Source organism: Microbacterium sp. (assembly GCF_011620715.1).
Classification (GTDB): domain Bacteria; phylum Actinomycetota; class Actinomycetes; order Actinomycetales; family Microbacteriaceae; genus Microbacterium.
On the sequence record NZ_WOYP01000084.1, the window covers coordinates 2,248 to 50,995 of the forward strand.

At 67.8% G+C, this 48,748-nt stretch carries 46 protein-coding genes and 2 tRNA genes; 31 read left to right on the top strand and 17 right to left on the bottom strand.

Annotated elements, in window-relative coordinates; translation table 11 throughout:
* The coding region (locus QZV84_RS08265; protein ID WP_292828118.1) for a GNAT family N-acetyltransferase at nucleotides 1–218 on the top strand (218 nt) is incomplete at its 5' end.
* On the opposite strand, the gene QZV84_RS08270 is transcribed toward QZV84_RS08265, so the two are convergent.
* Nucleotides 196–450 carry a hypothetical protein gene (locus QZV84_RS08270; protein WP_292828121.1) on the bottom strand — a complete coding sequence of 85 codons (255 nt, stop codon included), beginning with the start codon at nucleotides 448–450 and terminating at the stop codon, nucleotides 196–198. The genes QZV84_RS08265 and QZV84_RS08270 overlap by 23 nt on opposite strands.
* Before the next feature lie 76 nt (nucleotides 451–526).
* On the opposite strand from QZV84_RS08270, the gene QZV84_RS08275 reads away from it, so the two are divergent.
* The 8 genes from QZV84_RS08275 (at nucleotide 527) to serA (ending at nucleotide 10,973) form a co-directional block, all read left to right on the top strand.
* Nucleotides 527–2,764 carry a bifunctional alpha,alpha-trehalose-phosphate synthase (UDP-forming)/trehalose-phosphatase gene (locus QZV84_RS08275; RefSeq protein ID WP_292828124.1) on the top strand — a complete coding sequence of 746 codons (2,238 nt, stop codon included), beginning with the start codon at nucleotides 527–529 and terminating at the stop codon, nucleotides 2,762–2,764.
* 9 nt (nucleotides 2,765–2,773) lie between these two features.
* Entirely contained in the window at nucleotides 2,774–4,495 is a 1,722-nt protein-coding gene (gene ilvD, locus QZV84_RS08280; protein ID WP_292828127.1) for a dihydroxy-acid dehydratase, read from the top strand.
* A gap of 43 nt (nucleotides 4,496–4,538) precedes the next feature.
* Nucleotides 4,539–6,341 carry an acetolactate synthase large subunit gene (locus tag QZV84_RS08285; protein ID WP_292828130.1) on the top strand — a complete coding sequence of 601 codons (1,803 nt, stop codon included), beginning with the start codon at nucleotides 4,539–4,541 and terminating at the stop codon, nucleotides 6,339–6,341.
* Between the two features lie 3 nt (nucleotides 6,342–6,344).
* Nucleotides 6,345–6,854 (top strand): acetolactate synthase small subunit, encoded by a 510-nt coding sequence (gene ilvN, locus QZV84_RS08290; RefSeq protein WP_292828133.1) that lies wholly within the window; start codon nucleotides 6,345–6,347, stop codon nucleotides 6,852–6,854.
* 73 nt (nucleotides 6,855–6,927) lie between these two features.
* Nucleotides 6,928–7,953: a ketol-acid reductoisomerase gene (gene ilvC / locus QZV84_RS08295; protein WP_292828136.1), complete on the top strand. Its 1,026-nt coding sequence runs from the start codon at nucleotides 6,928–6,930 to the stop codon at nucleotides 7,951–7,953.
* Between the two features lie 348 nt (nucleotides 7,954–8,301).
* Nucleotides 8,302–8,883 (top strand): DNA polymerase III subunit gamma/tau, encoded by a 582-nt coding sequence (locus QZV84_RS08300; RefSeq protein ID WP_292828139.1) that lies wholly within the window; start codon nucleotides 8,302–8,304, stop codon nucleotides 8,881–8,883.
* Nucleotides 8,880–9,218 carry a bacitracin resistance protein gene (locus QZV84_RS08305; protein WP_292828142.1) on the top strand — a complete coding sequence of 113 codons (339 nt, stop codon included), beginning with the start codon at nucleotides 8,880–8,882 and terminating at the stop codon, nucleotides 9,216–9,218. Before QZV84_RS08300 ends, QZV84_RS08305 begins: the two co-directional genes overlap by 4 nt.
* A 150-nt stretch (nucleotides 9,219–9,368) precedes the next feature.
* Nucleotides 9,369–10,973 (top strand): phosphoglycerate dehydrogenase, encoded by a 1,605-nt coding sequence (serA, locus tag QZV84_RS08310; protein WP_292828145.1) that lies wholly within the window; start codon nucleotides 9,369–9,371, stop codon nucleotides 10,971–10,973.
* An 18-nt stretch (nucleotides 10,974–10,991) separates the two neighbouring features.
* Here serA and QZV84_RS08315 read toward each other — a convergent pair whose 3' ends face one another.
* Nucleotides 10,992–11,537 (bottom strand): TetR/AcrR family transcriptional regulator, encoded by a 546-nt coding sequence (locus tag QZV84_RS08315; protein ID WP_292828148.1) that lies wholly within the window; start codon nucleotides 11,535–11,537, stop codon nucleotides 10,992–10,994.
* 79 nt (nucleotides 11,538–11,616) lie between these two features.
* Between QZV84_RS08315 and QZV84_RS08320 the strand changes: the two genes are divergently transcribed.
* The 11 genes from QZV84_RS08320 to QZV84_RS08370 all read left to right on the top strand — a co-directional run bounded on the left by QZV84_RS08320 (nucleotide 11,617) and on the right by QZV84_RS08370 (nucleotide 23,924).
* Nucleotides 11,617–13,173 carry an MFS transporter gene (locus QZV84_RS08320; RefSeq protein WP_292828501.1) on the top strand — a complete coding sequence of 519 codons (1,557 nt, stop codon included), beginning with the start codon at nucleotides 11,617–11,619 and terminating at the stop codon, nucleotides 13,171–13,173.
* Nucleotides 13,174–13,307: 134 nt separating this feature from the next.
* Nucleotides 13,308–14,360, top strand: coding sequence for a 3-isopropylmalate dehydrogenase (locus QZV84_RS08325; protein WP_292828151.1), 1,053 nt, complete (start codon nucleotides 13,308–13,310; stop codon nucleotides 14,358–14,360).
* A 47-nt stretch (nucleotides 14,361–14,407) separates the two neighbouring features.
* On the top strand, nucleotides 14,408–15,514 hold the full coding sequence (locus QZV84_RS08330; protein WP_292828154.1) for a branched-chain amino acid aminotransferase: 1,107 nt from the start codon (nucleotides 14,408–14,410) through the stop codon (nucleotides 15,512–15,514).
* Nucleotides 15,515–15,545: 31 nt separating this feature from the next.
* Complete coding sequence (locus tag QZV84_RS08335; protein ID WP_292828157.1) at nucleotides 15,546–16,310, top strand: fumarylacetoacetate hydrolase family protein; 765 nt, start codon at nucleotides 15,546–15,548, stop codon at nucleotides 16,308–16,310.
* A gap of 30 nt (nucleotides 16,311–16,340) precedes the next feature.
* Entirely contained in the window at nucleotides 16,341–17,585 is a 1,245-nt protein-coding gene (locus QZV84_RS08340; RefSeq protein WP_292828160.1) for an MFS transporter, read from the top strand.
* 91 nt (nucleotides 17,586–17,676) lie between these two features.
* Complete coding sequence (gene gltX / locus QZV84_RS08345; protein WP_292828163.1) at nucleotides 17,677–19,191, top strand: glutamate--tRNA ligase; 1,515 nt, start codon at nucleotides 17,677–17,679, stop codon at nucleotides 19,189–19,191.
* An 84-nt stretch (nucleotides 19,192–19,275) separates the two neighbouring features.
* Nucleotides 19,276–19,350, top strand: a tRNA-Gln gene (locus QZV84_RS08350).
* A gap of 363 nt (nucleotides 19,351–19,713) precedes the next feature.
* On the top strand, nucleotides 19,714–20,499 hold the full coding sequence (locus QZV84_RS08355; protein ID WP_292828166.1) for a DeoR/GlpR family DNA-binding transcription regulator: 786 nt from the start codon (nucleotides 19,714–19,716) through the stop codon (nucleotides 20,497–20,499).
* Entirely contained in the window at nucleotides 20,496–21,467 is a 972-nt protein-coding gene (gene pfkB / locus QZV84_RS08360; protein ID WP_292828169.1) for a 1-phosphofructokinase, read from the top strand. Before QZV84_RS08355 ends, pfkB begins: the two co-directional genes overlap by 4 nt.
* A gap of 45 nt (nucleotides 21,468–21,512) precedes the next feature.
* A complete protein-coding gene (locus QZV84_RS08365; protein ID WP_292828172.1) occupies nucleotides 21,513–23,585 on the top strand; it encodes a fructose-specific PTS transporter subunit EIIC in 2,073 nt (690 codons plus the stop codon).
* Between the two features lie 69 nt (nucleotides 23,586–23,654).
* Complete coding sequence (locus tag QZV84_RS08370) at nucleotides 23,655–23,924, top strand: HPr family phosphocarrier protein (protein ID WP_292828175.1); 270 nt, start codon at nucleotides 23,655–23,657, stop codon at nucleotides 23,922–23,924.
* 41 nt (nucleotides 23,925–23,965) lie between these two features.
* On the opposite strand, the gene QZV84_RS08375 is transcribed toward QZV84_RS08370, so the two are convergent.
* Nucleotides 23,966–24,604: an MBL fold metallo-hydrolase gene (locus QZV84_RS08375; RefSeq protein ID WP_292828178.1), complete on the bottom strand. Its 639-nt coding sequence runs from the start codon at nucleotides 24,602–24,604 to the stop codon at nucleotides 23,966–23,968.
* Between the two features lie 107 nt (nucleotides 24,605–24,711).
* Between QZV84_RS08375 and QZV84_RS08380 the strand changes: the two genes are divergently transcribed.
* Nucleotides 24,712–24,787 (top strand) — tRNA-Glu (locus tag QZV84_RS08380).
* A 62-nt stretch (nucleotides 24,788–24,849) separates the two neighbouring features.
* Here QZV84_RS08380 and QZV84_RS08385 read toward each other — a convergent pair.
* From QZV84_RS08385 to QZV84_RS08420, 8 genes are all read right to left on the bottom strand, one after another.
* Nucleotides 24,850–25,086, bottom strand: a complete 237-nt coding sequence (locus QZV84_RS08385; RefSeq protein WP_363331895.1) for a phosphopantetheine-binding protein — start codon at nucleotides 25,084–25,086, stop codon at nucleotides 24,850–24,852.
* 2 nt (nucleotides 25,087–25,088) lie between these two features.
* Nucleotides 25,089–26,444 (bottom strand): 2-oxo acid dehydrogenase subunit E2, encoded by a 1,356-nt coding sequence (locus QZV84_RS08390; RefSeq protein WP_292828184.1) that lies wholly within the window; start codon nucleotides 26,442–26,444, stop codon nucleotides 25,089–25,091.
* Entirely contained in the window at nucleotides 26,437–27,414 is a 978-nt protein-coding gene (locus QZV84_RS08395) for an alpha-ketoacid dehydrogenase subunit beta (protein WP_292828186.1), read from the bottom strand. The genes QZV84_RS08390 and QZV84_RS08395 overlap by 8 nt, the downstream gene beginning before the upstream one ends.
* Nucleotides 27,411–28,385, bottom strand: a complete 975-nt coding sequence (pdhA, locus tag QZV84_RS08400; RefSeq protein WP_292828189.1) for a pyruvate dehydrogenase (acetyl-transferring) E1 component subunit alpha — start codon at nucleotides 28,383–28,385, stop codon at nucleotides 27,411–27,413. The genes QZV84_RS08395 and pdhA overlap by 4 nt, the downstream gene beginning before the upstream one ends.
* Before the next feature lie 41 nt (nucleotides 28,386–28,426).
* Nucleotides 28,427–30,232: an acetate--CoA ligase gene (acsA, locus tag QZV84_RS08405; RefSeq protein ID WP_292828192.1), complete on the bottom strand. Its 1,806-nt coding sequence runs from the start codon at nucleotides 30,230–30,232 to the stop codon at nucleotides 28,427–28,429.
* 175 nt (nucleotides 30,233–30,407) lie between these two features.
* On the bottom strand, nucleotides 30,408–31,292 hold the full coding sequence (locus QZV84_RS08410) for a mycofactocin-coupled SDR family oxidoreductase (protein WP_363331896.1): 885 nt from the start codon (nucleotides 31,290–31,292) through the stop codon (nucleotides 30,408–30,410).
* 273 nt (nucleotides 31,293–31,565) lie between these two features.
* Nucleotides 31,566–32,144: a DUF2510 domain-containing protein gene (locus QZV84_RS08415; protein WP_292828198.1), complete on the bottom strand. Its 579-nt coding sequence runs from the start codon at nucleotides 32,142–32,144 to the stop codon at nucleotides 31,566–31,568.
* Nucleotide 32,145: 1 nt separating this feature from the next.
* Complete coding sequence (locus tag QZV84_RS08420; RefSeq protein ID WP_292828201.1) at nucleotides 32,146–33,327, bottom strand: serine hydrolase domain-containing protein; 1,182 nt, start codon at nucleotides 33,325–33,327, stop codon at nucleotides 32,146–32,148.
* A gap of 131 nt (nucleotides 33,328–33,458) precedes the next feature.
* Between QZV84_RS08420 and QZV84_RS08425 the strand changes: the two genes are divergently transcribed.
* Nucleotides 33,459–33,962, top strand: coding sequence for a GNAT family N-acetyltransferase (locus QZV84_RS08425; protein ID WP_292828203.1), 504 nt, complete (start codon nucleotides 33,459–33,461; stop codon nucleotides 33,960–33,962).
* 3 nt (nucleotides 33,963–33,965) lie between these two features.
* On the opposite strand, the gene QZV84_RS08430 is transcribed toward QZV84_RS08425, so the two are convergent.
* From QZV84_RS08430 to QZV84_RS08440, 3 genes are all read right to left on the bottom strand, one after another.
* On the bottom strand, nucleotides 33,966–34,994 hold the full coding sequence (locus QZV84_RS08430; protein ID WP_292828206.1) for a patatin-like phospholipase family protein: 1,029 nt from the start codon (nucleotides 34,992–34,994) through the stop codon (nucleotides 33,966–33,968).
* Nucleotides 34,991–35,131, bottom strand: a complete 141-nt coding sequence (locus QZV84_RS08435) for a hypothetical protein (RefSeq protein WP_292828209.1) — start codon at nucleotides 35,129–35,131, stop codon at nucleotides 34,991–34,993. The genes QZV84_RS08430 and QZV84_RS08435 overlap by 4 nt, the downstream gene beginning before the upstream one ends.
* Nucleotides 35,132–35,219: 88 nt before the next feature.
* Nucleotides 35,220–36,248: an LLM class flavin-dependent oxidoreductase gene (locus QZV84_RS08440; protein WP_292828212.1), complete on the bottom strand. Its 1,029-nt coding sequence runs from the start codon at nucleotides 36,246–36,248 to the stop codon at nucleotides 35,220–35,222.
* A 113-nt stretch (nucleotides 36,249–36,361) separates the two neighbouring features.
* Here QZV84_RS08440 and QZV84_RS08445 point away from each other — a divergent pair, with 113 nt between their 5' ends.
* Nucleotides 36,362–36,940 carry a DUF1992 domain-containing protein gene (locus QZV84_RS08445; RefSeq protein ID WP_292828215.1) on the top strand — a complete coding sequence of 193 codons (579 nt, stop codon included), beginning with the start codon at nucleotides 36,362–36,364 and terminating at the stop codon, nucleotides 36,938–36,940.
* A 2-nt stretch (nucleotides 36,941–36,942) separates the two neighbouring features.
* Here QZV84_RS08445 and QZV84_RS08450 read toward each other — a convergent pair whose 3' ends face one another.
* Genes QZV84_RS08450 through QZV84_RS08460 form a run of 3 tightly spaced genes read right to left on the bottom strand, consistent with a single transcriptional unit; the run spans nucleotide 36,943 to nucleotide 39,636 of the window.
* Complete coding sequence (locus tag QZV84_RS08450) at nucleotides 36,943–37,935, bottom strand: 1-phosphofructokinase family hexose kinase (protein WP_292828218.1); 993 nt, start codon at nucleotides 37,933–37,935, stop codon at nucleotides 36,943–36,945.
* Nucleotides 37,936–37,939: 4 nt separating this feature from the next.
* Complete coding sequence (locus tag QZV84_RS08455) at nucleotides 37,940–39,082, bottom strand: DUF4349 domain-containing protein (RefSeq protein ID WP_292828222.1); 1,143 nt, start codon at nucleotides 39,080–39,082, stop codon at nucleotides 37,940–37,942.
* The gene (locus QZV84_RS08460) at nucleotides 39,079–39,636 is read right to left on the bottom strand and encodes a sigma-70 family RNA polymerase sigma factor (protein WP_292828504.1); all 558 of its coding nucleotides are present in this window, start codon (nucleotides 39,634–39,636) and stop codon (nucleotides 39,079–39,081) included. Before QZV84_RS08460 ends, QZV84_RS08455 begins: the two co-directional genes overlap by 4 nt.
* A 268-nt stretch (nucleotides 39,637–39,904) precedes the next feature.
* Here QZV84_RS08460 and QZV84_RS08465 point away from each other — a divergent pair, with 268 nt between their 5' ends.
* The 8 genes from QZV84_RS08465 to QZV84_RS08500 all read left to right on the top strand — a co-directional run.
* The gene (locus QZV84_RS08465; RefSeq protein ID WP_292828225.1) at nucleotides 39,905–40,915 is read left to right on the top strand and encodes a TerC family protein; all 1,011 of its coding nucleotides are present in this window, start codon (nucleotides 39,905–39,907) and stop codon (nucleotides 40,913–40,915) included.
* A gap of 125 nt (nucleotides 40,916–41,040) precedes the next feature.
* Nucleotides 41,041–42,123: an acyl-CoA desaturase gene (locus QZV84_RS08470; protein ID WP_292828228.1), complete on the top strand. Its 1,083-nt coding sequence runs from the start codon at nucleotides 41,041–41,043 to the stop codon at nucleotides 42,121–42,123.
* 158 nt (nucleotides 42,124–42,281) lie between these two features.
* Nucleotides 42,282–43,763, top strand: a complete 1,482-nt coding sequence (gene leuC / locus QZV84_RS08475; RefSeq protein ID WP_292828231.1) for a 3-isopropylmalate dehydratase large subunit — start codon at nucleotides 42,282–42,284, stop codon at nucleotides 43,761–43,763.
* Nucleotides 43,764–43,765: 2 nt separating this feature from the next.
* A complete protein-coding gene (leuD, locus tag QZV84_RS08480) occupies nucleotides 43,766–44,362 on the top strand; it encodes a 3-isopropylmalate dehydratase small subunit (RefSeq protein WP_292828234.1) in 597 nt (198 codons plus the stop codon).
* Nucleotides 44,363–44,454: 92 nt separating this feature from the next.
* Complete coding sequence (murA, locus tag QZV84_RS08485; protein ID WP_292828237.1) at nucleotides 44,455–45,840, top strand: UDP-N-acetylglucosamine 1-carboxyvinyltransferase; 1,386 nt, start codon at nucleotides 44,455–44,457, stop codon at nucleotides 45,838–45,840.
* Nucleotides 45,841–45,847: 7 nt separating this feature from the next.
* On the top strand, nucleotides 45,848–46,630 hold the full coding sequence (locus tag QZV84_RS08490) for a lysophospholipid acyltransferase family protein (RefSeq protein WP_292828240.1): 783 nt from the start codon (nucleotides 45,848–45,850) through the stop codon (nucleotides 46,628–46,630).
* A complete protein-coding gene (locus QZV84_RS08495) occupies nucleotides 46,596–47,756 on the top strand; it encodes an NAD(P)H-dependent glycerol-3-phosphate dehydrogenase (protein ID WP_292828243.1) in 1,161 nt (386 codons plus the stop codon). Before QZV84_RS08490 ends, QZV84_RS08495 begins: the two co-directional genes overlap by 35 nt.
* On the top strand, nucleotides 47,656–48,748 hold a 1,093-nt coding region (locus QZV84_RS08500; RefSeq protein ID WP_292828246.1), incomplete at its 3' end, for a D-alanine--D-alanine ligase family protein. The genes QZV84_RS08495 and QZV84_RS08500, both read left to right, overlap by 101 nt.

The following is a 48,748-nucleotide window of genomic DNA, read 5'->3' on the forward strand; positions in this document are numbered from 1 at the left end:
ACCTCTTCGTGCACCCGGATGCGCGGGGGAGCGGAACCGGTGCGGCGCTCATCGAACATGTGCGCGCATGGGCGGCGGACACAGGTTGCGACAAGGTCTACTGGCTCACCCAGCGCGGCAACCACAAGGCACGGGAACTCTACGACCGGGTCGCCACCGACACCGGTTTCGTGCACTACGAGATAGACCTCGCGCCTACGGCTCCCGGCGCCGTGTGAAACGCTTCTGGGCCGTCGGGGCGACGCGCGAGTTGGTGCTGGTCATCTTGCCCACCGAAGCGCGCCGCGCATCGCTGATCCTGCCGATCACGAGGGCGACGGAGATTCCCCAGCTCAGCCAGGCCAGCGCGTCGCGCCACGTGAAGCGTTCTTCATTGCGCAATCCGCGCAGCAGCGTGATGCCGCCGATGACCGCTGTGACGAGCCCTGTGCCGAAGAGGTACTTGCGCATACGACCACGCTACCGTGACCCGTTGCGGTCGAACCGGCGCTGTTAGCCTGGAGGTTCCCCCGCGTCAGGAGTACGAGTGGACAAGGCCGAGTTCGTCGTCGTCGCCAACCGCCTTCCGGTGGATCGAACGGTGGACGCGGACGGGGCGGATGGCTGGCGGAGATCTCCGGGTGGCCTGGTCACCGCGCTCGAACCGGTCATGCAGAAGGCCGACGGCGCGTGGGTCGGCTGGGCCGGGCAGCCCGATGTCGATCTCGAGCCTTTCGAGTTCGACGGTACGCTCCTGGTGCCGGTCACACTCAGCGCCGACGACGTCGAGTGCTACTACGAGGGCTTCTCGAACGATACGATCTGGCCGCTCTACCATGACGTCATCTCCGAGCCGCGCTACCGCCGGCTGTGGTGGGATGCCTACGTGCGGGTCAATCGCCGGTTCGCCGAAGCCGCTGCCGGAGCCGCAGCGGACGGTGCGACCGTCTGGGTGCAGGACTATCAGCTGCAACTGGTGCCGCGGATGCTGCGCGACCTCCGTCCCGACCTGGTGATCGGCTACTTCCACCATATTCCCTTTCCGGCATACGGTCTGTACTCCCAGCTGCCCTGGCGCAAACAGGTGCTCGAGGGTCTGCTCGGAGCCGATGTGATCGGCTTTCAACGTGTGGCGGATGCCGGCAACTTCGCCCGCGCCGTCCGTCGGCAGCTGCGCTACGCGACGAAGGCGTCGGGCATCGCCGTTCCCGAGGCGGACGGCACGACCCGGACGGTGCTGGCGAAGGCGTTCCCGATCTCGATCGACTCGTCGTCGTATATCGAGCTGGCGCGCCGGCCCGACGTGCAGGAGCGAGCGCGTGAGATCCGGAAGAGTCTCGGCAATCCCAAGCGCATCTTCCTGGGTGTCGATCGACTCGACTACACCAAGGGCATCGGCCACCGGCTCAAGGCCTACGGCGAGCTTCTCACCGACGGGATGCTGAGCGTGCAGGATGTGACGCTCGTGCAGGTGGCCAGTCCCAGTCGTGAGCGGGTCGCGGCGTACATCCAGCTGCGCGGTGAGATCGAACTGACCGTCGGGCGCATCAACGGGGACTTCGACACGATGGGCCACACGGCGATTCGCTATCTGCATCAGGCGTACCCGCGCGAGGAGATGGTCGCGCTCTTCCTCGCGGCCGACGTCATGCTCGTCACGGCGTTGCGCGACGGAATGAACCTCGTTGCGAAAGAGTACGTCGCCTCGCGTGTCGACAACCGCGGCGTGCTGATCCTCAGCGAATTCGCCGGCGCGGCCGATGAGCTCGGCACCGCGGTGAGGGTCAATCCGCACGACATCGAAGGGCTGAAGGCGGCCATGATGCGGGCTGTCCATATGACACCGGGCGAACAGGGGCGCCGCATGCGCGCCGCTCGCCGTCGCGTGCTCGAGCACAGCGTCGAGGACTGGTCGCGCGAGTTCCTCGAGGCGCTGGCAGAGTTCCACCCGCGCAGGACCATGACCGATGCTCACGGGACGATCGGCGTTCACGGCAGCACCGATGAAGCGAGCCTGCACGAGGCGCTGACACGAGTGGCGGCAGCCGACCGACTGCTGGTCGCACTCGACTTCGACGGTACGCTCGCCCCGCTGGAGGACGAGCCCATGCGAGCCCGCGCGCTGCCGGTGGCAGCCAAGGCGGTCGCCGCGCTTGCAGCGCTGCCCGACACCCCCGTCGCCTTCGTCTCCGGCAGGAGCATGCACGACCTCCGTGAGATCGCCGAGCACGCCGACGACGCGCAGATCTTTTTGGCCGGGTCGCACGGCGCCGAGTTGTGGGTTCCCGGCGAAGGACACCTCGACACCGAGGACGACGAGGATGCCGCACTGCTGCGCGACGAGCTGCGCGATGCGATGACCGCTCAACTCTCTGAGTTCGAAGGAGTGTGGGTCGAGCCCAAGACCTTCGGCTTCGGCATCCACTCCCGAGTCGCCAGTGCCGAAGACGCCCAGAAGGCTCGGGATGCGGCCGATCGGCTCGTCGCCCTTCGGGCACCGCACTGGCGTCGTCGCACGGGCCACAACATCGTGGAGTACTCGTTTCGGCACGAGGGCAAGGACTCCGCGATCGCTGCCCTGCGCGAGCGTCTCGGTGCGACGGCCGTGCTGTTCGCCGGCGATGACGTCACGGACGAGGATGCGCTCGCAAGCCTCGGTCCGGCCGACCTCGGCGTGCGGGTCGGCCAGGGCCAGACCGCGGCGTCGGTGCGTGTGGGAAGCATCCAAGAATTGGCGGCCGCCTTGAGTCTGCTGGCGCGGATGCGGGCCGACCGCCGGGAATAGACTCGGAGGATGCCTGGTCTCGAGAACTCCATCGACATCAAACCCCGAAGCCGCGTCGTCACCGACGGCATCGAGGCCACCACCTCGCGTGGAATGCTCCGTGCCGTGGGGATGGGGGATGCGGACTGGGACAAGCCCCAGATCGGCATCGCATCGAGCTGGAACGAGATCACCCCCTGCAACCTGAGCCTCGACCGGCTCGCGCAGGGCGCCAAGGAGGGCGTTCACTCCGGCGGGGGATACCCGCTGCAGTTCGGCACCATCTCGGTCTCGGACGGCATCTCGATGGGCCACGAGGGCATGCACTTCTCGCTCGTCTCGCGCGAGGTCATCGCCGACTCGGTGGAGACCGTCGTCATGGCCGAGCGCCTCGACGGCACGGTTCTGCTCGCCGGCTGCGACAAGTCGATCCCGGGGATGCTGATGGCCAGCGCCCGGCTGGACCTGTCGAGCGTCTTCCTCTACGCCGGATCGATCGCGCCCGGCTGGGTGAAGCTCAGCGACGGCCCAGCTGACTGGCGCGAAGGGAAGGACATCACGATCATCGACTCGTTCGAGGGCGTGGGCGCCTGCATGGCGGGTCGCATGACCGAGGCCGACCTCAAACGCATCGAGTGCGCGTTCGCTCCCGGTGAGGGTGCGTGCGGCGGCATGTACACCGCGAACACGATGGCCTCCGTCGCCGAAGCGCTCGGACTGAGCCTGCCCGGCTCGGCTGCACCGGCCGCCGCCGATCGTCGCCGCGACTACTACGCGCATCGCTCGGGCGAGGCTGTCGTGAACCTGCTGCGCCTGGGCATCACGACCGGTGACATCCTCACCAAGGAGGCATTCGAGAACGCGATCGCCCTGGCCATGGCGCTCGGCGGCTCGACGAACGTCGTGCTCCACCTGCTCGCGATCGCCCGCGAGGCGCAGGTAGACCTGACGCTGCACGACTTCAACCGCATCGGCGACAAGACTCCGCACATCGCCGACATGAAGCCGTTCGGCAAGTACGTCATGAACGACGTAGACCGTCACGGCGGCATTCCGGTCATCATGAAGGCCATGCTCGACGAGGGCCTGCTCCACGGTGATGCGCTGACCGTCACCGGCAAGACGCTCGCCGAGAACCTGCGGGAACTCGACCCCGACCCCGTCGACGGCGACGTCATCCATCGGCTCGACGACCCGATCCATGCCACCGGCGGCATCACGATCCTGCACGGCTCGATCGCCCCCGAGGGTGCGGTGGTGAAGTCGGCCGGGTTCGACGCGAACGTCTTCGAGGGTCCGGCCCGGGTGTTCGAGCGCGAGCGTGCCGCGATGGACGCGCTCGAGGCCGGCGAGATCTCCTCGGGGGATGTCGTCGTGATCCGCTACGAGGGTCCCAAGGGCGGCCCCGGCATGCGCGAGATGCTCGCGATCACCGCCGCCATCAAGGGCGCTGGGCTCGGACAAGATGTACTACTCTTGACGGACGGCAGGTTCTCGGGCGGCACAACCGGCCTGTGTATCGGCCACATAGCACCCGAAGCGGTGGACGCTGGTCCCATCGCCTTCGTGCGCGATGGTGATCTGATACGGGTCGATATCGCGGCTCGCACTCTCGACCTACTCGTCGACGAGGCTGAGCTGGGTTCCCGCCGCTCTGGCTGGGAGCCGCTTCCTCCGCGCTATACCCGTGGCGTCCTGGCCAAATACTCCAAGCTCGTGCGCTCCGCAGCGGAGGGCGCGGTCACGGGGTAGCGCCTGCCTCCAGACATCAATCTCTCGACAGAGGACCATCATCATGCCCGCCGAATCGGCCACGGCCATCCCACGGCCCCCCGCTCGCACCGCCTCGGCGCCCGTGCTCACGGGCGCGCAGGCGGTTGTCCGCTCCCTCGAGCTGCTCGGCGTCACCGACGTCTTCGGTCTGCCGGGCGGTGCGATCCTGCCCGTGTACGACCCGCTCATGGACAGCTCTGAGCTGCGTCACATCCTCGTGCGCCACGAGCAGGGCGCCGGCCATGCGGCCGAGGGCTATGCCGCGGCATCCAACAAGGTCGGCGTCGCCATCGCGACCTCCGGCCCCGGCGCGACCAACCTGGTCACCGCGATCGCGGACGCCTACATGGACTCGGTGCCGATCGTCTGCATCACCGGCCAGGTCTTCTCGACCCTGATGGGGACGGATGCCTTCCAGGAGGCGGACATCGTCGGTATCACGATGCCGATCACGAAGCATTCGTTCCTGGTCAAGCGCGCCGAGGAGATTCCTGGAGCGATCGCCGCGGCGTTCGAGATCGCCGGCACCGGCCGCCCGGGCCCGGTTCTCGTGGACATCACGAAGGATGCCCAGCAGGCGGAGGTGCCTTTCGTGTGGCCGCCGAAGCTCGACCTGCCCGGCTACCGTCCGGTGACCAAGGCGCACGGCAAGCAGATCCAGGCCGCCGCGCAGATGCTCGCCGAGGCCAAGAAGCCCGTGCTCTACGTCGGTGGCGGCGCCATCCGCGCGCGGGCGTCGGCTGAGCTGCTCACCCTCGCCGAGACGACCGGCGCGCCTGTCGTGACCACGCTCATGGCGCGCGGAGCCTTCCCCGATTCGCATACGCAGCACCTCGGGATGCCAGGCATGCACGGCACCGTTCCGGCGGTGCTCGCCCTGCAGGAGGCTGACCTGATCGTCTCGCTCGGGGCGAGGTTCGATGACCGCGTGACCGGCAACGCGGCACTGTTCGCGCCGAACGCCAAGGTCGTGCACGTCGATATCGACCCGGCCGAGATCGGCAAGATCCGCACCGCGGACGTGCCGATCGTGGGTGACCTGAAGGATGTGCTGGTCGACCTCGAGGCGGCGTTCCGCAGCCAGATCGCGAGCGAAGGCCCCGACACCGAGGCGTGGTGGTCGTACCTGGACGGACTGCGCACCGAGTTCCCGCTCGGCTACGCACAGCCGGCCGACGGCCTGATGTCGCCGCAGTACGTGATCTCGCGCATCGGCGAGCTGACCGGTCCGGAGGGCATCTTCGCCGCCGGCGTCGGCCAGCACCAGATGTGGGCTGCGCAGTTCATCAAGTACGAGCGCCCCAACGCGTGGCTCAACTCCGGCGGCGCCGGCACCATGGGCTACTCGGTGCCTGCGGCCATGGGGGCGAAGGTCGCCGAGCCCTCCCGCCACGTGTGGGCGATCGACGGCGACGGCTGCTTCCAGATGACCAATCAGGAGCTCGCCACCTGCACGATCAACAACATCCCGATCAAGGTCGCGATCATCAACAACTCGTCGCTGGGCATGGTGCGCCAATGGCAGAGCCTGTTCTACGACGGCCGCTATTCCCACACCGACCTGAACACGGGTCACGGCACCGTCCGCATCCCCGATTTCGTCAAGCTCGCCGAGGCATACGGCTGCCTCGCGATCCGCGTCGAGAACGAGGAGGACGTGGATGCCGCGATCATGCTCGCGCTCGCGACCAACGACCGCCCCGTCGTGATCGACTTCGTGGTCAGCGCGGAGGCGATGGTGTGGCCGATGGTGCCGCAGGGCGTCAGCAACAGCTATGTGCAGTACGCGCGCGACCACTCGCCGTCGTTCGATGAGGAGGCCTGAGCGATGTCGACTCATGTGCTGAGCCTCCTGGTGGAGGACAAGCCGGGTCTGCTGACCCGCGTCGCGGGGCTGTTCGCCCGCCGCGGCTTCAACATCGAATCGCTCGCCGTGGGCGTGACCGAGGTGCCGGGTCTGTCGCGCATCACGGTCGTCGTCGACGTCGACGAGCTGCCCCTCGAGCAGGTGACCAAGCAGCTGAACAAGCTGATCAACGTCATCAAGATCGTCGAGCTCGACATGTCGTCGTCGGTGCAGCGCGAGCACGTGCTCGTGAAGGTGCGTGCCGACAACGCGAACCGCTCGAGCGTGCTCGAGGTCGTCAGTCTCTTTCGCGCGTCCGTGGTGGATTACGCCCCGGATGCCCTGGTGATCGAGGTCACGGGCGACCACGGCAAGGTGGATGCCCTGCTGCGCGCGCTCGAGCCGTTCGGCATCAAGGAGCTCGCCCAGTCGGGCCTGCTCGCCATCGGCCGCGGCGGCAAGAGCATCACCGAGCGCGTCCTGCGCAGCTGACCACCGGCTGTCGAGTAGCGGCGAAGCCGCGTATCGAGACACGAACCAGAAAACACAAGGAGAAGCACACCCCATGGCCGAGATCTTCTACGACGCCGATGCCGACCTGTCGCTCATCCAGAGCAAGAAGGTCGCGATCGTCGGCTACGGCTCGCAGGGCCACGCCCACGCCCAGAACCTCCGCGACTCGGGAGTCGAGGTCGTCGTCGCCCTCAAGGACGGCTCCAAGTCGGCCGCCAAGGCGCAGCAGGACGGCTTCGAGGTCAAGTCCGTGGCCGACGCCACCGACTGGGCCGACGTCATCATGATCCTCGCGCCCGACCAGCACCAGCGCGGAATCTACAACGACTCGATCAAAGACAAGCTGACCGAGGGCAAGACTCTCGCTTTCGCGCACGGGTTCAACATCCGCTTCGGGTATATCGACGCTCCCGAGGGAGTCGATGTCATCCTCGTTGCGCCCAAGGCTCCGGGTCATACCGTGCGTCGCGAGTTCGTCGCGGGTCGCGGCATCCCCGACATCATCGCGGTCGAGCGTGACGCGTCGGGCACGGCGTGGGACCTGGCGCTGTCGTACGCGAAGGCGATCGGCGGCACCCGCGCCGGCGTGATCAAGACCACCTTCACCGAAGAGACCGAGACCGACCTGTTCGGCGAGCAGGCCGTGCTCTGCGGCGGCACCTCGCAGCTGGTGCAGTACGGATTCGAGACGCTCGTCGAGGCGGGCTACCAGCCTGAGATCGCGTACTTCGAGGTGCTTCACGAGCTCAAGCTCATCGTCGACCTCATGTGGGAGGGCGGCATCGCCAAGCAGCGCTGGTCGGTCTCCGACACGGCCGAGTACGGCGACTACGTCTCCGGTCCGCGCGTGATCGACCCGCACGTCAAGGAGAACATGCGGGCCGTTCTCGGCGACATCCAGTCGGGTGCGTTCGCCAAGCGGTTCATCGCGGACCAGGATGCCGGTGCCCCCGAGTTCCTCGAGCTGCGCGAGAAGGGTGCACACCACCCCATCGAGGCGACCGGCAAGGAGCTGCGCGCGCTTTTCGCGTGGAAGCAGACCGACTCCGACTACATCGAGGGTTCAGCGGCACGCTGACCTTTCGCGATTTCGGAGAATCGCGCCGGATTCGGATCGAATCGGTGTGATTCTCCGAGTTCCGCGCGCATCTCCGATGTCGCGGTACGAAAAGGGTCGCCCCCATAAGGGGCGGCCCTTTGTATCTTTCCACGCGGGTTCCACTCCTTCCCAGCAGCCCGAACCAATGCTGATTCGGGCAGGAAATCCCTGATCATGGCTGATCTCGGCGAACTCGCATCGAGCGACTGCTCGTGACGGCGCAGTGAACGGGTCTGCGGTTCTCAGGACCGAGTGCCCGGCCGACGCGGAGGATCGCTGGCCGGGCACCTCGCTGCGCCGCGAAGACGGCGCGGCTACGCTGAGAACATGGCCCGTGGCACAGACGACGACGCCCTCGCATGGGGCGGTGACGACGATCCGACGCTCGATGTCGGAGCGAAGCCTGCCGCGACCGTACCGCCGGCGGACCGCGAGCCCGAGCCCGAGCCCGACACGGGGGTCGAATCCGAGGCCCATCCGGATGCGTCGACGGCGGATGCCGAGCCCAAGGCACTCCCGGACGGCTTCACCGCGGTCGGCAAGGGCAGCGACGAAGTGGGTCACGTCCACGCGGACGGGTCGATCACGATGCCCGGCGGTCGCACGCCGATGGGCAATGCGACGCTGATCACCCTCGGCATCCTTGGCGGGGTGTACCTGATCTACGCGATCGGCTGGGTGATCGGGGGCTTGCGACTCCAAGACGTTCCGCGCAACGCGTATCTGCTGACCGACCTGATGTACCAAGGTGCCTTCTGGCTCGCCGTCCTCGCACCGCTCCTGTGGTTCGGCACCGTTTTCCTGCTCACGATGCGCTCGAAGCCGTGGGCGCGATTCGCATGGCTCATCGCCGGTGCGGCGCTGCTGCTGCCGTGGCCGTTCGTCATGATCGGGACGGTGGGACAGTGAGCAGCACGACGCTCAAGCGCACCAACCCCACGTGGCTGGTCGTCGCCATCGCCGGGGTGTTCGGCCTGTTCTACGCGTACGCGGTGTGGAACGCGCTGGGCAACCTGATCCAGGCCGCACAGCTGCTGACCGGCCTGAACGCGCTCGGCTGGTTCATCTGGATCTTCGCCACGGTGTTTCCGATCATCGCATTCGGCGCCGCCCTCGCGATCGGGTGGCGGCGACCTGCGCATCACTTCATCCTCGTGATGCTCACCGGGCTCGCATTGACCGCGGTGTTCTGGCTCAATGTCGTCGCGTACACGACCCTGAACACGGCATCCCTGCTGAACTGATCCCGCCTCGGCGGTCGTCACACGCGCGGGACCGCGCGGGCCGAGCCGATAGAGTGTGACATGAATGCGCCCCGATGGCGTGCGGCGCAGCATCCACTCGTCTTTCCCCGGCCGCGTCCTGCGTGCCCACGCTCCAAAGGATCCGCTGTCGTGACGAAGCCTGTTGTGCTCATCGCCGAAGAACTCTCTCCCGCCACGATCGACGCACTGGGTCCGGACTTCGACGTCCGCCAGATCGACGGCACTGACCGCCCCGTGCTGCTTGCAGCACTCGCCGACGCCCACGCGGTGCTGGTCAGGTCGGCGACCAAGGTCGACGCCGAGGCGATCGCCGCTGCGCCGCAGCTCAAGGTCATCGCACGTGCCGGCGTGGGCCTCGACAACGTCGACATCAAGGCGGCGACGACCGCGGGCGTGATGGTGGTCAACGCGCCGACCTCGAACATCATCTCGGCCGCCGAGCTCACGATCGGCCACATCCTGAGCCTCGCCCGGCACATCCCGAACGCACACGCCTCGCTCGCCGGCGGTCAGTGGAAGCGCAGCGCCTACACCGGCACCGAGCTCTTCGAGAAGACCGTCGGCATCGTCGGCCTGGGCCGCATCGGCGCACTGATCGCCGAGCGGCTGCGCGCATTCGGCGTGCGCGTCGTGGGGTACGACCCCTACGTGACACCTACACGTGCTCAGCAGCTGCAGGTGGAGCTGCTCTCGTTCGACGAGGTGCTGCGCCAGAGCGATTTCGTCACCGTGCACATGCCGAAGACCCCCGAGACAACCGGGATGATCGGCGCCGAGCAACTCGCGCTCATGAAGCCGTCCGCGTTCGTCATCAACGTGGCCCGCGGCGGTCTCATCGACGAGGATGCGCTGCACACCGCCCTGACCACCGGTGTCATCGCCGGTGCCGGCCTCGACGTGTTCACCTCCGAGCCGCCGGCCACGGACTCGACCGCTTCGCGCCTGCTCGACCTGCCGAACGTGGTCGTCACGCCGCATCTCGGCGCGAGCACCGACGAGGCGCAGGAGAAGGCCGGCGTCTCGGTTGCGCGTTCGGTCAAGCTCGCGCTCGAGGGCGACCTGGTTCCGGATGCCGTCAACGTCGCGGGCGGGATCATCGATCCGTTCGTGCGCCCGGGCATCGCCCTGGTCGAGAAGCTGGGGCAGTTCTTCACCGGCCTCGCGCACGCCGCGCTCACCTCCCTCGACATCGAGGTGCGGGGCGAACTCGCCGCCTACGACGTCAGCGTCTACCGCCTCGCCGCCCTCAAGGGCATCCTCACCAACGTCATCAGCGAGAACGTCTCGTACGTGAACGCGCCGCTGTTCGCCGAGCAGCGCGGCATCGAGACCCGGCTCATCGTCGAGGCCGACAGTCCGCTGTACCGCAACCTCACGATCCTGCGCGGGACGCTCTCGGACGCGACAGTGCTCACGATCGCCGGCACCCTCGCCGGAACCCGCATGGTTCCCAAGGTGGTGGGCATCAACGGCTACGAGATCGAGGTGGCGCTGGAGCAGCACCACATCGTGATGCGCTATGCCGATCGCCCCGGCATCGTCGCCATCTACGGCAAGACCCTCGGCGATGCGGGCATCAACATCGCCGGCCTGCAAGTCGCGCACCCCGATGCGAGCGGCCGCGCGCTCTCGGTGCTCACCGTGGACTCACTGGTTCCCGAAGAGATGCTCTTCGAACTGCGCGATGCGGTTCAGGCCGACCTCTTCCGGCAGATCGAGATCACCGAGCCGTAGGCGTCGCCGCTGGGTGACTCAGCGCCGTGCGGCGCGCTCCACCAGCGCGATCAGCGCGTCCATCTCGGCGCCGCGGGGCACCGGACCCGGGATATTGCCACCGGCCAGCGCGTTGTTGAAGTAAAGGCCGTCGCTCACGAGCATGACCAGATCGAGGGATGCGGCGTCCTTCGTGTGCGGACGAAGCGCATCGCCCCACCGCTCGCGCACATCGCGCAGCGCGGTGCTTGCAGAGACGTTTCCGCCTTGCGCGAGCCGCGAGGTCGCGAGGATCGCGCGGTCCAGCGGGTCGTTCTGCATGACCGATGACCTCAGGAAGTACGCGATCGGCCCTTCCGGCGCGGTCGACATGGCCGTGATGTCGTCGGTGACCAGGGCGTCGAGTCGGTCGATCACTCCCGACTCGAGCGCATCCTTCGAACCGAAGTGATAGAGCAGGCCGCCCTTGGATACCCCCGCGGCCCGGGCCGTGGCATCCATCGTCGCAGCGCGCTCGCCCTCGTCGATCAGGATCGCCTCGAACGCGTCGAGCACGCTCTCGCGGGCGTGCGGCGGACGGCTCATGGGCTTGATCGTATCGAGTGCCTGCCCTGCGCCCGCTCAGTCACATCTGTTACTATACCGACTGGACGGTTTATATATGATGACTACTCTGACGCAAGACATCGCCATCGCCGACGCGCAGGCCACACGGGTGGGCTGGCGCGGCTGGGTGGCGCTCGTCGTGCTCATGCTGCCGGTGCTGCTCGTCTCCGTCGACAACACCGTGCTGAGCTTCGCGCTTCCGCAGATCGCGCTCGACGTCGAGCCCACCGCGACCCAGCAGCTCTGGATCATCGACGCGTACCCCCTCGTGCTGGCCAGCCTGCTGGTGACCATGGGAGTGCTCGGCGACCGATTCGGACGACGACGGATGCTGCTCATCGGCGCGACCGGCTTCGGCGTCGTGTCGGCCCTGGCCGCATTCGCGCCGAGCGCCGAGTGGCTCATCGCCGCCCGCGCGGCGATGGGCGTCTTCGGCGCCATGCTGATGCCCTCGACCCTGTCGCTGCTGCGCAGCATCTTCACCAACCGCGACCAGCGCCGCCTGGCGATCGCGGTGTGGGCCGCCGGGTTCTCGGCCGGTGCCGCACTGGGCCCCGTGGTGGGCGGCATCCTGCTCGAGCACTTCGCCTGGGGTGCCGTGTTCCTCATCGCCGTGCCGGTTCTCGTGCCGCTGCTGATCCTGGTGCCGATCCTGGTGCCCGAGAGCCGCGACCCGAACCCGGGCAGGTTCGATCCGCTCAGCGTCGCGCTGTCGCTGCTGACCATGGTTCCGATCGTCTACGCGATCAAGGAGTTCGCGGTGCACGGGACCGAGAGCCCATTGCCGATCGTGCTCATCGTGGCCGGAGTCGTCTTCGGCGTGCTGTTCGTGCGCCGTCAGAACCGCCTCGAGACGCCGATGCTCGACATGGCCCTGTTCCGCCGCCCGACCTTCTCCGGCTCGGTGCTGGTGAACCTGCTGAGCGTGATCGGGCTCGTAGGCTTCCTGTACTTCGTCGCGCAGCACCTGCAGCTGATCGTCGGCCTGTCGCCGATGCAGGCCGGGCTCGCGCTCGTCCCCGGACTGCTCGCGATGATCGTCGCCGGCATCGGCGTCGTGCCGATCGCCAAGCGCGTCGCGCCGCGCGTCGTCGTGCCCGTCGCGCTGAGCTTCTCGGTCCTCGGCTACCTGCTGGTCGCGGTGAGTACGAGTGCCGGCGCGCTCCCGCTGCTGATCGCCGCGTTCGTGTCGCTCGGCGTCGGCATCGGCGCTGCCGAGACCGTGTCGAACGAGCTGATCCTGGCCAGCGCCCCGCCGGCGAAGGCCGGTGCCGCCAGCGCTGTCTCTGAGACGGCCTACGAGCTCGGCGCGGTGCTGGGCACCACGATCATCGGTGGCCTGCTCGCCGTGTTCTACCGCGCCAATCTGGCGTTGCCCGCAGGCCTTCCCGGGCAAGCGGCCGATACCGCGCGCGAGACCCTGGCCGGTGCCGTCGCAGCCTCGAACACACTCGACGACACCCTCGGCCAGGCGCTGCGGGATGCCGCAGCCCACGCATTCGACGCAGGAGTCGGGGTCACCGCGCTCATCGGCGCCGGTCTCATCGTGATCGCCGCCGTGATCGCCGCCCTGACCCTCGGCGGCCGCCAGAAGCGCGTGCCCGCCGAGCACTGAACGCGAGCAGAACTCCTCCAATCCGCGCGCTTGCGGCTGGTGGTCCTCCGTATCTGCGGGGCTCTTCCGCGCCGGTGCCACCGAAACGAAGGAGTTCTGAGCGCCGGTACGCTGGCAGGGGGAGAAGGAGAGCAATGTCGCGTGTCGTGAAACTGGCCGTCATCCCGGGAGACGGCATCGGCCCCGAGGTCATCGCCGAGGCGGAGAGGGTTCTCGACGCTGCGACGGCAGACTCGGGCATCCGGTTCGAGAGGACGCGATTCTCGCTGGGAGCCGCGCGCTTCCTCGAAACCGGCGACACGCTGACGGATGCCGACCTCGCGGCGATCAAGGCTCACGACGCGATCCTGCTCGGCGCTGTCGGGGGAGTGCCCGGCGACCCGCGCCTGAAGGATGCGAACATCGAACGCGGCCTGCTGCTGAAGCTGCGGTTCGAGCTCGATCACTACGTCAACCTGCGCCCGTCGAAGCTCTATCCCGGTGCGCCGGGGCCGCTCGCCGATCCGGGCGAGATCGATTTCGTGGTCGTGCGCGAGGGCACCGAGGGACCGTATGTGGGCAACGGCGGGTCGATCCGCAAGGGCACCCCGCACGAGGTCGCGAACGAGACATCCGTCAACACCGCCTACGGCATCGAGCGGGTCGTGCGCTACGCGTTCGCCCTCGCCGGCCGTCGCCGCAACAAGCTCACGCTCGTGCACAAGACGAACGTGCTCGTGCACGCCGGGGGCATGTGGCAGCGGATCGTGGACGACGTGGCGAAAGAGCACCCCGAAGTAGCGGTAGATTATCTGCACGTCGACGCGGCGACGATCTTCCTGGTCACAAACCCGTCTCGTTTCGACGTCATCGTCACCGACAACCTCTTCGGCGACATTCTGACCGACCTGGCCGGCGCCGTCACCGGTGGCATCGGTCTGGCAGCGTCCGGGAACATCAACCCGGATGACGCGTTCCCGTCGATGTTCGAGCCCGTTCATGGTTCGGCGCCCGACATCGCGGGGCAGCAGAAGGCCGACCCCACGGCCGCGATCCTCTCGATCTCGCTCCTGCTCGATCATCTCGGGCTGCATGACGAGGCCCAGCGTGTCACCCGCGCTGTCGAGGACGACATCGCGGAACGCGGCGGCGCCGCCCGCCTGACGGCCGACATCGGCGACGCGATCGTCGCTCGACTGCAGGCGTAATCTGGACCTCGCCCACCCCGTGGGCTCACTCATCGCTTGGACGTGACATGACACTCATCGGAATCGACCCTGACACCGGACTCGCCCCCCTCGAGTTCGCTGTGACAAGGAATCCCGCCGCGAAGAACCCCGCGCAGCGCGACGCGATCCTCGCCGACCCCGGGTTCGGCATGAACTTCACCGACCACATGGTCGACATCTGCTGGTCGGTCGGCGGCGGCTGGCATCGCCCTCGCGTACAGCCGTATGGTCCGATCGCCCTCGACCCGGCAGCTGCCGTGCTGCACTACGGTCAGGAGGTCTTCGAGGGCATCAAGGCGTACCGCCATGCGGACGGCTCGATCCACACGTTCCGTCCCGAGCAGAACGGCCGCCGCCTGCAGCGGTCGGCACGGCGCCTCGCGCTGCCTGAGCTGCCGGTGTCGTACTTCATCCAGTCGCTGCGCGAGATCATCGCCGTCGACGGCGAATGGGTGCCGTCGGGCGCGGACCAGAGTCTCTACCTGCGGCCCTTCATGTTCGCCAAGGAGGCCTTTCTCGGCGTCCGTCCGGCGCGCAAGGTCAACTACTACGTGATCGCCTCGCCAGCCGGAGCCTACTTCAAGGGCGGTGTGCAGCCGGTCTCGATCTGGCTGTCGGAGGACTACGCGCGCGCCGGCAAGGGGGGCACGGGCGCAGCCAAGACCGGCGGCAACTACGCCGCGTCGCTGCTGCCGCAGTCCGAGGCCTACGAGAACGAGTGCGACCAGGTGGTATTCCTCGACGCCGACCGCAACGTCGAAGAGCTCGGCGGAATGAACATCGTGTTCGTCTACAAGGACGGCACGCTCGTGACTCCGCAGTCGCCGTCGATCCTCGAGGGCATCACGCGCGACTCGATCCTGCAGCTTGCGATGGATCGCGGCCACAAGGTCGAGGGGCGTGCCGTGCCGCTCGACGAGTGGCGCCAGGGCGTGGCTTCTGGCGATATCGTCGAGGTGTTCGCCTGCGGCACGGCCGCCGTCGTCACGCCGATCGGCGCGCTGAAGGGAAAGGACTTCTTCGACGAGCAGCCCATCGGCACGCTCGCGCTCGAGCTGCGCCGCGAGCTGACGAACATCCAGTACGGGCGTGCGAAGGACCGGCACGGCTGGATGCTGCGCCTGGACGCCTGACCTGGTCGCCAGGGCTGAGTAGGCTGATCCGGTGAGGATCGCCCGCTTCAGCCACCAGGACACCATCCGCTACGGCATCGTCGACGACGCCGATCTGGTGGTGCTCGACGGCGACCCGATGTTCGCAGGGTTCGACACAACGGGGGAGCGTGTGCCGCTGAGCGAAGTCACGCTGCTGGCGCCGGTCATCCCTCGGTCCAAGGTCGTGTGCGTCGGGCGCAACTACCGTGCGCACGCCGAAGAGCTCGGCAACGAGGTCCCGGCCGAGCCGATGCTCTTCCTGAAGCCGAACACCTCGGTGATCGGCCCCGGCGACGCCATCGTGCGTCCGAAGCAGTCGCAATTCACCTCGTTCGAGGGCGAACTGGCTGTGGTGATCGGCTCGATCGCGAAGAACGTGGCAGTCGAGCGGGCCGCGGAGGTCATCTTCGGCTACACGATCGCGAACGACATCACCGCCCGCGACCTTCAGAAGACCGACGGTCAGTGGGCGCGCGCGAAGGGTTTCGACACGTTCTGCCCGCTGGGCCCCGCGATCGAGACGGATTTCGACGTGGCATCAGCGACCCTCGAGACGCGCCTGAACGGCGAGGTCGCCCAGCGCGCACCGCTCAGCGACATGATCCACTCGGTCGCCGACATCATCGCGTACGCCTCGGCGGCCTTCACGCTGCTGCCCGGCGACGTCATCCTCACCGGCACGCCCTCGGGCGTCGGAGCATTCGTCGCGGGCGACACGATAGACGTCGAGATCTCGGGCCTGGGCACCCTGCGCAACAGCGCCCGTAACGGGTGACCCGGACCCATGGATAGCGTTCCGGCGTCGTTGACAGCACCGCTCACCACAGCGGAGATCGCACGCGTCCAGCGCCGCACGGTCGGCGTGCTCTCCGTCGCGCAGGTGCTCGGCGGCATCGCGTTCGGGGCCACGCTCTCGCTCGGAGCGGTGCTGGCCGCCGACATCTCCGGCGATGAGACCTTCTCGGGGCTCGCCGCGGCCGCGGTCACCTTCGGCACCGCGCTGAGCGCGATTCCTCTCGCGCGGCTGGCCCGGCGGCGCGGCCGACGGCTCTCCCTCGCGACGGGCATGGCCATCGCGCTGGTCGGGGTCACCCTCGTGGTGCTGGCGGTCGGCATCCGCTCGTTCCCGCTGCTGCTGGCTGCTTTCCTGCTGGTCGGCGGAGGCCAGGCGGCGAACCTGCAGTCGCGCTTCGCGGCGGCCGACCTGGCGACCGACGCCTCGCGGGGCCGCGACCTGTCGATCGTCGTGTGGGCGACCACGATCGGTGCGGTGCTCGGCCCCAACCTGACCGGTCCCGGAGAGGTTGCCGGCGAGGCGCTCGGGATGCCGCCCCTCACGGGACCGTATGTCTTCACGATCGTCGGACAGGTGCTCGCCATCGCACTGTACTTCGCCGCACTGCGGCCGGACCCGCTGCTGCTGGCCCAGCGCGTGGTTTCGGATGCTGATGCGAACACCGAATCGACCCCCATCGCGAAGCCGGACCAGCCCCGTGCAGCCCGCTACGCGATCTTCGCGATCGCCGCGGCCCATGGGGTCATGGTCGCCGTCATGGCGATGACGCCGGTGCATCTGCTGCACCAGGGCGCGACCCTGACGATCATCGGCATCACTCTGAGCCTGCATATCGCCGGCATGTACGCCCTGTCACCTGTGTTCGGCATCCTGGCCGACCGCCTCGGCCGCGTCCCGACCATCCTGCTCGGGCAGGTGATCGTCGCGGCCGCGCTCGTGACCGCCTCGTTCGGCCAGGACTCGCCGATCGCGGTCACGGTCGGCCTGATCCTGCTCGGACTCGGCTGGAGCGCGACCACGGTCGCCGGTTCCGCGCTGCTGACCGAAGCCTCGTCCGAGGGCCAGCGCACCCGTCGCCAGGGCCTCAGCGACTTCACGATGAGCATCGTCGCCGCGACCGGCGCCATTCTCGCGGGCGTGATCCTCGGCTGGATCGGCTACGGCGGACTCGCGCTGCTCGTCGGCATCGCCGTGGTGGGCGTCATCGCCCTCGCGCCCTTGGGGAGGGTGGCCGCCGGAACCCGTGCGACCTAGCGATCGACGACATGCACGGCATCGGGTGGCGCCTGACGTCGTGCCGACCTTGACTCAGACCCGCGGCATCCGCGAACTAAGCTGGGACACGATGTCTACCCCCGATCCCCGCACCACGACCGCCGCCGGCGCCGACGTGCGCGTGCGCTTCTGCCCCTCGCCCACCGGGCTTCCGCACGTGGGGCTGATCCGAACCGTGCTCTTCAACTGGGCATACGCCCGGCACAACGGCGGCACGCTGGTGTTCCGCATCGAAGACACCGACGCAGCGCGCGACAGCGAGCAGAGCTATCACCAGCTGCTCGACGCCCTGCGGTGGCTCGAGATCGATTGGGACGAAGGTGTCGAGGTCGGTGGCCCCCACGCGCCTTACCGCCAGTCGCAGCGCCATGACATCTACTTCGAGGTGCTCGACAAGCTCAAAGCCACGGGCGCGGTGTACGAGAGCTACTCGACCCCCGAGGAGATCGACGCCCGCAACGAGGCGGCCGGCAGGGCCAAGCAGCTCGGCTATGACAACTTCGACCGCGACCTGACCGACGAGCAGAAGGCGGCGTACCGCGCCGAGGGCCGTGAGCCGGCGTGGCGGCTGCGCGTCCCCGACGAAGACCTCACCTACGTCGACCTCATCCGCGGCGAGGTGACCTTTCCAGCCGGGTCCTTCCCCGACTTCGTGGTCGTCCGTGCCGGCGGAGTGCCGCTCTACCCCTTCGTGAACCCGGTGGACGATGCTCTCATGGGCATCACTCACGTGATCCGCGGTGAAGACCTCATGCCCTCGACCGCGCGCCAGCTCGCCCTCTACCGTGCGCTCATCGACGCCGACGTGACGACATTCATCCCGCGCTTCGCCCACATGCCTCTTGTGCTGGGGGACGAGGGCAACAAGAAGCTCTCCAAGCGCGACCCGAAGGCGGACCTGTTCCTGCAGCGTGAGAAGGGCTTCATCCGCGAGGGCCTGCTGAACTACCTCGCGCTGCTGGGCTGGTCTCTCTCGCACGACCGCGATGTATTCTCGCTCGACGAGCTCGTCGCGGCGTTCGACATCGTGAACGTCAACCCGAATCCAGCCCGTTTCGACCAGAAGAAGGCCGAGTCGATCAACGGCGACCACATCCGGATGCTGCAGCCCGACGATTTCGCTGCGCGCATCGTCCCCTACCTTGCGGCGGAAGGCGTTCTGACCGTCCCATTGAGCAGGGCGGACGAGTCCATGCTGAGCAAGGCAGCGCCGCTCATCCAGGAGCGTCTGCAGCTGCTCGGCGACGCGCCGAACCTGCTTCGGTTCCTGTTCACCGACCAGATCTTCTACACCGAGGACGCCTTGGCGGGGCTTCCCGACAACACGGGGGTCGTTCTGGCGGCATCCGTGGGGGCGCTCGAGCTCATCCCGGAGGACGAGTTCACCGCAGCCGCCGTGCAGGAAGCCCTCGCCGCCACGCTCATCGAGGGGCTCGCGATCAAGCCGCGCGTCGCATACGGGCCCCTGCGTGTAGCCGTCAGCGGTCGCCGCGTCTCGCCGCCGCTGTTCGAGTCGATGGAGCTGCTCGGCAAGGCCGAGTCGATCCGCCGCCTGGTCGCACTGGGGGAGTTCCGCGCCGAGTAGGGCCGGTCTCGCGAGGCGCCGGTTTGGCCGACTTGCTCGCATCGCGTAGACTCGATCCTTGGCACGAGCTTCTGCTCGGCGCCTTGGGGTATGGTGTAATTGGCAACACGGAGGTTTCTGGTACCTTTGTTCTTGGTTCGAGTCCAGGTACCCCAGCCATCCGAAAACCCCCGCTGAGCGGGGGTTTTTCGTTTCCCCGGCTCTTCGCCCACATCCTGGCGCCTCACCCGATCGCCACACCAGCCTCGGCGCCGTTCATCGACGGCGTCGAACGGGATCTTCAGATGTATGGCGTCCCTTGCCGAGTCCCCATGCGCTACCAGCCTTCTACGGACTTGAGGCGTGGACGGCATCCGGAACCGATCCGGCAGGGCTCGTCACCAGCCCCCGAACGAGGTTCTGGTGGCTATCGAATTCGGTCGAGGGCTATTCGTGCACCCCTCGACAGCGCCGATTCAGGCAATGGGTTGTGTATGTGTTGTTTTGTGTTGTAATGTGTGGGAAATTCACGGAGGAGTTCGCATGTACGCAATGGAGCGCAAGGAGCTCATCGAGCGGCTGCTGCTCGATGAGGGCCGCGTCAGCGTCATCGAACTGGCCCGCCGCTTCAAGGTGACCACAGAGACCGTGCGCCGCGACCTCGACCAGCTCGAGCGCATCGGCGCCCTGCGCCGCGTCCACGGGGGCGCGGTCACCCGCGATCGGGACAGCACCGCCGAGCCGACGCTCGCCGAACGCTCCCACCTGAGCAGGGATGCGAAGGCGGCGATCGCACGTCGTGCGCTCGAGCTCATCGGAGACCGGTTCCGTGGCTCGCTCTACCTCGACGCCGGCACGACGACCGACGCCGTCGCCGCCCAACTCGCCGATCGCTTGGCGATCACGGCCGGTCAGGCCGAGATCGTCACGCATGCGATGACCCTGGCGCACACGCTGGCGGGCGCGCCGGATGCCGCCCTCACCGTGATCGGCGGACGCGTGCGCACCGTCACCGCGGCCGCTGTCGGTGCCGACACCGTGCGCGCGATCGAACGGCTGCGACCCGACATCGCATTCCTCGGCACCAACGGCATCTCGGCCTCTTTCGGCCTGAGCACGCCCGACCCCGACGAGGCGGCGGTCAAGTCCGCGATCGTGCGGGCTGCACGCCGCGTCGTTGTCGTCGCCGACTCCGAGAAGCTCGGACGCGAACTGCTCGTCAGCTTCTCGTCCCTCGATGCGATCGATGTTCTCGTGACGGATGCCGCGCCCGATGCCGAGCTGGCGGAAGCGCTTTCCGACGCCGGTGTGGAGGTGTGGCTCGCATGACTTCTGTCAACCATGGACGGATCGTCACTCTCACCGCGAACCCGTCGCTGGACCGCACGATCACCCTCGATGCCGCGCTGCAGCCCGGCGAGGTGCAGTCTGCTGCTTCGGCCCGCGAAGACGCCGGCGGCAAAGGCATCAACGTCGCCCGAGTCGTCGCCGCCGCCGGCGTGGAGGCGCTGGCGGTTCTCCCGCTGGCCGAAGAAGACCCTTTCGCCTCCGCGCTGCGGGCCTCGCACGTTCCGGCCCGGATCGTTCCGGTCGAGGGCCACGTGCGCGCGAACGTGACCATCACCGACCCCGACGGCGTCACCACGAAACTCAACCTTCCCGGCGCGACCCTCTCGCCGACCGACGTGGACGCGCTGATCGCCGCCGTCGTCCAGGCGAGCGAGGGTGCGAGCTGGCTCGTGCTCGCCGGCTCGCTGCCGCCGGGCGCGGGGGACCTTCTCTACGTCGAGATCACCCGTGCCGTGCGCGGCCGCTGGGGAGCCGACGCCCCCCGCATCGCGATCGACACCTCGGGTGCGGCGCTGCGGGCCGTGGTCGAAGGGTCATCGCCCGACCTCATCAAGCCGAACGACGAAGAACTCGCCGAGCTCGTCGGAGTGGATCTCGAGCCGGGCGCAGACCTCGCCACCGCGGTGCTGCCCGTTGCCCGCGCGCTCGTTCCCGCAAAGGTCGCGGCCGCGCTCGTCACGCTGGGCGCTGACGGCGCCGTGCTCGTGGGCGCCGACGGAGCGTGGCAGGCGACACCCCCGCGCATCCGTGTCGTCAGCACGGTCGGCGCCGGCGACAGCTCGCTCGCCGGTTACCTGCTGGCAGATGTCGCGGGTGAGGACCCGCCCGGCCGGCTGCGTCGGTCGGTCCGTTACGGCGCGGCCGCAGCTTCCCTCCCCGGCACTCAGGCTCCCACCCCCGACGACCTGCCCGCGGGCGAGGTCGTCGTCCGACAGCTCGCCACCTGATCCCACCCCACCGCTCCAACGCTGTGCAGACCATAGGAGGTCATCGTGTCCCAGACCATCACGCCAGAGTTGGTGTCTCTCGACACCCCGCTCGGCGCCGACAAGGCGGCCGTGATCCGTGCCCTCGCCGCACGGGTGACCGCCCAGGGTCGCGCCACGGACCCCGAGGCGCTGTTCGCCGACGCGTGGGCCCGTGAGCAGAAGGACGAGACCGGCCTTCCCGGCGGCATTGCGATCCCGCACGCGAAGAGCTCGGCCGTCGTCACCCCGTCGCTCGCTTTCGCGCGACTCAAGCCCGGTGTCGACTTCGGTGCCTCGGACGGACCCGCCGACCTGGTGTTCCTCATCGCCGCACCCGAGGGTGCTGCCGAGGCGCACCTGGCGGTGCTGTCGAAGCTCGCCCGCAGCCTCATGCAGGATGACTTCACCGCCGGCCTGCGCACTGCCGCGACTCCCGACGAGGTCGTCGCGATCGTGCGCACCGCGATCGGCGAGGCGGATGCCGCCCCCGCACCGGCTGCTGCAGCTGCTCCGGCTGCCGCCGCCACGGCCGCGGCATCCGCCTCCGACGCACTCAGCATCAACGGCCACCCGGCCCGCCTCGTCGCAGTCACCGCATGTGCGACCGGCATCGCGCACACGTTCATGGCAGCCGACGCCCTGACCGCGGCCGGCAAGAAGGCGGGAATCGACCTGGTCGTCGAGCCGCAGGGCTCGAGCGGCTATCAGGCGCTGCCCAACGACGTGATCGCGAACGCTGATGCCGTCATCTTCGCGACCGACGTGGATGTGCGCGAGCCCGGTCGCTTCGCCGGCAAGCCGGTCGTGCGGTCGGGAGTCAAGCGCGGCATCGAGCAGCCCGACGCGCTCATCGCCGAGGCGATCGCGACCGCGAAGAACCCGAACGGCGCTCGTGTCAGCGGCACCGCTGATGAGGCGGGAGCGAGCTCGACGGTTCAGATCTCATTCGGTGCCCGCATCCAGCGGATCCTGCTCACCGGTGTCAGCTACATGATCCCGTTCGTCGCCGGTGGCGGTCTGCTCATCGCTCTGGGCTTCGCCCTCGGGGGCTACGAGATCACCGCCAACGCCTCGACGATCATCACGCAGAACTCGCTGTGGGACCTGCCGACCACTGACATCACGTCGCCCTTCGGACCCCTTGGTCAGTACCTCGGCGCGGTGCTGTTCATGATCGGCGCGACCTCGATGGGCTTCCTCGTCTCGGCGCTGGCCGGGTACATCGCCTTCGCGATCGCCGATCGCCCGGGTATCGCACCGGGCTTCGTGGCCGGTGCGGTCGCAGTGCTCATGAACGCGGGCTTCATCGGCGGTATCGTCGGCGGTCTGCTGGCCGGTCTCGTGGCCTGGTGGCTCGGGCGCCTGCCCGCTCCGCGCTGGCTGCGCGGCCTGATGCCGGTCGTCATCATCCCGCTCGTCGGGTCGATCGTCGCCTCGGGTCTGCTGATCCTGTTCCTCGGTCGCCCGATCGCGACGCTGATGACCTGGCTGACCGACTGGCTGAACAGCCTCACCGGGTCAGGTGGATCCGCGGTGGTGCTCGGCATCATCCTCGGCTTCATGATGTGCTTCGACCTCGGCGGTCCGATCAACAAGGTGGCGTACTCGTTCGCGGTCGCCGGCCTCGCCGCCGGATCTGTCGACAACCCGGCTCCGCTGTACATCATGGGCGCGGTCATGGCTGCGGGCATGGTCCCGCCGCTGGCGATGGCGCTGGCCTCCACGGTGCTGGCACGCAAGCTGTTCACGCCGGTCGAGAGGGAGAACGGCAAGGCGGCCTGGCTGCTGGGAGCGTCATTCATCTCCGAGGGTGCGATTCCGTTCGCGGCGGCCGACCCGCTCCGGGTGATCCCTGCCTCGATGGTCGGCGGTGCCGTCACCGGCGCGCTGTGCATGCTGTTCCAGGTGGCGTCGTACGCGCCTCACGGCGGCATCTTCGTGCTGTTCGCGATCAGCCCGATCTGGGGCTTCCTGGTCGCACTGGCAGCCGGTGTCGTGGTGACCGGATTTCTCGTCGTCGCCTTCAAGCGCTTCATTGCGCCGAAGGAGCTCGCCGAAGCGGAAGCCAACCCGCAGGTCGCCGCTGTTGCGGCCTGAACCCTCGCACCCGCATGCCCAATGCGGAATGCTGGAGTCAGCAGTCTCCTACGAAAGGCAAGCAAGACCATGGCAGAACGTCAGGCAACAATCGCGAGCAGCTCCGGCTTGCACGCGCGGCCCGCGAAGCTCTTCGTGCAGGCCGTTCAGGAGAAGAAGATCCCCGTCACGATCGCTGTCGAAGGGGGTGCCGACCTCAACGCGGGCAGCATCCTCTCGCTGATGGGTCTCGGAGCCTCGCAAGGCACCGTCGTGACTCTCAAGGCCGAGGGCGAAGGGTCCGAGCAGGCTCTCGACGAGCTGGTGACGCTGCTGGAGACGGATCTCGACGCCGAATAGCGCATCTGTGTCTCTCCATGTCGACGTCTACATGTCGACGTCTACATGTCGACGGAGTCGCCGGGGTCGAGCTCGAGGAATTCCCCGCCGTTCTTCTCGGTCGCCCAGCGCAGGCGCGCCCGGTGCATCGCGCGACCGATCACGGAGAGTGTCATATCGTGCGTGCCGAATGCCTGGTGCGGGGCGACGGCGAGCACGAAGTCCATGGCTTCGCCGACCTTGAGCCACGGAGCGCCGATGGGTGCGGCGAGCAGTTCGACGTCGACGCTCTTCGGTACCGCAAACGAGTCGCCCGGGTAGTAGAGCTGGTCGTTGACGAGCACGCCGACATTGTCGACGACGGGAATGGTTTCATGGATGATCGCGTGCGTGCCACCGAAGAAGCGCAGCGTGAACGGCTTGACCGTGACGGTTTCGCCGGGGCGCACGACGGTGATGTCGTAGCCGGCCGCGGCCTTCGCGACGCCTTCGGGTCCGAAGATCGGGGCGTCAGGGGAGTTCTTGAGCAACCGGTCGAGGTGGTCGGGCGTCCAGTGATCGGGGTGCTCATGCGTGAGCATTATCGCGACCACGTCGCCGAGGTCGACGAGCGGGTCGGTGAACGATCCGGGATCGATGACGAGCGTTTTTCCCGACTCGTGCACGGTGAGGGCGGCATGGTGGTGCTTGGTGACTCGCATGCGTCGAGTCAACTCGACCGGATGCCTCTGGGCAAGCGGCCTCGGCGGGCTCGAGCGTGATTTGTCCGGATGCCGGGCCCATGGCATAATCGAACGGTTGCGCAAGCGGCCCCATCGTATAGCGGCCTAGTACGCCGCCCTCTCACGGCGGTAACGCGGGTTCGAATCCCGCTGGGGTCACCAACGAGAAATGCCCGTCCGAATGGACGGGCATTTCTCGTTGGCGAGTCCAGGGAGCCGCAGCGTCATCCGTGCGAGGCGACGTATCGGATGAAGCCGCCCACCGTGGCGAGCTGCCGGTAGTCGTCTTCGGGCGTGTTGACACCGGTCGTGTCTGCGATCACCTGGATGAGTCGCAGCAAGTCGAGTGAATCGATGTCGAGGTCCTGGCGCAGCCTGGCATCCTCGGTGAGCTCGGACGGCTCGATATCCGGTGCGATCTGTGCGAACGCGGCCGCCACGGCGGCCCTGGCTTCCTGCATGTTCATAGCTTCTCCGGCTCCTGGAGCAGTTCGTCGATGCGACTGAGGAAGCGCGCACCGCGCATCCCGTCGCTCACTCGGTGATCGGCAGCCAAGGTCGCGGTCAGTTCGTCGCGCACTCCGATCATTCCCTCGTGCACCCAGGGGCGTTTCACGATGCGACCGAATCCGACGAGGGCCACCTGCGGTGGGTAGATCACGCCGAACACGCTGTCCACCCCCAGGTCGCCGAGATTCGTCACGGTCATGGTCGCCTCGGCCATCTCGGCGCGTTGCAGTCGACCGCCGCGCGCGCGGCTGACGACGTCGCGCAGGCGCTCCATCAACTCGTCCAGGCCCAGGCCACCCGCGTCGAGGAGCGCCGGCGCAACGATGCCACCCGTTCTGAGAGCGACCACCATCCCGAGATTGACCCTCGTACTGGGCTGGAACCGGTCGTCGACGAAGTACCCGTTCATCTCGGGCACCTCATGTGCGGCGAGGGCCGTCGCCTTGAGCAGCAGAGCCGCAGGAACGAGGCGCGCAGAGAGGGGTCGTCCGGCATTCGCCCTCTCCATCCACGACATGCCGGCCCGCATGTCGATGGTCGTGCTCAGGTAGTAGTGGGGGATGGTCTTCTTCGAACGGGCCATGAGTGTTGCTATGGTCCGACGCAGACCCGCTGTGCGTTCTGCGGTCGTCGCCGGGGCGTTGGGCGTCTTCGGGGCAGGTCGCTTCGGCTCCTCAGCAAGGACAGCGGTCGGGGTCGCATCCGTCACCGCCGGCACATCGTCAGCCTTCACCACGCCGTCCGGGCCGGTGCCCACGACCGCTGCGAGGTCGATGCCGCGCTCGGCCGCGAGTTTTCGCGCGCGAGGCGAGGACCGCGTGCGCCGCCCGGGTGCCGTGTCCGCCGTGGGTGCCACCGGGCTCCCGGCGCGCTCGATGTCGGCGTGCGTGATCGCGCCGCCGTGACCGGTGCCGTGAACTGTGGACAGGTCGACGCCGACGGTCTTGGCGAGGTGACGAACCGGTGGGCTGACCGCGGGTCGCGCGCTCGGATGCGCCGATCGGCTCACCGGGGTCTGAGGGGACGCCACCTTCTCGGCAGCCGGAGGAGGCTCGACCGCCGCGCCCGACCCAGGTGCGGGAGTGATCCGCGCAAGCGGTGCCCCGATGGGGAGCACGTCGCCGACGTCCGCGAGCAGCTCGGCGATGATGCCGTCTTCGAACGTCTCCACGTCGATCACCGACTTGTCGGTCTCGACCGCCGCGACGAGTTCGCCACGGTGAACGTGGTCGCCAGGCTTGACCAGCCACTCGATCAGCGTGCCGCGCTCCATGTCGGCGCCGAGCGCGGGCATCCGGAACTCACCCATGCCCCACCGCCTCATGCGCGGCTGCGATGACGCGTTCGATCGACGGCAGGGCCGCCAACTCGAGGTCGCGGGCGAAGGGGATGGGCACCTCTGCGCTGCACACCCTCCCGACCGGGGCATCCAGATCGTAGAACGCCTGCTCACTGATCCGGGCGCTCAGCTCCGCCGAGATGCCGCCGCTGCGCCAGCCCTCATCGACCACCACCGCGCGGTGCGTTCTGCAGACGCTGGTGATGATCGTCTCGTCATCGAGAGGGCGCAGCGTTCGAAGGTCGATCACTTCGGCGTCGATGCCCTCGCCGGCCAGCTGGTCGGCGGCATCGAGCACCATCGGCAGCGTTCCACCGTAGGTGATCAGGGTCACATCGGCGCCGGAGCGTCGGATCGCGGCCTTGTCGATGTCGACCGCCCCGGCGTCATCGGCGATCTCGCCGCCGACCGGGTACAGCGAGCCGTGCTCGAAGATCAGCACCGGGTCGGGATCTTGAAGGGCTGTCCACAGCATTCCGCGCGCGTCGGCCAGCGTCGCCGGCGTCAGGATTCTCAGACCGGGGATGTGCGCATACCACCCCTCGAGGCTGTGGGAGTGCTGCGCCGCGAGCTGGCGACCGGCCCCAGTGGTCATCCGGATCACGATGGGCACGTTGAACTGGCCGCCCGACATGTGCAGCAGGCTGGCCGCGTTGTTCACGATCTGGTCGAGGGCGAGCAGGCTGAAATTGACGGTCATGATCTCGACGATGGGTCGCAGGCCACTGAGTGCGGCGCCGATGCCGGCCCCGACGAATCCGGACTCCGACAGCGGTGTGTCACGGATGCGTTCAGGGCCGAACTCTTCGAGGAGCCCGAGACTCACCGCGAAGCAGCCGCCGTAGCTTCCGACGTCCTCGCCCATCAGGAACACGCGGTCGTCGCGTTGCAGCGACTCTCGGATGGCCGCGCGCATGGCCTCGCGATACGTGGTCTTCATCGGGGGACCTCGCTGTACACGAAGCGGGTGAGGTCGGCGACCGGTTCGGGGCTGCCGCCTTCGGCGAAGGCCACGGCGTCCTCGATCTCCGCGGTGACTTCCGCGTGCATCGCTGACCAGTCGTCGTCGGAGAATCGGCCGCCTTCGCTCAATCGGGTCCGCAGGATGTCGATCGGGTCGCGTTCCATCCACGTCGCCACCTCGGACTTGTCGCGGTAGCGCTCCGGGTCGTACATCGAATGGGCTCGGAACCGGTAGGTACGCAGTTCGAGGAAGTGCGGGCCACCACCGGAACGGATGGCGTCGACCGCACGTCGGGCGGCTTCGGCCACGGCGAGCGCATCCATCCCGTCGACCGTCCATGCCGGGATCTCGTAGGCGGCGGCTTTCAGAGCGATATTGGTCTGCGACTCGGAGCGGACCAGAGCGGTACCCATCGCGTAGAGGTTGTTCTCGCAGCAGAACAGCACGGGCAGCTGCCAGAGCGCCGCGAGATTGAGCGCCTCATGGAATTCCCCCTCGGCAACGGCACCTTCCCCGAAGAAGCAGACGGTCACTTGCCGACGAGCCGTCATGGAGGCGCCGAGCGCAAGGCCTACGGCCATGGGCAAGCCTCCCGCGACGATCGCATTGCCGCCGTAGAAGTGCGTCGCGCGATCGAAGAGGTGCATCGATCCGCCACGGCCGCGGCAGCAACCCTCGACGAAGCCGTACATCTCGGCGAGGATGGCCCGGGCGGAGACGCCCTTGAGGAGTGCATGACCGTGTTCCCGGTAGGTGGCCACCACGGCGTCTTCGGAGTCGAGCGCTGAAGTCACTCCCGCCGCGACCGCCTCTTCACCGATGTAGACATGCATGAAGCCGCGGATCTTCGCCGCACTGTACAGCTCGACGCACTTCTCTTCGAGGAGCCGGACGCGCACCATCTGCTTCAGCAGGTCCGCTCCCTTCTTCGTCTCCGCGGCGGACACGTCCGATTCGTGTTCGTGTGCAGGGCCGCTGCGTGGGGCGTTCATCGAGGCACCTCCACGGTCGAGGTGTCTCCCTCTGGAAGACCCAGCTCGCGTGCTTTCAGCAGGCGCCGCAGGATCTTCCCGCTGCGCGTGCGCGGCAACGCGTCTGTGAATTCCAGCTCTCGCGGGGCGACGGCAGCGCCCAGCCGCTTGCGCGCGAAGCCGATGATCTGTCGTCGGAGGTCGTCGGACGGTTCCCACCCGGACCGCAGCTCCACGAAGGCCATGACGACCTCCCCCGCCACGGGGTCGGGAATCCCGATCACCCCGGCCTCGGCGATGGCCGGGTGCTCCATCAGCGTGCTCTCCACCTCGAACGGGCCGATGAGATGACCGGAAGACTTGATGACGTCGTTGCCTCGCCCGACGAACCAGAAGTACCCGTCCTCGTCGCAGGCAGCAAGGTCGCCCGTGAGGTACCAGCCACCCACGAAGCACTTGCGATAACGGTCCTCTTCACCCAGGTAGCCGCGGAACATCGACGGCCAGCCCGTCCGAAGGGCCAATTCCCCCACCGTGTCGGGTTCGGTCGCGAGGGCTGGGTCGTCGCCGTTCATCACCGGATCTCCGTGCTCGTCGCGCAGGACGATGGCGGCGATCACCCCGGGCATCGGTCGTCCCATGGAGCCTGGCCGAACGTCGACGGCGGCGAAGTTGGCGATCATGATGCCGCCCGTCTCGGTCTGCCACCAGTTGTCGTGGATCGGCTGCCCGAGGGTTTCTTCTCCCCACGCCACGACCTCCGGGTTCAGCGGCTCGCCGACGCTCGCGATGAACCGCAAAGCCGACAGATCGTGTAGGGCCACGCGATCGCTCCCTGCTTTCATGAGCATGCGAAGTGCGGTGGGTGCGGTGTACCAGACGGTCACCTTCTGCTCCTCGAGGATGCTGTACCAACGATCGGCGTCGAACTCGTCCTCATCGACGATGGCGGTCACCCCGTGGACGAGCGGCGCGATCACGCCGTACGACATTCCGGTGACCCATCCCGGGTCCGCCGTGCACCAGTAGACGTCGTCCGGGTGCAGGTCGAGCGCGAAGCGCCCCGTGGCCGAGTGCGCCACCACGGCGTCATGGACGTGGATCGCGCCCTTGGGCAGCCCCGTCGTACCACTCGTGAAGTGAAGCAGCGCCATGTCGTCGCCGTCGGTGCGCGCGATGGGAGCCGCAAGTGGCGCAGAACGCATGAGAGCCGGCAGGTGGAGCGTTCCCTCCGGTTGCGGCTGGTCGTCGTCTCCGTCGACCAGCAGGACATGCTCCAGCGTCGGAAGGTCATCGCGAATCGAGACGATCTTCTTCAGGTAGAACGCACGGGTCGTCACGAGCACTCGAGCGCTGCCGAGTTGTATCCGCTGTCGCACCGGCTCAGGTCCGAACGCTGAGAACAGCGGGCAGAACACGCTCGCGTTCTTCAGCGTCCCCAGCGCGGCGACGTAGAGCTCGGCACGCCGACCCAGAAGCGAGAACACGCGCTCACCGCGACCGACACGGAGGTCGCGCAGTACGCTCGCGAAGCGGTCGGTCCTCTCGGCAAGCTCCATGTAAGTGAGGGCGTCAACGGCCCCGTCGGCGTGCACGAAACGAAGCGCGTCCTTGGCCGCAAGCGGACCGGTGGCATGGCGGTCGACCGCCTCATACGCGATGTTGATGCCGCCCCCCGGCAGTCCCGAGAGCGAGCGGCGCTCGGATTCCCAGGTGAACGACGTGCAGGTCGCCTCATAGTCGACGAGGTTCGGCATCACCTTCAGTGCACCCACGTCCTTGTGGATCGTCGGCCACCGCACCGATCCGCTGAGCTTTGTCATGGTCTCAGCAATACTCCTGCTCGGCGAGGTCGGATAGGGACCAAGGACCCACCGCCCGTGCTGGCCGGCGAGATGGAGCTGGCTCATCATGCGCGACGGAGACGCTGCTGCGCAGCAGCGTCTCCGTCGGCGTCAATCTGAGAGCGCGGCTCCGGTCACCGAAGCCCGCCCTGTCTCACTTCAGCAGCGCACCCGCGTCTACGGGGAGGGTGATCCCGGTGACGTAGCGTGCTTCGTCCGATGCCAGCCACAGCACCGCATTTGAGACGTCTACGGGCTCGACCCACGCGATCGGGAGCAGATTGATCATGGCCCCCGCCTCTGCGAACTCCTCCACCGTCGGGTTCTCGCGGTCGGGTCGGAACAGCTTGTACGTGAACTCGTTCTGCACCATGTCGGTGTTGACCATGGTGGGGTTGACCGTGTTGACGCGGATGTTGTCCGCCGCCAGTTCGACGGCCATCGTGCGCATCAGGCCGACGACGCCGTGCTTGGCGGCGACGTAATGGGCGTTATTGGCCAGCGGCGCCAGACCCGCCATGGAACTGGTGAAGATCATCGAACCGCCGCCGGCCGCGCGCAGGTGCGGTACGGCGGCCTTGGCGGCGTGCCACACCCCCATCAGGTTCACCTGCAGCATGTCGGTGAACTGCTGTTCCGTCAGCTGTTCGGCCGGGGCGAACGACTCGATCCCGGCGTTGGCGCTCACGATGTCGAGGTGGCCCAATTGCGCGACCCCCGCGTCGAGTGCGGACTTGACCGCGTCGTAGTCGCGCACGTCGGCGATGCTCGCCACGATGCGCCGGTCCAGCGCCTCGACCTGCCGAACCGTCTCGTCGAGGTCGGCTGGCGTCGCCATGGCGTACGGCACGGTGTCGATCTGCGCCGCGACATCGATCGTGATGATGTCAGCGCCTTCCTGCGCCATCCGGACCGCATGCGAGCGTCCTTGCCCGCGGGCACCCCCTGTGATGAAGGCAACCTTTCCGTCCAGTCTTCCCATTGTCATCTCCTTTGATGCAGTGACTTGCGTCGTCACTTCTTGTTGTGAAGCCGGCATCCACCGGCAGGGTGACGCCCGTCACCTACGACGGGCGGCGTCGGATACGCGCCACAGGGTGGCGTTCGAGCGCGTCAGCCCCTGAGGCGGGCCCCGGTCAGCACCCGGGTAATGCCGACACTAAGGACACCGAGTGCCGAATACAAGGGGGCGAGTCGAGCGCGGCTTCGAAAGCACCGCCGCGGACGACCCTCGCGCTGCGACGCCTGGCGGCGATGGCGCTGTGCGACATCCGACCCGCCGAGAAGATCCGACCTCGGCGCTCGCCAGGACTCAGCGGTACCGGTAGTGCTGCGCCGAGGTGTTGATCCAGGCTGCGAACCGCCGGGCCTGCGCCTCCTGCCCCGCGGGCACCGTCGCGAGCCAGAGTTGCCCCGATACCTCGACGAGGATGTAGCTCGTCGCGCCGGCCACCGCCCGCCGCAGAAGCCGCGGCGTGATCGGACCAGACCCCCCATGCAGGGCGCGCGCGGTCGCGGGCTTGCCGAGGCGGCCACGGCGCAGCAGTTCGGCCCCGCCCTCGACGGAGGCGGCAGTCACTTCCGCGATGGGCCGGCTGATGCCGCCGAAGTGAATCCACCGCCCATCGACGATGATGCCGGCGAACGAGTCCTCCGTGCCGCTGAAGCGTGCGGCATCCGTCCAGCGAGTGCCGTCCCACCACCGCTGCCGACCCCTGCCGTCGTCGTACCAGCCCGCTGCGGCGGAGTGCCCCCGCGGCGCCGCACCGTCGTGCAGCTCGATGTCGCGCTCACCCAGGTCGACGAAGTGCTCGGTCCAGCGAGTGCCGTCCCACCAGCGCTGCTTGCCCTGGCCGTCGTCGTACCAGCCGGGCTCAGGTCCTGTCGCCATGTCAGTCCTGCAGCACCTCCGCGATCCGGCGGAACAGCTGATCGGCGGGGTGCGCCTTCGGCACCACGTTCGACAGGTTCATGAACACCACGATCGTCGCCGCGGTGTCGGGGTTGTGGAACACGGCGGCCGTGAACCCCAGACCCTCGCCGTTGTGCCCCCACCAGCCCTGCGTCTCGCCGATCCCGAGCGCATAGATGTCGTACGGCGGACCGATCTCCAGCGGCGACCCCAGCAGGCGATCGGCCTGCGTCTCGGGTGTCAGCAGCGCACCCGTGGCCAGGGCGATGCCCCACACGCGCATGTCGTCGATCGTGGCGATCATCGAGCCGGCCGGTCCGAAGATCGACAGGTTGTCGGGCTGCGCTGACGGCTCGCCGTCGTCGAGCACGTAGCCGATCGGGTGCGGCTTCTCCCAGGTGCTGATTTCGAGCGTGTACTGGGTGTTCTCGAGCTGCAGCGGGTCGAGGATGCGATCCTTCACCACATCGCCGAACGGCTCGCCGGTCACGTCCTCCACCACCGCGCCGAGCAGGTTTGTGTTGGCGTTCGTGTACACGTGCTGCGTGCCCGGGGCGAACTGCGCCGGATCGCCGAGCATGAAGCCGTTCAGCTCCTCCAGCGTGAAGATCTTCGTCGGATCGGCACTGAAAGCCTCTGCGAACCTGTCGTTCGTGTAGTCGGCATTGCCGCTGGACATGTTCGCCAGTTCCCGCAGCGTGATCTTGTCACCGTCGGTGACGCCGTCGACATACTGGTCGATGGTGTCGTCGAGGCCGATCTCGCCCTCGTCGACGAGTTCGAGGATGAGCGTCACCGTGACCGACTTTGTCACGCTGCGCAGGGGCCACTGCATATCGGTGGTCGCGGACGTGCCGGTCTCGACATCGGCCAGCCCGGCGGCCGTCGTCCAGCTGCCCTGGCCGGGAATCCACACGCCGACCGCGGCACCCGGCACGCCGTACTCGGCCATGGTGTCGTCGAGCGCCTGCCGCAGCGCGGCCTGGGTCGCGTCGGGCAGTGCACCCTCGGGCGCGGCGGGGATGATCAGGTCACCGCTCGGCGTCGGTGAGCTCGCGTTCGGCGGAGTCGCGGTGCACGAGGCGAGCACGGCGCTGACAGCAGCCAGTGATGCGAGGGCGAGGAGGCGTCGGCGGCCGCGGAGAGGGACGTCACGAGACACGTCGGCTCCTTCTGCTGGTCGGGTCGGCGTCTGAGGTGGGCGGGGACCCGCGCCGAGGAGGGTTGTAGTCAGACTAGCGATCTCGCGGCGCCGGTGATGGTGCATCCGGTCGGCGCCGTTAGCCTCGAAGCGTGAGTCCACGAAACCTTGCCGACGGCGCCACCCTCCGCGCGGCCCGCCGCGGTGACGAGCAGGGCATCCTCGCGGGCATCCGCGCCCTTGCCGTCTACGAGCGCGAACCGGATGCCGTCGAGAACACGGCGCCGGCACTCACTCGCACGCTGTTCGGAGCTGAGCCGAAGGCATTCGCGCACGTCGTCGAGCGTGAGGGCGAGATCGTCGGCATCGCGATCTGGTTCCTCACCTATTCGACCTGGACCGGACACCACGGCATCTGGCTCGAGGACCTGCATATCGACGAGTCGCAGCGCGGCCGCGGATACGGCAAGGCGCTCATCGCCTCGCTCGCCGAGCTGTGCATCGAGCGCGATTACTCCCGCCTGGAGTGGACGGTGCTCGACTGGAACGCTCCGGCGGTCGAGTTCTACCGGTCGCTCGGTGCCGAGCCGATGGTCGAGTGGACCACTCAGCGGCTCGCAGGCGCGGAGCTTGCGGCCCTCGCGCGCGCCGCGTAATGGTCACGCCGGCGACGGCGCCGGCTCGTCCTCGCTGTCACCGCCTCGGTGACCGGCGCGGTCCAGAGCGGCGATCGTGAGCTCCCTGCCGAGGGCGATCAGCTCGTCGGCCTTGTGGAAGTCGAGCGTGCGCGCGGCGGCCTTGGGCACGGTGACGTAGATGTCGGCGGGGTAGCCGGCAAGCCGATAGTCGGTCACGAGACTCTGCATGACCTCTAATGAGAGCTGCATCACGTCTCGCATGCGAAGGCCCGGGGGCAGTTCGCCGAACACCTCCTCGACTGCGTGCGCACTCGCGGTCCCGGGATTCGCTGCGCGCGGGCCGGAGAAGCGCTCGGTCACCGCTCTGATCAGATCTCGGTCGAACACCTGAGCTGCCGTGCGGCGGAAGCGCTCGAGCCATTCGTCGACGTGACCGGGTTCGGCGGAGGCCAGCTGCGGGGTGACCGCCCGGCTGGAGGGGTCGTCGCCGGAGAGGATGACTGCGATGGTCAGGTCCGCTCGGGAGCCGGCGGTGGGTGCGACGGGCACCGGGTTGAGCAGACCGCCGTCGGCCAGCAGCCGACCGTTCAGCATCACCGGCGTGATGAAGCTCGGCAGTGCGATCGACGCGCGGATGGCGACATCGACCGGTCCGCTCTGGAACCACACCTCGCGACGCTGGATCAGATCCGTCGCCACGGCGGTGTAGGGGATCGGCAGGTCTTCGATCACTGCGCCACCGAGCATCTCGCTCATGCGTGTCATGATCTTCTCGGCGTGGATCGCACCAGGCGCATTCAACGCCGGGTCGAGCAGCCGGATGACGTCGCGCTGTGTGAGCGAGCGCACCCAGTCGGTGTACCCACCGAGGACTCCGGCGGAGTGCAGTCCGCCGATGGCCGCTCCCACCGAGCTGCCGGCGATGCTCACGATGTCGAAGCCGCGTTCCTCGAGCACCTGGATGACTCCGATGTGCGCGTACCCCCGTGCGCCGCCGGACCCCAGAGCCAAGGCGACCCGGGTGGCCGGCCGCATCTGTCGCTCGATCATCCGTCGACGTCTTGCGGTCGCAATGCGGTCGCACTCCCGACGACGGGTATGGTGCCGAGCACGAGCAGCTCCTGCGTGCGCATGAACGCCTGCAAGATCCCCGGATTCAGTCGTGACACCTGGATGGCGGGGGTCATCGTGTGCTCCTTGCGTCGGCTTCGCCGACCAGGATGCCGGCATCCCTAACTGTGCACCCATTCCCGTTCGGAGTCGAGGCGCCGGGGGTCAGACCCGCGTGCCCACCCAGCCGAGCGCGGGCGCCACGAACCTCGCGAACGACTCGACGACCCGCAGGTTGAACTCGACGCCCAGCTGACTGGGAATCGTGAGCATGAGCGTGTCGGCACTGCGGACCGCGGCATCCCGCAGCAACTGTTCGACGAGCACGTCCGGCTCGGCGGCATAGGTCTTTCCGAAAGTCGAGCGCATGCCGTCGATCACCCCGATCTGATCGCCGCCCTGGCGGCCGCCGAAGTACATCTGCTCCTCGGCGGTCGTGATGGGGAAGATCGACCGGCTGACCGAGGTCCGTGGGGTTCCGGCGTGGCCGGCCTCGCGCCACGCGGCGCGGAAAGTCTCGATCTGCTGCGCCTGAAGCTGGTCGAGCGGCTGGCCGGTCGCCTCCGTGAGCAGCGTAGACGACATGAGGTTCACCCCGACGGTGCCTGCCCACGCGGCGGACTCGCTGTTGCCGGCGCCCCACCAGATGCGCGAACGCAGCCCAGGCGAGTGCGGCTCGATGCGCTGCAGCCCCGTGCTGCCGCCGGAGTGACCGTGAACGTCGCGCTCTGCCAGACCCTCGCCGTCGATGGCACGCAGGAACGTCGCGAAGTGGTCGCGGGCGATGTCGGCACCGCGCGGGTCTTGCGACCCGGTGTAACCGAACGTCTCGTACCCGCGCACGACGGACTCGGGTGAGCCGCGGCTCACGCCGAGCGCGAGCCTGCCGTCGCTGATGAGATCGAGCGCGGCAGCCTCCTCGGCGAGATACAGGGGGTTCTCGTAGCGCATGTCGATGACCCCGGTGCCGACTTCGATGCGCTGCGTCGTGGCGGCGATGGCCGCGAGGAGCGGCATCGGGGACGCCTGCTGACGCGCGAAGTGATGCACCCGGAAATAGGTGCCGTCCACGCCGAGGTCGTCCATGCCCTGCGCGAGATCGATCGCCTGCTTCAGCGATTCGCCCGCTGTCAGCATCCGTCCACCGCCGAGAGGTCCGTAGTGTCCGAAAGAGAGAGTGCCGAAGCGTTCCATTTCCCTTGCAACGATATCCACCCGTCCGCATTCCGGTGAATGGATCATCGAACCGCCCGGAGCGCCTTCTCGGATCGCTCGTCTACCCTGGAAAGGTACGCGTGGAGGTGAGCGTGGCCGAAGACATCCGGGATGCCGCGATGCGGTACCGCCTGCGCAGACAGGCGATCGAGCGGGGCGAGGAGCCACCCGAAGACGATGACCCGGCCGCATCCCGCATCTGGAGCGAAGCGGAACAGGCGGCGATCGTCGAAGTCTCGATCGAGCAGGCGATCCGGCGGGGTGACTTCGACAACCTGCCGGGTTCCGGCAAGCCGATCCCTGGTCTGGGCTCGACGACCGGCCCGGACTGGTGGATCCGCCGCAAGATCGAACGCGAGCGCCTGACCGGCCTCGGACCGCCCGCACTCACCTTGCGCACGGAGTACGCCTCGCTCGCCGCGCGGCTCGACGACCTGCGCGGTGAGGGCGAGGTGCGCGAGTATCTCGAGGATTTCAATCACCGCGTGATCGAGGCACGTCGGCAACTGCTGGGCGGTCCTCCTGTCGTGACTCCGACCGTCGAGCCCGACGACTGGGTGCGCGAATGGAGAGAGCGCCGGGATGCCGCGGCTCGGCGCACCGCCGCGCGTCGAGACACCGAAACCACGCGACCGCAGAAGTGGCGATTCTGGCGGGTCGATCGCGCGTAGCGCTACGGTGCGGCCGGGGTCTGCCGACGCCAGGACGCCGCCTGCAAGTCCGCCTCGAGCCGATCGACGTCTGCGGGGCGGCACAGGTCGGTGGCGGGGAGCATCGCGGTGGCACTGCCCGCCGCGACCGCCGTGCGAAAGGCCGCCGACAGGTCGCGTCCCTGGGCGAGGCGCAGCACGAGCCCGCCGAGGAATGCGTCGCCGGCGCCGACCGTGCTCTGCACCTGAACCTCAGGGGTCGGCAGCCGCAGCGCTTCATCGCGCGTCACCAGGATCGCCCCGTCGGCGCCGAGGGTGAGCGCCACCACTTCGCACGCCCCCGCCCGCACGAGCTCGTGCGCGGCATCCAACATGCTGTTCTCGTCATCGATCTCGGCGCCCACGAGGTCGCCCAGTTCGCGTCGGCTCGGCTTGATCAGGTAGACGCCCTCATCGAGAGCGGCGCGCAGGGCGGGGCCCGACGTGTCGACGACGCACCGTGTACCCTTCTCGCGCGCGATCCGGGCGATGCGGGCGTACAGGTCCACGGGCGCACCGGGGGGCAGGCTGCCGCTGGGCACGATGTACCCGCCGACGGGCATGTCATCGCCGACCGCGGACAGGAACGCGCGCCACTCAGGTTCGCGCATATGCGGCCCCTGCAGCACGAACCGGAACTGCTGGCCGGTCGCGGTTTCATCGACGGTGAAGCTCTCGCGGGTGCTCGCGGCGATCCGCACGGCGTGGCCGGCGATTCCCTCGCGCTCGAGCAATTCGCGATATGCCTGTCCGGTCGGGCCGCCGACCGCGTACACCGCGGTCGAACGCCCGCCCAGGTTGCGCACGACACGCGAGACGTTGATCCCGCCGCCACCCGGGTCGAGCACCGTGGGTCCGCAGCGCATCTTGTGCTCGGGCACGACTCGGTCGACGGAGGTGCTCACGTCGAGAGCGGGATTCGGAGTCGCCGTGACGATCGGGTCATGATGCAGCGGATGCCGCCCAGAGGCTGCCATGGGCTCAGTCTAGGAGCGGTGGATTCTCACGGTGACGCTGACGGGTACTGCGGCGCTTCACCAGCACGACGATGCTCCACGCGATGAGTCCGATGATCGCGAGGATCAGCACCCACGGGATCAGGAAGCCGATCGCGATGACGATGCCGTTGAGCGTCGCGACCAAGCCGTTCCAGCCGGCGGCGAGTCCGTCGCCGAACCCGGCAGGGTTCGCCGCGACGGTCTCGACCGGCTCGGTCAGCGTCACCGTGAGAGTCGACATCGCGACCTGCTCGTCGTAGTACTTCAGCTGCTGCTGGTACGACTCGAGCGTCGCCTGGCGCTCGGCCAGTGCTGCCTCCGCCGCGATGAGGTCGGAGAGGCTGCCGGCCTGCGCCATGAGCTCGGTGAGCCGATCGACCGAGGCCTGCGCCGCATCGACGCGCGCTTCCAGATCGAGCGTCACCTCGGTGACATCCTGCCGGCTGACAGATGAGGCGGTGACCTCGCCGATGCCCGCGAGCTGGTTCACCAGCGACTGCAACCCGTCTGCGGGGACGCGCACCGTGATCCAGGCGCCGTCGGGCGTGTATGGGTGCGGCGCGGTGCTCTCGTAGACCATCCCCGTCGTCGGATCGACCGGCATGACCTCACCGGGCTGGCCGATGCTCATCGACTCGACGTATCCGTCGCGCGATTCGGCGGCATCCGTGATCATCGCCACCGCGGCGGTGGTGTCGTCGACGACGACGGTCGCCGACGCGGTGGTGATGATGTCGCGACTTTCTGTCACGACATCGGAGCCTGAGACGGAGTCGGCGGCACCCGCGCTTTCGGAGCTGCTCAGCCCTTCCTTCACGGCGCTCGAATCGGCCGCACCTCCCGCGCCGGAGTCGACGAGCGGCGCAGCGGGGGCGACCGCAGCCTCATTGGAGGCGGAGCCGCTGATCAGGCCGCCCACACTCGGCGCGATCACCGCGGCGACGACGATCACGGCCGCCGCTGCGCCGCTGATGACCCACACACCGGCCCGGCGCTTGCGGTGGAGCGTGCGGTCGCGGGAGATCTCGGTGAAGAGCGAGTTCTCGATCCGGTCGATGCGCTCGTCGCTCAGTTCGGGGAGCTGCTTGCGCGACGCCCCGGCCGGGGACTGTTGGTCGGTGTTCATGTGCTCTCCTCGGCAACGGTCCGCATTCGCGTGCGGATGCGGGAGAGACGATTGCGGATCACCCCGTGTTCGACGCCGAGCTCTTCGGCCGCGGCCAGGTAGGCATAGCCCTCGGTCGCGCAGAGGCGGAAGATGTCGCGGTCGAGGGGGCTCAGCCCCTCCACTTCGCGCAGGATCCGGCCGGCGAACTCGGCGTCGATCACCTGCTGCTCGACGTTCACCGTCGACGGGATGCTGTCATCCGCGGCGTCGGCCGTGTGATCGCGGTCGCGCCGCAGCGCTCGGATCCGGTTCGCCGCCTGGAAGCGGCAGACCGTCACGAGCCAGGGGAGCAGCGAGTCGCCGGCCAGCTCGAGGCCGGGCAGCCTGCGCCACGCCACCAGGAACGTCTCCTGCGTCACGTCCTCCGCGTCCGAGGCGTTGCCCACGAGTCCGTGGGCGAGCCAGTACACCGGTCGCACATAGGCGCGGTACAGCGTGCGGAACGCGTGCTCGCTGCCGCTCGCGGCTTGCGCCACGAGGGTGGCGTCGTCCGCCGCCGCCGGCTCGACCATGCCCAGTCCTCTCCCCATCCGCCCGCTGCTGCATGCCCGGCCGACGGAGCCTCATTGTCTCTCACCCGATAAGTGTCGAGACAGCCTCGATCGTCTCAGCCTGTATTCTGATCAGGCGAGAGGGAGTATCCCGTCATCGCGTGTCCGTCATCACGGGAGCCATCGCCGCCTCTCCGGGCACGCACCTCGGCAGTCCGGGTTCCCGGATGTCGCGGGGGAGAGACTTTCGGGATTCGATCGACCCCGCCCCCTCTTGAAAGGCCCTGGCTTGGACCTGCAACTTCCACTCTGGTTCGAAATCGGCTCGCTCGTCGTGCTGACTCTGATCCTCGCCGCCGACCTGCTGCTGATCCTCAAGCGCCCGCACATCCCGTCCACCCGCGAATCGACGCTCTGGGTCGTCTTCTACGTGACGCTCGCCCTGATCTTCGCCGGGCTCATGTGGGTCTTCGCCGGACCCGAGTATGCCGGCCAGTTCGTCGCCGGCTGGCTCACGGAGTACAGCCTGTCCATCGACAACCTGTTCGTCTTCGTGCTCATCATGAGCCAGTTCGCGGTGCCGCGCCGTTACCAGCAGGAAGTGCTGATGGTAGGCATCATCATCGCCCTCATCCTGCGCGGCGGGTTCATCCTGATCGGCGCCGCGGCGATCGAGCAGTTCAGCTGGGTGTTCTACATCTTCGGGGCATTCCTGGTGTGGACCGCCTACCGGCAGGCATTCCCCGGCGGCCATCACGACGATGAGGTCAAGCGCGAGAACTTCGTCGTTCGGCTGCTGCGTCGCACGATCGACATCAGCGATCACTATGACGGGGCGAAGATCCGCACCGTCGTCGACGGCAAGAAGATCTTCACGCCGATGATCATCGTCTTCGCCGCGATCGGCGTGACCGACCTGCTGTTCGCGATCGACTCGATCCCGGCGATCTTCGGCATCACGACGAGCCCGTTCATCGTGTTCACCGCGAACATCTTCGCCCTGATGGGTCTGCGCCAGCTCTACTTCCTGCTCGGAGACCTGCTCGACCGCCTGCGCTACCTGCACTACGGCATCGCGTTCATCCTCGCCTTCATCGGACTGAAGCTCGTCTTCCACGCGATGCACGTGAACGAGCTGCCCTTCATCAATGGCGGTGAGCCGATCGAGTGGGCGCCGGAGATCTCGACCTGGATGTCGCTGGCCGTGATCGTGCTGTCGATGGTCGTCGCCACGATCGCGAGCCTGATCGCCTCGGCGCGCGACAGGAATGCAGCCGTACCCGAGGAGCCCGGGGCGTAGCTGTCCGAAGGCCGCGCGCGCGGCTGTCCGAAAAGCTGTGAGTCACACAGGTTCGAGGAGTACGTTCCGAACAAGTCAGCGGACTCGTCGGCGTCCGCCACAGGAAGCGACCTAAGGAGGTCGCGATGTCTCCAGGCATTGTTTCGACCAAAAAGCGCCAGACCACGGTTCACACGGGCAGTGATTTCACCGAGCTCGCCGCGATCGTTCGCGGCTCCGGCCTGATGAGACGCCGCTACGGGTACTACTGGACCAAACTCATCGCCGTCCCGGTCGTGCTCGCCACGGCCGTGCTCGCATTCATCTGGATCGGCGACACGTGGTGGCAGCTGTTCACGGCGGTCGGCTTCGCGATCCTGTTCACGCAGATCGCCATGCTCGGACACGACGCCGCCCACCGGCAGATCTTCGTGTCGGGGCGATGGAACGACTGGGTCAGCCTGATCATCGGCGACCTGTTCGTGGGTATGAGCTACGGGTGGTGGCAGCACAAGCACACCCGCCACCACGCGAACCCGAACAAGATCGACGTCGATCCCGACATCGATCTGCCGGTGATCTCGTTCACCCCCGAGCAGGCCCGCGCACCGCGGTCTCCGTTCGCCCAGTGGCTGGTCGCCCACCAGGGCATCTTCTTCTTCCCGATCCTGCTGCTCGAGGGCCTCTCGCTGCACGCGTCCGGCGTGCGGCGGGTCACGTCGCCTGAAAAGCTGGAACGACGCTGGGTCGAGATGGCCTTTCTGACGCTGCGCCTCGCGGGTTTCGTCACCCTCGTGTTCCTGGTGCTCTCGCCCGGCATCGCATTCGTGTTCCTCGCGGTGCAGCTCGGGCTGTTCGGCGTCTACATGGGCATGGTCTTCGCGCCGAACCACAAAGGCATGCCCCTCGTTCCGAAAGACGCGAAGCTCGACTTCCTCACCCGGCAGGTTCTGATGAGCCGCAACGTGCGCGGCACCCGTGCGCTGGATGTCGCGATGGGCGGCCTCAACTACCAGATCGAGCACCACTTGTTCCCGTCCATGCCGCGTCCGCATCTGCGCCGCGTCGCCCCGATGGTGCAGGACTACTGCATCAGCCATGGCGTGCCCTATACGGTCACCGGGCTCCTGGAGTCGTACGGCATCGTGATCCGCTACATCAACAGAGTGGGGCTGGGCGAGCGTGACCCGTTCGCATGCCCGCTCGTGGAGCAGCGCCAGGCCCTCTGACGGACCCGAGGATGCCGCATCCTGTGCCGGTGGTATCCTCAGGAGGTGCGGATCGCTCTCCTTCTCCTTAGCGGCCGCGGCGAGTCCTCGTAATCTCAGGCCTTCCTCGTCGCGGAGTTCGCGACGGGCTTGATCCCTTTTCCTGGAGAACGAGACACATGACCATCAGCATCCCCGACCAGCCGCGCACGCTCGCCGAGAAGGTGTGGGAAGACCATCTGGTCGTCAAGGGCGAGAACGGCGAGCCCGACCTGGTCTACATCGACCTGCACCTCGTGCACGAGGTCACCAGCCCGCAGGCCTTCGACGGGCTGCGGGCAGAGGGCCGTCCGCTGCGCCGCCCCGACCTGACCATCGCGACGGAAGACCACAACACGCCCACGCTCGACATCGACAAGCCGATCGCCGACCTCACCAGCCGCACCCAGATCGAGACGCTGCGCCGCAACGCCGCGGAATTCGGCGTGCGTCTGCACTCGCTGGGCGACGAGGAGCAGGGCATCGTCCACGTGGTCGGTCCGCAGCTGGGGCTCACGATGCCGGGAATCACCGTGGTCTGCGGCGATTCGCACACGTCGACGCACGGCGCGTTCGGCGCAATGGCCTTCGGCATCGGCACCAGCGAGGTCGAGCACGTGATGGCGACCCAGACGCTGCCCCTCACGCCCTTCAAGACGATGGCGATCACCGTGGAAGGCACCCTCAAGCCGGGCGTGACGGCGAAGGACATCATCCTCGCGGTGATCGCCAAGATCGGCACCGGCGGCGGCCAGGGCTACGTGCTCGAGTTCCGCGGCAGCGCGATCCGCGCCCTTTCCATGGAGGGGCGGATGACGATCTGCAACATGTCGATCGAGGCTGGCGCACGCGCGGGCATGGTCGCCCCCGACGAGACGACCTTCGCATACGTCAAGGACAAGCCGCACGCCCCGCAGGGCCAGGACTGGGAGGATGCCGTCGCCTACTGGCGAACCCTTCCCACCGATGAGGGTGCCGCCTACGACGCCGAGGTATACCTGGACGCGGACGAGCTCGAGCCCTTCGTCACCTGGGGCACCAACCCGGGCCAGGGCGTCTCGCTGAGCGACGTCGTGCCGTCTCCGGAAGACTACGCCGACCCCAACGACCGCGCCGCGGCCGAGCGGGCGCTGGAATACATGGCGCTGACGCCTGGAACCCCGCTCAAGGAGGTTCCGGTCGACGCGGTGTTCATGGGATCCTGCACGAACAGCCGCATCGAGGACCTGCGCGCGTTCGCCTCGATCGTGAAGGGCCGAAAGAAGGCCGATGGCGTGCGGGTGATGGTGGTCCCCGGCTCCGCCCGTGTGCGGCTCGAGGCCGAAGCCGAGGGCCTCGACAAGATCTTCGTCGAGTTCGGCGCCGAGTGGCGCTTCGCCGGCTGCTCGATGTGCCTCGGCATGAACCCCGACCAGCTCGCACCCGGCGAGCGCTGCGCATCGACGAGCAACCGAAATTTCGAGGGTCGGCAGGGCAAGGGGGGTCGTACGCACCTCGTGTCGCCGCTCGTGGCTGCCGCGACGGCAGTGCGAGGCACCCTGTCCAGCCCCAGCGACCTGGCCGCACCCGACGACCTCGAGGACACGCCCATCTACGATCGCGTCCAGGCGGGGGAGGTCTGATCATGGAGAAGTTCGTCACCCAGACCGGCATCGCCGCGCCGCTGAAGCGCTCCAATGTCGACACCGACCAGATCATCCCGGCGGTCTATCTCAAACGCGTCACCAAGACCGGTTTCGAAGACGCCCTGTTCGCCGCGTGGCGCCAGGATCCTGAGTTCGTCCTGAATCAGCCCGTCTTCCAGGGTGCCCGCATCCTCGTCGCCGGCCCTGACTTCGGCACCGGGTCGAGCCGTGAACATGCTGTGTGGGCGCTGCGCGACTTCGGCTTCACCGTCGTGCTCAGTCCCAAGTTCGCCGACATCTTCCGCGGCAACTCCGGAAAGCAGGGACTGCTGACCGGGGTGATCTCGGAAGCGGACCTCGAGCGCATCTGGGCGGCCATCGACACCGAGCCCGGCGTCAGCATGACCATCGATCTCGAGCGCCGCATCGCGTCGATCGCTGACTTCGAGGTGCCTTTCGAGATCGATGATTACACTAGGTGGCGGCTTCTCGAAGGGCTCGACGACATCGGGCTCACTCTGCGCAACGAAGACAAGATCGCGCAGTTCGAGGCTCGCCGCGAGGCGTGGCGGCCGCGGACTCTGCCTGTTCCCTAGACTCAGGCGGTTCCATATGCTCGGGCATCCGCTCCACAAGGGCGGATCGCTGACAGCCGTTCCCTCGACACACACAAGTGAGGTTCCACCGGATGAAGACACTCCTAGACGACGGTGCTCGATCGAACGATCAGGCACAGAGCAAAGCGGGAGATGAGCTGTCCGGAGAAACACTCGCGATCCGCGGCGGGCGACCGCTCAGCGGCCGTGTCGAGGTCAAGGGTGCCAAGAACCTCGCGACCAAGGCGATGGTCGCCGCCCTGCTGGGCGAGACCGTGAGTGTGCTGCGTGATGTCCCCGACATCAGCGATGTGCAGGTCGTCCGATCCCTTCTCGAAGTGCACGGCGTGACCGTGCACGAGGGCGACGAAGAGGGCTCGCTCGTCTTCGACCCGAGCGGAGCCGTGTCGGCGCACTTCGAGGAGATCGACGCGCACGCCGGCGCTTCGCGCATCCCGATCCTGTTCTGCGGGCCCCTGCTGCACCTGCTCGGCGAGGCGCTCATCCCCGACCTCGGTGGCTGCCGCATCGGCGACCGGCCGATCAACTTCCATATGGACGCGCTGCGCGCCTTCGGCGCGGTCGTCGAGAAGACGCACGAGGGTATCCGCATCACGGCTCCGAACGGCTTGACCGGCGCGAAGATCGAACTGCCCTACCCGAGCGTGGGCGCCACCGAACAGGTGCTGCTCACCGCCGTGAAGGCGAGCGGCGTCACGGAACTGCGCGGCGCCGCGATCGAGCCGGAGATCATGGATCTGATCGCGGTGCTGCAGAAGATGGGCGCGATCATCTCGTACGAGCCGAACCGGGTGATCCTCATCGAGGGTGTCGACCGCCTGCGCGGCTATGATCACCGCTGCATCTTCGACCGCAACGAGGCCGCCTCCTGGGCGTGCGCGGCCCTCGCGACGGACGGCGACATCTTCGTCGGCGGGGCCAAGCAGCAGGAGATGCTCACTTTCCTCAACGTCTACCGCAAGGCGGGCGGAGAGTTCGACATCCACGAGGACGGCATCCGCTTCCGGCGCGGCGGACCGCTCAAGCCCGTGGTCGTCGAGACCGATGTGCACCCCGGCTTCATGACCGACTGGCAGCAGCCGCTCATCGTGGCGCTCACCCAGGCCGAGGGCCGCTCGATCGTCCACGAGACCGTCTACGAGAACAGGCTCGGGTTCACCGAGGCGCTCGTGCAGATGGGAGCTGACATCGTCGTGCATCCCGAGGGCATCGACAGCCCCGACCGCCGGGTCCCGCGCCGCGCACTCGAGCAGGCCGCCGTGATCAACGGACCGACTCCGCTGCACGGTGCGGACGTCGTCGTGCCCGACCTGCGCGGAGGCTACAGCTACCTCATCGCGGCACTGGCGGCCGAGGGGGAGTCGGTGGTGCGCAATGTCGGGATCATCCGCCGCGGCTACGAGAAGCTCTTCACGAAGCTCGACGCCCTCGGCGCAGACTTCGATGTCATCGGATAGTCCGCGCGTGGCACCCTCCTCGCCCCGACTGCCCGAGTCCGGGCACTTCAGGAACCCCGAGAAGTCCCGCCCCAGTGTCTTCTGGCCGCTGGCGGCGATCGTCATCCCGCTCACCGGCTTCTTCGCGAAGATCGAGATCATCGACGGTCACAAGCTCCCCCGCGAGGGCGCGTTCATCCTCGCGCCGAGCCACTCGACCGAGTTCGACCCGCTGATCGTCGCGGTCGCGGTCTGGCGCATGGGCAGGGCGCCGCGCTTCATGGCCAAGGCGAGCCTGTTCAAGGTGCCCGTGCTCGGCTGGGTCCTGCGGGCCGCAGGAATGGTGCCGGTGGCGCGCTCGTCGGCGTCCGCCACGCGGCAGACGGTCGAAGACTCCAAGGCCCTCGTCGAGCACGGTCGCGGCGTCATCGTGTACCCCGAGGGCACCCTCACGCGCGACCCCGACCTTTGGCCGATGCGCGGGCTGTCCGGCGCGGTCCGGCTCGCGCTGGCGGACGGCATCCCCCTCATCCCGATGGCGCACTGGGGCGGACAGAAGATCATGCCCCGCTACGGAAAGCTCAGCTTCTGGCCGCTGCGCCGGCCCGTGAAGGTCATCGTCGGCGACCCCATCGACCTCTCTGAGTTCGAAGGGGTGACCGCCCGGACCGCGGCCCTGGCCGCCGCCACCGACCGGCTGATGAACGCGATCGCTCAGCTGCTGGCGCAGCTGCGCGGCGAACCGGCTCCCGAGAAGCGGTGGAATCCCGCCGCGCATGGGCAAAGTGAGACAGGTCGTCTTGAACCGTAGGCAGGATCCCGGACTGCCGCGCGTGGCCGTCATCGGCGCGGGCAGCTGGGGCACGACGTTCGGCAAGGTGCTCGCCGACGGCGGCGCGCATGTGACGATGTGGGCACGACGCCCCGAGCTGGCAGGCGAGATCAACGAGGCCAAGCGCAACAGCGAGTATCTGCCGGGCATCAACCTTCCGCGCGAGATGTACGCGACCCACCACCTGTCCGAGGCCCTCGAGGGCGCCGAACAGGTGTTCCTGTCGATCCCCAGCCAGGCGGCGCGCCAGAACCTCAAGGGCATGCGTTCGCTGGTCTCGAGCACGGACGCGCCGATCGTCTCGCTCATGAAGGGCGTCGAGCGGCGCACCGGGCTGCGGATGAGTCAGGTGATCGAGCAGGAGCTGCACTGCGATCCGTCCCGCATCGCCGTCGCGTCCGGCCCCAACCTGGCCCTCGAGATCGCGCGGGAGCAGCCGACCGCCGCGGTGATCGCCTCGGTGAGTCAGGACACGGCCGACGCGGTCGCCCGGCGCGCGCGCAATCGCTACTTCCGCACCTTCGTGAACACCGACGTGATCGGAACGGAGTTCGGCGGCGTGCTGAAGAACCTCATCGCCGTCGCGATCGGCATCGTCGACGGCGTCGGCTACGGGGAGAACACGAAGGCGTCGATCATCACGCGCGGTCTGGTCGAGATGACCGACTTCGCCGTCGCCCAGGGCGCGCATCCTGCGACGCTGCAGGGCCTGGCCGGCCTCGGCGACCTGATTGCGACCTGCCAGTCGCCGCTCAGCCGCAACAACACGGCCGGCAGGCTGCTCGGCCAGGGCTACAGCTTCCAGGATGTCGTGAAGCAGATGAACCAGACCGCCGAAGGACTGGCGTCGGTGGCGCCGGTGCTGCAGCTGGCCCGCGAGGCCGGCATCCTGATGCCGATCGTCGAGCAGGTCAAGATGGTGCTGGATGGGACGATGGACCCGCGTGAGATCGCACCACACCTCACCACGGACGACGATGAGCCCCAGGGCGAGAGGACGCTGAATGGACAAGCCGGCGGTGGTGGTGCTCTTTGGAGGTCGCTCCAGCGAACACTCGATCAGTTCCGCAACGGCGGGCGGCGTCCTTCGCGCGATCAGTCGTGACAGCTACCGGGTGATCCCGATCGGGATCACCCGCGACGGCGTGTTCGTGCTCGAAGACGACGATCCCGACAAGTTCGCGCTCGACGCCCACAGGCTGCCCGAGGTCGCCGACAACGGCACCCGCATCCTGTGGCCCGAGGGCGGCGGCGATCGTGCGTTGCGCGTACGTCGTGCAGACGGTTCGATCTCAGACCTCGGCGCGGTCGATGTCGTCCTGCCGATACTGCACGGCGTGCACGGCGAGGACGGCACGGTGCAGGGCTTCCTGGACACGCTCGAGATCCCGTATGCGGGCGGCGGGGTTCTCGATTCCGCGCTGTGCATGGACAAGCACTTCATGAAGATCGTCTTGCAGTCGGCCGGCATCCCCGTCTCGCCGTGGGTCACTGTCACGCGATCGGGCTGGGCGCGGGACCCCGAAAGCGTGCGGACGGATGCCGCCGCCCTCGGGCTGCCGATGTTCGTCAAGCCCGCGCGGGCCGGGTCGAGCGTGGGCGTTTCGAAAGTCGCCGAGCTCGGTGATCTTGATTCGGCGCTGGAAATCGCGTTCGCCGAAGATGAGAAGGTGCTGATCGAGGAGGCGATCGTCGGTCGCGAGATCGAGGTCGCGATCCTCGAGGGCCGCGGGGGAGCAGGTTCGCGTGCCTCGCTGCCCGGTGAGATCGTGCTGACCACGCGCGAGTTCTACGACTTCGAGGGCAAATACCTCGGCGGCGGCGGTGCGGACGTGGTGTGCCCGGCCGATCTGACCGAGGCCGAGATCGCCCGAGTCCAGGAGCTCGGCATCCGCTCGTTCGACGCGGTCGACGGCCGTGGACTTGCCCGCGTGGACTTCTTCCTCGCAGCGGACACGCTCTACGTCAACGAGCTCAACACGATGCCCGGCTTCACGCCGATCTCGATGTTCCCGAAGTGCTGGATCGCGTCCGGCATGACCTATGCCGAGCTGATCTCCGAGCTGATCGAGACCGCCATGGAGCGTGCGGCGAACT

Coding starts and splice junctions, on each gene's coding strand:
- QZV84_RS08270 (WP_292828121.1), bottom strand. CDS start 450: ATGCGCAAGTACCTCTTCGGCACAGGGCTCGTCACAGCGGTCATCGGC.
- QZV84_RS08470 (WP_292828228.1), top strand. CDS start 41,041: ATGTCTCCAGGCATTGTTTCGACCAAAAAGCGCCAGACCACGGTTCAC.
- murA (WP_292828237.1), top strand. CDS start 44,455: ATGAAGACACTCCTAGACGACGGTGCTCGATCGAACGATCAGGCACAG.
- QZV84_RS08460 (WP_292828504.1), bottom strand. CDS start 39,636: ATGGTCGAGCCGGCGGCGGCGGACGACGCCACCCTCGTGGCGCAAGCC.
- pfkB (WP_292828169.1), top strand. CDS start 20,496: ATGACTTCTGTCAACCATGGACGGATCGTCACTCTCACCGCGAACCCG.
- leuD (WP_292828234.1), top strand. CDS start 43,766: ATGGAGAAGTTCGTCACCCAGACCGGCATCGCCGCGCCGCTGAAGCGC.
- QZV84_RS08355 (WP_292828166.1), top strand. CDS start 19,714: ATGTACGCAATGGAGCGCAAGGAGCTCATCGAGCGGCTGCTGCTCGAT.
- acsA (WP_292828192.1), bottom strand. CDS start 30,232: ATGACAAAGCTCAGCGGATCGGTGCGGTGGCCGACGATCCACAAGGAC.
- gltX (WP_292828163.1), top strand. CDS start 17,677: ATGTCTACCCCCGATCCCCGCACCACGACCGCCGCCGGCGCCGACGTG.
- ilvN (WP_292828133.1), top strand. CDS start 6,345: ATGTCGACTCATGTGCTGAGCCTCCTGGTGGAGGACAAGCCGGGTCTG.
- QZV84_RS08455 (WP_292828222.1), bottom strand. CDS start 39,082: ATGAACACCGACCAACAGTCCCCGGCCGGGGCGTCGCGCAAGCAGCTC.
- ilvC (WP_292828136.1), top strand. CDS start 6,928: ATGGCCGAGATCTTCTACGACGCCGATGCCGACCTGTCGCTCATCCAG.
- QZV84_RS08315 (WP_292828148.1), bottom strand. CDS start 11,537: ATGAGCCGTCCGCCGCACGCCCGCGAGAGCGTGCTCGACGCGTTCGAG.
- QZV84_RS08375 (WP_292828178.1), bottom strand. CDS start 24,604: ATGCGAGTCACCAAGCACCACCATGCCGCCCTCACCGTGCACGAGTCG.
- QZV84_RS08395 (WP_292828186.1), bottom strand. CDS start 27,414: ATGAAGACCACGTATCGCGAGGCCATGCGCGCGGCCATCCGAGAGTCG.
- QZV84_RS08325 (WP_292828151.1), top strand. CDS start 13,308: ATGTCGCGTGTCGTGAAACTGGCCGTCATCCCGGGAGACGGCATCGGC.
- QZV84_RS08385 (WP_363331895.1), bottom strand. CDS start 25,086: ATGCAGGAAGCCAGGGCCGCCGTGGCGGCCGCGTTCGCACAGATCGCA.
- leuC (WP_292828231.1), top strand. CDS start 42,282: ATGACCATCAGCATCCCCGACCAGCCGCGCACGCTCGCCGAGAAGGTG.
- ilvD (WP_292828127.1), top strand. CDS start 2,774: ATGCCTGGTCTCGAGAACTCCATCGACATCAAACCCCGAAGCCGCGTC.
- QZV84_RS08410 (WP_363331896.1), bottom strand. CDS start 31,292: ATGCCGGCTTCACAACAAGAAGTGACGACGCAAGTCACTGCATCAAAG.
- QZV84_RS08495 (WP_292828243.1), top strand. CDS start 46,596: ATGGGCAAAGTGAGACAGGTCGTCTTGAACCGTAGGCAGGATCCCGGA.
- QZV84_RS08390 (WP_292828184.1), bottom strand. CDS start 26,444: ATGGGTGAGTTCCGGATGCCCGCGCTCGGCGCCGACATGGAGCGCGGC.
- QZV84_RS08450 (WP_292828218.1), bottom strand. CDS start 37,935: ATGGCAGCCTCTGGGCGGCATCCGCTGCATCATGACCCGATCGTCACG.
- QZV84_RS08285 (WP_292828130.1), top strand. CDS start 4,539: ATGCCCGCCGAATCGGCCACGGCCATCCCACGGCCCCCCGCTCGCACC.
- QZV84_RS08435 (WP_292828209.1), bottom strand. CDS start 35,131: ATGACCCCCGCCATCCAGGTGTCACGACTGAATCCGGGGATCTTGCAG.
- QZV84_RS08330 (WP_292828154.1), top strand. CDS start 14,408: ATGACACTCATCGGAATCGACCCTGACACCGGACTCGCCCCCCTCGAG.
- QZV84_RS08370 (WP_292828175.1), top strand. CDS start 23,655: ATGGCAGAACGTCAGGCAACAATCGCGAGCAGCTCCGGCTTGCACGCG.
- QZV84_RS08440 (WP_292828212.1), bottom strand. CDS start 36,248: ATGGAACGCTTCGGCACTCTCTCTTTCGGACACTACGGACCTCTCGGC.
- QZV84_RS08300 (WP_292828139.1), top strand. CDS start 8,302: ATGGCCCGTGGCACAGACGACGACGCCCTCGCATGGGGCGGTGACGAC.
- QZV84_RS08415 (WP_292828198.1), bottom strand. CDS start 32,144: ATGGCGACAGGACCTGAGCCCGGCTGGTACGACGACGGCCAGGGCAAG.
- QZV84_RS08320 (WP_292828501.1), top strand. CDS start 11,617: ATGACTACTCTGACGCAAGACATCGCCATCGCCGACGCGCAGGCCACA.
- QZV84_RS08430 (WP_292828206.1), bottom strand. CDS start 34,994: ATGATCGAGCGACAGATGCGGCCGGCCACCCGGGTCGCCTTGGCTCTG.